This is a genomic window from Hymenobacter terrigena (assembly GCF_054776515.1).
In genome coordinates, this window is record NZ_BAAHBU010000003.1 from 691,042 (window position 1) to 747,868 (window position 56,827).

General features: G+C 61.4%; 50 protein-coding genes and 1 tRNA gene (2 of these 51 running past the window's edge). 27 read left to right on the top strand and 24 right to left on the bottom strand.

Annotated features, from left to right (window positions below; all coding sequences use genetic code 11):
- The 3 genes from ACYU7Q_RS15990 to ACYU7Q_RS16000 all read right to left on the bottom strand — a co-directional run.
- Positions 1-131: the beginning of a PAS domain-containing protein gene (locus ACYU7Q_RS15990; protein WP_460610443.1), read on the bottom strand. Its footprint begins 1,876 nt before the window's first position; the window shows 131 of its 2,007 coding nt (coding positions 1-131); its start codon is at positions 129-131; its stop codon lies beyond the left edge, outside the window.
- 651 nt (positions 132-782) lie between these two features.
- Positions 783-1,112, bottom strand: coding sequence for a hypothetical protein (locus ACYU7Q_RS15995; RefSeq protein ID WP_460610444.1), 330 nt, complete (start codon positions 1,110-1,112; stop codon positions 783-785).
- 50 nt (positions 1,113-1,162) lie between these two features.
- Positions 1,163-1,519 carry a hypothetical protein gene (locus ACYU7Q_RS16000; protein ID WP_460610445.1) on the bottom strand — a complete coding sequence of 119 codons (357 nt, stop codon included), beginning with the start codon at positions 1,517-1,519 and terminating at the stop codon, positions 1,163-1,165.
- A gap of 117 nt (positions 1,520-1,636) precedes the next feature.
- On the opposite strand from ACYU7Q_RS16000, the gene ACYU7Q_RS16005 reads away from it, so the two are divergent.
- Positions 1,637-2,149, top strand: a complete 513-nt coding sequence (locus ACYU7Q_RS16005) for a recombinase family protein (RefSeq protein ID WP_460610446.1) — start codon at positions 1,637-1,639, stop codon at positions 2,147-2,149.
- Between the two features lie 74 nt (positions 2,150-2,223).
- On the opposite strand, the gene ACYU7Q_RS16010 is transcribed toward ACYU7Q_RS16005, so the two are convergent.
- A tRNA-Glu gene (locus ACYU7Q_RS16010) sits at positions 2,224-2,295 on the bottom strand.
- Between the two features lie 317 nt (positions 2,296-2,612).
- On the opposite strand from ACYU7Q_RS16010, the gene gap reads away from it, so the two are divergent.
- The 4 genes from gap (at position 2,613) to ACYU7Q_RS16030 (ending at position 5,548) form a co-directional block, all read left to right on the top strand.
- Positions 2,613-3,620: a type I glyceraldehyde-3-phosphate dehydrogenase gene (gene gap, locus ACYU7Q_RS16015; RefSeq protein ID WP_198066611.1), complete on the top strand. Its 1,008-nt coding sequence runs from the start codon at positions 2,613-2,615 to the stop codon at positions 3,618-3,620.
- Positions 3,621-3,808: 188 nt separating this feature from the next.
- The gene (locus ACYU7Q_RS16020; RefSeq protein WP_460610447.1) at positions 3,809-4,678 is read left to right on the top strand and encodes a diacylglycerol/lipid kinase family protein; all 870 of its coding nucleotides are present in this window, start codon (positions 3,809-3,811) and stop codon (positions 4,676-4,678) included.
- Between the two features lie 27 nt (positions 4,679-4,705).
- The gene (locus tag ACYU7Q_RS16025) at positions 4,706-5,047 is read left to right on the top strand and encodes a translation initiation factor (RefSeq protein WP_460610448.1); all 342 of its coding nucleotides are present in this window, start codon (positions 4,706-4,708) and stop codon (positions 5,045-5,047) included.
- A 57-nt stretch (positions 5,048-5,104) separates the two neighbouring features.
- Entirely contained in the window at positions 5,105-5,548 is a 444-nt protein-coding gene (locus tag ACYU7Q_RS16030; RefSeq protein ID WP_460610449.1) for a DUF1622 domain-containing protein, read from the top strand.
- On the opposite strand, the gene ACYU7Q_RS16035 is transcribed toward ACYU7Q_RS16030, so the two are convergent.
- On the bottom strand, positions 5,545-5,928 hold the full coding sequence (locus tag ACYU7Q_RS16035) for a hypothetical protein (RefSeq protein WP_460610450.1): 384 nt from the start codon (positions 5,926-5,928) through the stop codon (positions 5,545-5,547). The genes ACYU7Q_RS16030 and ACYU7Q_RS16035 overlap by 4 nt on opposite strands.
- A gap of 175 nt (positions 5,929-6,103) precedes the next feature.
- On the opposite strand from ACYU7Q_RS16035, the gene ACYU7Q_RS16040 reads away from it, so the two are divergent.
- Positions 6,104-6,520 (top strand): hypothetical protein, encoded by a 417-nt coding sequence (locus tag ACYU7Q_RS16040; RefSeq protein WP_460610451.1) that lies wholly within the window; start codon positions 6,104-6,106, stop codon positions 6,518-6,520.
- Positions 6,521-6,689: 169 nt separating this feature from the next.
- Entirely contained in the window at positions 6,690-7,088 is a 399-nt protein-coding gene (locus ACYU7Q_RS16045; RefSeq protein WP_460610452.1) for a hypothetical protein, read from the top strand.
- Positions 7,089-7,408: 320 nt separating this feature from the next.
- On the opposite strand, the gene ACYU7Q_RS16050 is transcribed toward ACYU7Q_RS16045, so the two are convergent.
- Complete coding sequence (locus ACYU7Q_RS16050) at positions 7,409-7,960, bottom strand: GAF domain-containing protein (protein ID WP_460610453.1); 552 nt, start codon at positions 7,958-7,960, stop codon at positions 7,409-7,411.
- A gap of 609 nt (positions 7,961-8,569) precedes the next feature.
- Positions 8,570-9,322 carry a 3-deoxy-manno-octulosonate cytidylyltransferase gene (gene kdsB, locus ACYU7Q_RS16055; RefSeq protein ID WP_460610454.1) on the bottom strand — a complete coding sequence of 251 codons (753 nt, stop codon included), beginning with the start codon at positions 9,320-9,322 and terminating at the stop codon, positions 8,570-8,572.
- Between the two features lie 189 nt (positions 9,323-9,511).
- On the opposite strand from kdsB, the gene ACYU7Q_RS16060 reads away from it, so the two are divergent.
- From ACYU7Q_RS16060 to ACYU7Q_RS16075, 4 genes are all read left to right on the top strand, one after another.
- Positions 9,512-10,453, top strand: coding sequence for a LysM peptidoglycan-binding domain-containing protein (locus ACYU7Q_RS16060; protein ID WP_460610455.1), 942 nt, complete (start codon positions 9,512-9,514; stop codon positions 10,451-10,453).
- Positions 10,454-10,543: 90 nt separating this feature from the next.
- Positions 10,544-11,296, top strand: a complete 753-nt coding sequence (locus ACYU7Q_RS16065) for a DUF2400 domain-containing protein (protein WP_460610456.1) — start codon at positions 10,544-10,546, stop codon at positions 11,294-11,296.
- A 13-nt stretch (positions 11,297-11,309) separates the two neighbouring features.
- A complete protein-coding gene (locus ACYU7Q_RS16070) occupies positions 11,310-11,996 on the top strand; it encodes a hypothetical protein (protein ID WP_460610457.1) in 687 nt (228 codons plus the stop codon).
- A 152-nt stretch (positions 11,997-12,148) separates the two neighbouring features.
- Entirely contained in the window at positions 12,149-12,841 is a 693-nt protein-coding gene (locus ACYU7Q_RS16075; protein WP_460610458.1) for a hypothetical protein, read from the top strand.
- A 347-nt stretch (positions 12,842-13,188) separates the two neighbouring features.
- Here the strand turns inward: ACYU7Q_RS16075 and ACYU7Q_RS16080 are convergent, their stop codons facing one another.
- The gene (locus ACYU7Q_RS16080; RefSeq protein WP_460610459.1) at positions 13,189-15,453 is read right to left on the bottom strand and encodes a pectate lyase family protein; all 2,265 of its coding nucleotides are present in this window, start codon (positions 15,451-15,453) and stop codon (positions 13,189-13,191) included.
- Between the two features lie 323 nt (positions 15,454-15,776).
- On the opposite strand from ACYU7Q_RS16080, the gene ACYU7Q_RS16085 reads away from it, so the two are divergent.
- Both ACYU7Q_RS16085 and ACYU7Q_RS16090 read left to right on the top strand, forming a co-directional pair.
- Positions 15,777-18,218 (top strand): endonuclease MutS2, encoded by a 2,442-nt coding sequence (locus ACYU7Q_RS16085; protein WP_460610460.1) that lies wholly within the window; start codon positions 15,777-15,779, stop codon positions 18,216-18,218.
- A 4-nt stretch (positions 18,219-18,222) separates the two neighbouring features.
- Positions 18,223-18,765, top strand: a complete 543-nt coding sequence (locus tag ACYU7Q_RS16090; RefSeq protein ID WP_460610461.1) for a hypothetical protein — start codon at positions 18,223-18,225, stop codon at positions 18,763-18,765.
- A 103-nt stretch (positions 18,766-18,868) separates the two neighbouring features.
- Here the strand turns inward: ACYU7Q_RS16090 and ACYU7Q_RS16095 are convergent, their stop codons facing one another.
- From ACYU7Q_RS16095 to ACYU7Q_RS16115, 5 genes are all read right to left on the bottom strand, one after another.
- Positions 18,869-21,247, bottom strand: a complete 2,379-nt coding sequence (locus ACYU7Q_RS16095) for a phospholipase D-like domain-containing protein (RefSeq protein WP_460610462.1) — start codon at positions 21,245-21,247, stop codon at positions 18,869-18,871.
- A gap of 123 nt (positions 21,248-21,370) precedes the next feature.
- Positions 21,371-22,381 carry a fibronectin type III domain-containing protein gene (locus ACYU7Q_RS16100; protein ID WP_460610463.1) on the bottom strand — a complete coding sequence of 337 codons (1,011 nt, stop codon included), beginning with the start codon at positions 22,379-22,381 and terminating at the stop codon, positions 21,371-21,373.
- 116 nt (positions 22,382-22,497) lie between these two features.
- The gene (gene murB, locus ACYU7Q_RS16105; protein ID WP_460610464.1) at positions 22,498-23,538 is read right to left on the bottom strand and encodes a UDP-N-acetylmuramate dehydrogenase; all 1,041 of its coding nucleotides are present in this window, start codon (positions 23,536-23,538) and stop codon (positions 22,498-22,500) included.
- Between the two features lie 57 nt (positions 23,539-23,595).
- Entirely contained in the window at positions 23,596-24,156 is a 561-nt protein-coding gene (locus tag ACYU7Q_RS16110; RefSeq protein WP_460610465.1) for a hypothetical protein, read from the bottom strand.
- A 47-nt stretch (positions 24,157-24,203) separates the two neighbouring features.
- Entirely contained in the window at positions 24,204-25,619 is a 1,416-nt protein-coding gene (locus tag ACYU7Q_RS16115) for a sugar MFS transporter (RefSeq protein WP_460610466.1), read from the bottom strand.
- A gap of 111 nt (positions 25,620-25,730) precedes the next feature.
- On the opposite strand from ACYU7Q_RS16115, the gene ACYU7Q_RS16120 reads away from it, so the two are divergent.
- The 7 genes from ACYU7Q_RS16120 to ACYU7Q_RS16150 all read left to right on the top strand — a co-directional run bounded on the left by ACYU7Q_RS16120 (position 25,731) and on the right by ACYU7Q_RS16150 (position 33,561).
- Positions 25,731-26,909 carry a THUMP domain-containing class I SAM-dependent RNA methyltransferase gene (locus ACYU7Q_RS16120; protein WP_460610467.1) on the top strand — a complete coding sequence of 393 codons (1,179 nt, stop codon included), beginning with the start codon at positions 25,731-25,733 and terminating at the stop codon, positions 26,907-26,909.
- 57 nt (positions 26,910-26,966) lie between these two features.
- Complete coding sequence (recQ, locus tag ACYU7Q_RS16125) at positions 26,967-29,201, top strand: RecQ family ATP-dependent DNA helicase (protein WP_460610468.1); 2,235 nt, start codon at positions 26,967-26,969, stop codon at positions 29,199-29,201.
- 95 nt (positions 29,202-29,296) lie between these two features.
- The gene (locus ACYU7Q_RS16130) at positions 29,297-29,971 is read left to right on the top strand and encodes a DUF2306 domain-containing protein (protein ID WP_460610469.1); all 675 of its coding nucleotides are present in this window, start codon (positions 29,297-29,299) and stop codon (positions 29,969-29,971) included.
- On the top strand, positions 29,968-30,864 hold the full coding sequence (locus tag ACYU7Q_RS16135; RefSeq protein WP_460610470.1) for a hypothetical protein: 897 nt from the start codon (positions 29,968-29,970) through the stop codon (positions 30,862-30,864). The genes ACYU7Q_RS16130 and ACYU7Q_RS16135 overlap by 4 nt, the downstream gene beginning before the upstream one ends.
- An 86-nt stretch (positions 30,865-30,950) precedes the next feature.
- Positions 30,951-31,757: a hypothetical protein gene (locus ACYU7Q_RS16140; RefSeq protein ID WP_460610471.1), complete on the top strand. Its 807-nt coding sequence runs from the start codon at positions 30,951-30,953 to the stop codon at positions 31,755-31,757.
- Positions 31,758-31,873: 116 nt separating this feature from the next.
- Complete coding sequence (locus ACYU7Q_RS16145; RefSeq protein ID WP_460610472.1) at positions 31,874-32,707, top strand: helix-turn-helix domain-containing protein; 834 nt, start codon at positions 31,874-31,876, stop codon at positions 32,705-32,707.
- A gap of 131 nt (positions 32,708-32,838) precedes the next feature.
- Positions 32,839-33,561, top strand: a complete 723-nt coding sequence (locus ACYU7Q_RS16150) for a pirin family protein (protein ID WP_460610473.1) — start codon at positions 32,839-32,841, stop codon at positions 33,559-33,561.
- 91 nt (positions 33,562-33,652) lie between these two features.
- Here ACYU7Q_RS16150 and ACYU7Q_RS16155 read toward each other — a convergent pair whose 3' ends face one another.
- The gene (locus ACYU7Q_RS16155) at positions 33,653-34,558 is read right to left on the bottom strand and encodes a hypothetical protein (protein ID WP_460610474.1); all 906 of its coding nucleotides are present in this window, start codon (positions 34,556-34,558) and stop codon (positions 33,653-33,655) included.
- A gap of 212 nt (positions 34,559-34,770) precedes the next feature.
- On the opposite strand from ACYU7Q_RS16155, the gene ACYU7Q_RS16160 reads away from it, so the two are divergent.
- Both ACYU7Q_RS16160 and ACYU7Q_RS16165 read left to right on the top strand, forming a co-directional pair.
- Positions 34,771-35,769: a fasciclin domain-containing protein gene (locus ACYU7Q_RS16160; protein WP_460610475.1), complete on the top strand. Its 999-nt coding sequence runs from the start codon at positions 34,771-34,773 to the stop codon at positions 35,767-35,769.
- 71 nt (positions 35,770-35,840) lie between these two features.
- Positions 35,841-37,388 (top strand): alpha/beta hydrolase, encoded by a 1,548-nt coding sequence (locus ACYU7Q_RS16165; protein WP_460610476.1) that lies wholly within the window; start codon positions 35,841-35,843, stop codon positions 37,386-37,388.
- A gap of 37 nt (positions 37,389-37,425) precedes the next feature.
- On the opposite strand, the gene ACYU7Q_RS16170 is transcribed toward ACYU7Q_RS16165, so the two are convergent.
- From ACYU7Q_RS16170 to ACYU7Q_RS16190, 5 genes are all read right to left on the bottom strand, one after another.
- Complete coding sequence (locus tag ACYU7Q_RS16170; protein ID WP_460610477.1) at positions 37,426-38,364, bottom strand: zinc-dependent peptidase; 939 nt, start codon at positions 38,362-38,364, stop codon at positions 37,426-37,428.
- Positions 38,365-38,399: 35 nt separating this feature from the next.
- Complete coding sequence (locus tag ACYU7Q_RS16175) at positions 38,400-39,683, bottom strand: hypothetical protein (protein ID WP_460610478.1); 1,284 nt, start codon at positions 39,681-39,683, stop codon at positions 38,400-38,402.
- Between the two features lie 26 nt (positions 39,684-39,709).
- Positions 39,710-40,036 carry a low molecular weight protein tyrosine phosphatase family protein gene (locus ACYU7Q_RS16180; RefSeq protein ID WP_460610479.1) on the bottom strand — a complete coding sequence of 109 codons (327 nt, stop codon included), beginning with the start codon at positions 40,034-40,036 and terminating at the stop codon, positions 39,710-39,712.
- Between the two features lie 142 nt (positions 40,037-40,178).
- Positions 40,179-41,630: a DEAD/DEAH box helicase gene (locus ACYU7Q_RS16185; protein WP_460610480.1), complete on the bottom strand. Its 1,452-nt coding sequence runs from the start codon at positions 41,628-41,630 to the stop codon at positions 40,179-40,181.
- 246 nt (positions 41,631-41,876) lie between these two features.
- The gene (locus ACYU7Q_RS16190; RefSeq protein WP_460610481.1) at positions 41,877-42,812 is read right to left on the bottom strand and encodes a YihY/virulence factor BrkB family protein; all 936 of its coding nucleotides are present in this window, start codon (positions 42,810-42,812) and stop codon (positions 41,877-41,879) included.
- A gap of 104 nt (positions 42,813-42,916) precedes the next feature.
- On the opposite strand from ACYU7Q_RS16190, the gene ACYU7Q_RS16195 reads away from it, so the two are divergent.
- Positions 42,917-43,450 carry a DUF2062 domain-containing protein gene (locus ACYU7Q_RS16195; protein ID WP_460610482.1) on the top strand — a complete coding sequence of 178 codons (534 nt, stop codon included), beginning with the start codon at positions 42,917-42,919 and terminating at the stop codon, positions 43,448-43,450.
- Between the two features lie 61 nt (positions 43,451-43,511).
- Here the strand turns inward: ACYU7Q_RS16195 and ACYU7Q_RS16200 are convergent, their stop codons facing one another.
- The gene (locus ACYU7Q_RS16200; protein WP_460610483.1) at positions 43,512-44,039 is read right to left on the bottom strand and encodes an NADPH-dependent FMN reductase; all 528 of its coding nucleotides are present in this window, start codon (positions 44,037-44,039) and stop codon (positions 43,512-43,514) included.
- Positions 44,040-44,158: 119 nt separating this feature from the next.
- Between ACYU7Q_RS16200 and ACYU7Q_RS16205 the strand changes: the two genes are divergently transcribed.
- Positions 44,159-44,890: a toll/interleukin-1 receptor domain-containing protein gene (locus ACYU7Q_RS16205; protein ID WP_460610484.1), complete on the top strand. Its 732-nt coding sequence runs from the start codon at positions 44,159-44,161 to the stop codon at positions 44,888-44,890.
- Positions 44,891-44,901: 11 nt separating this feature from the next.
- Here the strand turns inward: ACYU7Q_RS16205 and ACYU7Q_RS16210 are convergent, their stop codons facing one another.
- On the bottom strand, positions 44,902-46,131 hold the full coding sequence (locus ACYU7Q_RS16210) for an MFS transporter (protein WP_460610485.1): 1,230 nt from the start codon (positions 46,129-46,131) through the stop codon (positions 44,902-44,904).
- 114 nt (positions 46,132-46,245) lie between these two features.
- On the opposite strand from ACYU7Q_RS16210, the gene ACYU7Q_RS16215 reads away from it, so the two are divergent.
- Positions 46,246-47,112, top strand: a complete 867-nt coding sequence (locus tag ACYU7Q_RS16215; RefSeq protein ID WP_460610486.1) for an aldo/keto reductase — start codon at positions 46,246-46,248, stop codon at positions 47,110-47,112.
- Between the two features lie 89 nt (positions 47,113-47,201).
- Here the strand turns inward: ACYU7Q_RS16215 and ACYU7Q_RS16220 are convergent, their stop codons facing one another.
- The 3 genes from ACYU7Q_RS16220 to ACYU7Q_RS16230 form a co-directional block, all read right to left on the bottom strand.
- Positions 47,202-47,957, bottom strand: coding sequence for a succinate dehydrogenase/fumarate reductase iron-sulfur subunit (locus tag ACYU7Q_RS16220; RefSeq protein WP_460610487.1), 756 nt, complete (start codon positions 47,955-47,957; stop codon positions 47,202-47,204).
- Positions 47,958-48,113: 156 nt separating this feature from the next.
- On the bottom strand, positions 48,114-50,048 hold the full coding sequence (locus ACYU7Q_RS16225; RefSeq protein WP_460610488.1) for a fumarate reductase/succinate dehydrogenase flavoprotein subunit: 1,935 nt from the start codon (positions 50,046-50,048) through the stop codon (positions 48,114-48,116).
- 102 nt (positions 50,049-50,150) lie between these two features.
- On the bottom strand, positions 50,151-50,858 hold the full coding sequence (locus tag ACYU7Q_RS16230) for a succinate dehydrogenase cytochrome b subunit (protein ID WP_460610489.1): 708 nt from the start codon (positions 50,856-50,858) through the stop codon (positions 50,151-50,153).
- Between the two features lie 362 nt (positions 50,859-51,220).
- On the opposite strand from ACYU7Q_RS16230, the gene ACYU7Q_RS16235 reads away from it, so the two are divergent.
- Positions 51,221-54,148: a T9SS type B sorting domain-containing protein gene (locus ACYU7Q_RS16235; RefSeq protein ID WP_460610490.1), complete on the top strand. Its 2,928-nt coding sequence runs from the start codon at positions 51,221-51,223 to the stop codon at positions 54,146-54,148.
- Positions 54,149-54,395: 247 nt separating this feature from the next.
- Positions 54,396-56,827: the 5' portion of a T9SS type B sorting domain-containing protein gene (locus ACYU7Q_RS16240; RefSeq protein WP_460610491.1), read on the top strand. The gene runs 526 nt beyond the window's last position; only the first 2,432 of its 2,958 coding nucleotides appear in the window; it begins with the start codon at positions 54,396-54,398; its stop codon lies beyond the right edge, outside the window.

The window sequence follows — 56,827 nt, forward strand, 5'->3', positions numbered from 1 at the left end:
AAATGCGGGAAGTACCCGTACCCTATGGCCACAATCACGCAGACCGCCACGGTCCACAACACGGTCAGCACGTAAACCATGTAGCGCTGGGCGTGCGCTTCCTTATCGGGTATCGAAAATAGGTTGGTCATAAAAGCACGATAATTTGCTTTCCTTATAGGGAAAGGGGTTACACAATCAAATGGCTGCGGGAGCGACACGAAATCCGCCGTGCGTGGTCTCTTCAACGTTCTTGCCGGGAAATCTTCCGGTTGGCTCAATCAGGTAAGAACGCCCGGCAAACGGCTAATCAGCCGGTTGTGGGCAGCTGGGGGCACGGGTCGGCATCCACGGGCAGGGTCGCCCCTCATCGAGGCCGCGCCCTCCATTCAACGGCGGCTGCTTGAAATTCTCGGTTTGCAAAACTACTCCAGCGCCTTGGCAAAAGATGGCCAATAGGCCGCTGCGGCACCTAGTGAGTTTAAGAAACTCGTCTACGATTCAACGTTTACGAAACGCGCCAAGTAGATGGATTTCGTAAACTCGGAGGCCTCCAACAAACGGTGCAAAAAAACGGCCCGGAAAACCTGCGTTTCCGGGCCGTTTGGGCATCTACTAAAACCCTCCAGAATACGGACGTTTTTTGGAGGGGATGGAGTTTACGAAACTCATCTACTTGGCGCGTTTCGTAAACGTTGAATCGTAGACGGGTTTCTTAAACTCACTAGGTGCCGCAGCGGCCTTCTAGCCATCTTTTTCCGAGCTGATGGAGTAGTTTAGTAAACCGAGGGTTCTGGCACACACTAGTCATAAAACTCCATCATGTTCAGGCCGTTCCGAGCCAGTAGGAACATCAGTACCAGTACCGCAATACCCGCAACCGCTTCCCCTGCTCTTCGGCGCACAACGGCCGCGTAAAGGGTCGTACCGAGCAGCAGGAACGCCGGAAAAATACTGTAGACGGTCATCGAAAAGAACAGGTCAAACAAGGCAGGTTCACGGGCTTCCGAATGGCCCCCAGTGGTAAACAGGGCATATCCCCACCAAGAAAGCAAGGAGACGGCCAGCACCACTACGGCCAAGGCGCGGTGAAGAGAACGAGTTAGAAAGGCCTCTTGCATGGGTAATGCCATCAGGCATTTGGTTTAGGGAAAGGGTCGGAAAGAGAGAAGAGTCAATTATTTCAGCTGCCGTTGCCAGGGCCAAATGCTTCGTAGAAGGTTTCGCCAATGGGTCCCACGTGCACGTTTGTAATCTCGGGTGCCGCCGTCAGCCAGTCGCTAATCTCTTTCCGGGTTTGTGCACTGGGCGTTGGCCGGTGCGGCACCAGACCCAAAAAGTACCACGCCTTCCCTTCGGCGGTCCCCCCGGTGATGCCCAGTCCGTGCGTCGCCACCATCTCGACAAAGCGATGCACCAAGGGAATGACCCGATGCGGGTCAAGCAGCGGCACGAACTCAAACCGCACCGCTAGCCCAACCGCGTTGCGTAAAGCGCGGGTGGAATGGTCAACTTGGTGAAAGCGAATGCGCTTCTTCATGGGTACAAGAAAAGGGTGGGATAAATCTACGATACTGCACGAGTAATTTCGGGGATGAGAGTAGCCATCTACGCCCGGGTATCGACGAAAGACAAAGGCCAGGACCCGGAGAACTAGGTGCACCAGCTGCGCGAGTTTGCCGAGCAGCACGGCACCATCTATAAGGTGTTCACCGAGGAGGTGTCGGGCGGCAAGTCCGACCGCGCCCAGTTTAAGCAGCTACTTCTCGAAGCCTACCAGAAGAAGTTCGACCTGGTCGTGTTCTGGCGGCTGGACCGCTTCAGCCGGGAAGGGGCCCTGCCCACGCTCAAGTACCTGAAGGAACTGCGCGACCATGGCGTCAACTACAAATCCTTCACTGAGCCCTACCTCGACAGCCTCGGGCCGTTCGGCGACGTGATTGTCTCGATGCTGGCCACCATTGCGGCCCAGGACCTGATTAAGATTTCGGAGAACACCAAGGCCTCACTGGCCAAGAAGAAGGCCGCCGGCATCAAACTAGGGGCGCCCACGAAAAGCCCGGTGATGGTAGAGCAGGCGCGGGCGCTAAAAGGGGAGGGGAAGTCAAACGGATTTATCGCCCGTACCCTAGGAATCTCACCGAGCACGGTGGCCAAATACGTGGCCTAGCGAACAAAACTGACACGGAAACTGACACGGAATAAATAAAAAAGGCCCTCACATCGCTGTGAGGGCCTTATTCGTAGTCCGTAGGGGAATCGAACCCCTGTTGGTAGAATGAAAATCTACTGTCCTAACCCCTAGACGAACGGACCGTTGTTCGTTTTGATGATGCAAAGGTACGGCGCGCTTCGTTTCGTGCAAGTTCTGGTAGAAAAAAAAGTGCTATTCAGCACAAAGTATACTGTTTTTCAGGCTGAAAATTTTTCATGGCGTCCTATTGGCCGTTTGCCGCAATGGTGGAAACCGGGGAACTGCCCGCTGAACTGCACCGTAGTTCGTAGGGGAATCGAACTCATAATTAAGGCTGCCGTGAGAATGTGGGCTAACCCGCGCCCGCCTGCTATCTTCGCCCCGTGTTTCAACCGGCCGCCAGCGTGGCGGCTGGCCACTAATCCCCACCTGTTTTACAATGGCAAAAATTAAAGTCGCCATCAACGGCTTCGGCCGCATCGGCCGCCTCACCTTCAAGTCGCTGCTCGGCCGCGACAACGTGGAAATCGTTGCTATCAACGACCTGACCGACAACAAAACGCTGGCCCACCTGCTGAAGTACGACTCCGTACACGGCCGCTTCGATGGCACCGTGAGCTACGACGAGGAGAGCCTGACGGTAAATGGCGTGAAAATCGCCGCTCTCGCCGAGCGCGACCCCAAGCTGCTGCCCTGGGGCAAAATGGGCGTTGACGTGGTGCTGGAAAGCACCGGCCGCTTCGTGGACGAGGCTGGCGCAGGCCAGCACATCACCGCTGGCGCCAAGAAAGTAGTGATTTCGGCACCCGCCACCGGCAACATCCCCACCGTAGTACTGGGCGTGAACGAGGACATCCTCACCGGCTCGGAGACCATCATCTCGAACGCCAGCTGCACCACCAACTGCCTGGCTCCCATGGCCAAAGTGCTCGACGACGCCTTCGGCATCGAGAAGGGCTACATCACCACGGTGCACGCCTATACTTCGGACCAAAACCTGCAGGATGCGCCCCACAAGGACCTGCGCCGCGCCCGCGCCGCTGCCTACAGCATCATCCCCACCAGCACCGGTGCGGCTAAGGCCGTGGGCCTGGTGCTGCCCACGCTGAAGGGCAAGCTCGACGGCTTGGCCATGCGCGTGCCCGTGCCGGATGGCTCGATGACCGACCTGACCGTCATCCTGAAAAAAGAAGCCACCAAGGAGCAAATCAACGCCGCCCTGAAAGCTGCTGCTGAGGGCCCCCTGAAAGGCATCATCGAATACGTGACCGACCCGATTGTGAGCATCGACATCGTGGGCAACCCCCACAGCTGCATTTTCGATTCGGAGCTGACGTCCGCCAACGGCACGCTGGCCAAGGTAATTGGCTGGTACGACAACGAAACCGGCTATTCGACCCGCACGGCTGATTTGATTCAGAAGCTCGGCGAGAAGATGAACGGCTAATTGCCGCTCCCGCGAATAAACGCCGTCCGCTTTGCCATTTGTGGCTGGGCGGGCGGCGTTTTTATTTGTACGTATAGCGTAATGGATATTCAGGTGGGGAAAAATCAGCTGATTTTAATCTTATTGCGCACCACTGAATAAGCACTGATTCCTTCAATATTCCGCCAAGCCTGTGCTGGGCGTCTCCCATGCCCAAAACCTGTTTCATTTTGAACCCTAAGGCCGGCCCCAGCCAGCGCCACGACATGCCGGCCCTGATTGCGCGGTATTTCGGCGCGCAGGAAGTGGACTACGAAATTCGTCCCACCGAGTACGCCGGCCACGCTGTGGAGCTGGCCCAAAAGGCGGCTGCTGAGGGCTTTGCGGTAGTAGCGGCCGTGGGCGGCGACGGTACCGTGAACGAAGTGGGCCGGGGCCTATTGGGCACTGAAACCGCCCTAGGCATCATCCCGCAGGGCTCGGGCAACGGCCTGGCCCGCCACCTGAAAGTGCCGCTGGGCCTGCCCGCCGCCCTGCGCCGGCTAGCCGCGCCCGATTTCAGCCGCATGGACGTGGGCGTGATAAACGGCCACCCGTTTTTCTGCACAGCCGGGCTGGGGTTTGATGCGCACGTGAGCCAGCACTTCGCTCAGGCCGGCTCGCGGGGCCTGAGTACTTACCTGCAGGTGACGTTGCGCGAGTACCGTCGCTACCGTTCAGTAGCGGTGCAGGCCAACCTCGACGGCCAGGAAATCAACACAGATTGCTACGTGCTGGCCTTCGCCAATGCCTCGCAATACGGCAACAACGCCTACATAGCGCCCCTGGCCGACCTGCGCGACGGCCTGCTCGACGTGTGCCTGATTGATGCCCTGCCCGTGGGGCGCGCCTTCCGCGTGAGCCTGGCCATGGCCCTGGGCACGCTGCCGCAGAGCAAAGCGGCCGAATATTTCCGGGTGCCGCGTGCCCGGGTGGCGGCCGCCGCGCCCATTGGCTTCCACGTCGATGGTGACTACCTGGGCCATGCCACCGAATTCGACGTGGAACTGCTGCCACTGGCGCTGGCGGTGGCTGTTTAATTCCTAATAACCAATGCTATATATCTAATGAAAGACAAATTCAACCGCACAGGCGTGGTCTATTCCACCAATCCCGATTTCGCCTATCAGAGCAACGAGCCGGCGGCCGCTGCTACGCTGCCACCCCAACAACAGCAGCTGCGCGTGCAGCTCGATAAAAAGCAGCGCGGCGGCAAGCAGGTCACGCTCGTGACTGGTTTTGTGGGCACCGATGGGGACTTGCAGGCCCTCGGCAAGCTCCTCAAAACCAAGTGCGGCGTGGGCGGCAGCGCCAAGGACGGCGAAATCGTCGTGCAGGGCGACTTCCGCGATAAAGTGCTGGAAGTGCTGCTGAAGGAAGGCTACAAGGCCAAGAAAGCCGGCGGTTAATTCCGGCTGCGGGCTGGCATTGCCCGTATCACGCTCGTTGTTTCCTTTTCCGCGCCCATGCTGTTGCTACTTACCTCTTTTTTATCCATTCTACCCGAAGCGGCCCGCGACATGACTTCCCTGCACGGCCGCGCCGAGAGCACGGTTATCGACGCGGTGCTGTGGCTGAAGCTGGGGGTGGAAATGGTGGGCGCGGTTATCATCGCGCTAGGGATTCTCAGCGCGGGCTGGCTATTGCTGAAAGCATTGAGCCGAGGCCAGACGGCCGATTTCACCGCCATTCGGCTGACGCTGGCCCGCTACCTGGCCCTGGCTTTGGAGTTTCAGCTCGGGGCTGATATTCTGTCTACGGCCATTTCGCCTACCTGGGAGCAGCTGGGCAAGCTTGGGGCCATTGCCATCATCCGCACAGCGCTCAACTATTTTCTGTCCCGCGAAATGCGCGACGAGCGCCACCAGGCCAGCGCCGAAAAGCCTGTGGTGGAGCGCGCAGATAACTAGGGAGTGTTACCCGTGATTTCCTTGGGGCATGGCGCAGGTGTTGACGGCCGCGCAATGGGCGCGGGTAGCGCCCTGGTTGGCGGGGCGGCCGTTACTTGGCGGCCAATGGCGTCGAACACGGTGACCACCGTGCCGGGCTGGACGCCGGTGAGGGCGGTGGCCCGGGTGGTGGGGTTCGGGAACAGGGCCAGCCCGGCGTGGCCGCTCACGGCCACCGTGCGCACCGGCGAGTAGCTGAAGGTGCCATTGAGGTTCACCTGCTTCAGGCGGTAGTACACCGGGCTGGCGGCGTAGTGTGCAATGGCTGGGTCCACGAACTGGTACGCATGGGGCAGGGCCGCGGCCTGACGGATATGGTCCTGAAAATAGTGGACCAGCACCGGGAGCACGCCATAGCCCGCGCCTGTGGGGCGCTACAGGATGATTTTCCCGCTACTACCCAACGTGCTGGACAATGGCCTGCGACCGTTGAGGCCTTGTCGTAGTTCTTTGTCCATTACTAACACAACCCCTTCCAGCAAGTATACCTTTGCCTTCGCATTATCCCAACTGTCCATGCTTGCCCCCGTTTCCCGCCTGTACTTCAACAACCCCGTGGGCCGGGTCCTGGAACACCCCGACGGCTACGCCCACGTCATCTACGAGCCCGGCCCCCGCAAGCTGCACCACCTGCAGGCCTTCCTCACCCACACCGGCCAGCTGCTGCGCCTGCGCGGCTGGAACAAGCTCCTCGGTGACCAGCGCCTGCTGGCCCCTTTTACCCCGGAGGAAAGTCAGTGGATTGTCGATTTCTGGCTTTCCGCCGAGCAGCGGGGCACCGACACCATCTACGGTGCCGTGCTGCTGCCCCACGACGTCTTTGCCCGCCTCTCCGTCAGCCAGGTCATGACCGAAGCCAAGGCCGCTGCCCTCACCTACCGCATGTTCGACTCCGAAGAAGCGGCCCAGGCCTGGCTGCAGCTGCTGCCCTAAAGACCCGGACGTTGCCACTTCACCGGGCAATGCCCCGGCCACCGGCACGGGCCTCCCGGGCAGTTGGCCTGCAAGCTTCCCTGCCGGCTATAAGGGAGCAAACCACCACCCAAGCTCCTTTCAACCCCAACCTGCCTAGCCAGTACACACGCACAAGCTCCACTACGCCATGGCCAACCGAATACTTTACGACGTTCCCACCCTCACCATCTCATACGACTACCTCAACGACTGGCTGTACCTCGACTGGCACGGCAACCTCGACGATGATTCCGTGATGGCGGGTGCCCTCAAGCTGCTCGAGCTGTTGCCCCAGGAACGCTGCGCCAAGGTGCTCAACGACAACACCCGCATCACCGGGCTGTGGGCCGACGCGGCCAAATGGGGCAGCGACGTGTTTTTTCCGCAGCTTCACGCCGCGGGCTGCCGCTACTTTTCGTGGGTCTACTCGCCCGAACGCTACAGCCAGCTTTCGGCCGAGCTGGCCGTACAGCGCACCTCTGCCGGCATTATCATCATGACGTTCCACAACCTGGAAAACGCCGCCGAGTGGCTCCGCAGCATGTAAAGGGCCTGTTTCCTGTTGTTATTTTTTCGCCATGACTCCTCCGCTTTCCGCCCCCAGCACGTTCTATTCCCTGTAGCAGCTGCCCGAGCATTATTTGCTCATGGCGCCCGACTACACCGTTCTGGACGCCAGCGACCGATATTTGGCGGCCACCATGAAGCAGCGCGAAAGCATCGTTGGCCGCAACATGTTCGACGTGTTTCCCCGCGACGAGCAGAACGACTGGCGAGCCTTCACCTACTCGCTCGAGCACGTGGTGCGCACGGGCACGCCCCATCCCATGCCCCGCATCCGCTACGACATGCAGCAGCCCGCTGAGCCTAGGCTTTGCGGGCCAGCTGCTCTTTCAACTCGGCCACCTGCCGGGCGTTTTCCTGCGCCGCCAGCCGGGCGGCCAGCCGCAGCTCCATCTCGTCCATGGCAATGGCCGCCAGGTCCTGCAGAATCAGCTTTTGGGCTTCGGTCAGGTAGCGCTGCTTCTGGTCGAGCAGGCAGAAGGTGCCCAGCTTGTGGCCGTCGTGGGTTTGCAGCGGGGCCGCGGCATAAAACCGCAAGCCAAACTCTCCGGCCACCAGCGGGTTGGCCAGTGTGCGGGGGTCCTGGCGGGCATCCTCCACGATGTACACCTCCTCGGAAAGAATGGCCGAATCGCACAGCCCCCCGCCGCGGCCTATCTGTTCAACGTCCAGGCCGTGGCGCGACTTAAACCAGATACGGTCCTCATCCACCAGGCTAATGAGGACAATGGGCATGTTGAACACCTTGGCTGCCAGCGCCGCCAGGCGGTTCATGCTGCCGTCTTCTGGCGTGTCCAGTATATCGTAGCGCTTCAGCGCCTGCAGGCGGGTGGCTTCCTGTGGGGTGTTGTTCATAGCAAAGAGGGCAGGTAATATAACACTTGCGGGATGCCCAAAGGTACTTCCCCACTACTTGTGTCCAGGGTTTCGAGGCAGAAGCTGCGGGTGCAAGCGCGTCGTGCCCCAAGGCAGCAGCTTCGGCCCTACGCCCGGGCACCGGCGCCCATTCGGCCGGCCACGCGGGCCCGCACCACGGCCCCGAACGGTGACAGACTTGGCGCGGACGAAGAAGGAACACAGCAGCAGGGCGAGGAACAGAAAGGATTTCATGCGGACGTCTGGGGTTGGCGGGGGCAGCAAGCACCCCTTCCGGGAAGTTCCTCGCGTGAGAGGAGATGCCGCGACCTGCCGCTTTGCACGAGGCCGGCTGATAATTATGGCCGAGCTCTGGGGACAGGGCCTCTTCCCACCGGTTGGGGGCCGTAGGGCTCCGCTTGCGTGCTGGCGGGCCCGCCACCGAGCGCCGTTGCGCGCCCGCCAGAGCACGGCCTCCACAACCCGGCGCTTGTCGCGCCCCGCCCGCCACTGTTGCCCGGCCGCCCCGCCAACCAGGGCGCTACCCGCGCCCATTGCGCGGCCGTCAACACCTGCGCCATGCCCCAAGGAAATCACGGGTAACACTCCCTAATTGCTTAGCAGGCGCGCACGGGCCCGCTCCACGTCTTCCGCCGTATCGATGCCAAATGCATCCAGCTCCGTTTCGGCGCAGCGAATCTGATAACCCGCTTCCAGCCAGCGCAGCTGCTCCAGGCTTTCGGCGGCTTCGAGGGGCGACACGGCGAGGCGCGTGAGCTGCGCCAGCACCTGCGGCTGGTAGGCGTACAGGCCCAGATGGCGCAGGTAGCGGTGGTGGGCCAGCCACTCGGCGGGCTCGCGGCCGCGCTGGTAGGGCAGGGGGTGGCGGCTGAAATACAAGGCTTGGCTCTGCTGGTTGAGCACCACTTTGGGCAGGTGCGGGCTGAATAATTCTTCCGCCGTCAGCACCGGCTTTACCAGCGTGGCGATGGCAGGAGCGGAGGCGGCATCGGCGAATAAATCGGCCAGGGCGTTGATTTGGGCGGGGTGGATGAACGGCTCATCGCCCTGGATATTGACGATGCAATGCACATCGGAAGGGCTGCCGAGTTGCTGGAAGGCCTCCCACAGGCGGTCGGTGCCGCTGGGGTGGTCGGGGCGGGTGAGCACGGCCTCGCCCCCAAAATCCTGGACGTGGCGCAGGATGCGCTCATCATCCGTCGCCACCACCACGCGGGCCAGGTTGGCTTGCCGGGCCTGCATCACCACCCGCTGAATCATGCTCTGGCCGCCCAAATCGACGAGCGGCTTGCCAGGCAGGCGGGTGGAGGCGAAGCGGGCGGGAATAAGGCCGAGAACCATAGCAGCGGTGCGGGAAGTGAATAACCGATGGCGGAAAAGCCCATCATCAGGCCCCAAATAACGGAACTGGGCGGGGTTGAAACCGGCCGGGCTCAATTTCCCGCCGGTTATTGCGTTATTTTGCCTCCGCGGGCTGTTTGGCCGGTGCTCCCGGGCGGGGGCTAAGTGAATTTTGGAAGGTTGATTTATATGACTGTAATTCTTTCGTTGCTGACGCTGCTGGCCCTGGGCGGCCCCGGCCCGGGCAAACCCGGCCACGCCAAAAGTGCCCCCGCCGACTCCATTGGCCAGGAAATGCGCGGCGGCCAGCGCTTCGTGAAGCACCGCGTGACGGCCGGCGAAACCCTCACCGCCCTCACCCGCCGCTACCACGTCACCCTGGCCGAGCTCAACGCAGCCAACCCCCAGATTAAAAATGGCCTCGGCGTGGGCCAGATTGTGTACGTGCCCCGCCCCGCTGCTGGCCGCGCCACGGCTGCTGCTGCGCCCGATAAAACGCCTGCAGCCGCCGCGTCCGTAACCGTGCCCGCCCGCTACACCGTGGCCAAAGGCGAAACCCTGTTCGGCATCGCCCGCAAGTTTCAACTCACGCCCGATGAGTTGATTCGGCTCAACAAGCTGCCGGCCGGTGGTACGGTGCGCGTGGGCCAGCAATTGATACTGGCTGGCCCGGTCGAAGCTCCGGCTGCCACGGCCACCACGCCCAAAGCCGCGCCCGTGCGCCCCGTCGAAGTAGAAGCCGTGCCCGTGACGCCCGCCAAAGCCCCGGCCCCCGATAAGCCCGCCCAGGTAGCCACCGTGACGCCCGAGCGCGAAGACGAAAAGGAAGACCGCACCCCCAGCCGCGCCAGCGAAGTGCTGGCCCGCGTGGTGGAGTCCGGCCTCGGCGCGCCCATCGAAAAAAGCATTACCGACAAGTACCTCGCCCTGCACAAAACGGCCCCCGTGGGCACCATTATGCAGGTGAAAAACAGCGGCAACGGCCTGTCGGTCTACGTGCGCGTCATCGGCAAGCTGCCCGATACGGGCGAGAACAACAACATCCTGGTGCGCCTCTCGCCCCGCGCCGTGCAGAAGCTCGGCACCACCGACTCCCGCTTTCGGGTGGAGACGAACTACATCCCGCAGTAACTAACTGTGGCGTGGACTCTGCAAGTCCGCGCAGGAACGGTACCCGAACAAAACATGCGCGGACTCTCAGAGTCCGCGCTACTTTTTTCTATGAACATCGCCCAGCTCCGTCGCCAGCTTGATGCGCAATACGTGCGTTACAACCGCCCCGAATTCATCAAAAACGACCCCATTCAAATCCCGCACCGCTTCACGCAAAAACAGGATGTGGAAATTGCGGCCCTATTCGCGGCGCTGCTGGCCTGGGGGCAGCGGCTCACCATCATCAACAAGTGCAACGAGCTGATGCGCCGCATGGACGACGCCCCGCACCAGTTCATTACCCAGCACCAGGACGAGGACTTGAAGAAGCTGCTGGGCTTCTGCCACCGCACGTTTTGCGATACCGATTTGCTGTATTTCGTGCATTTTCTGCGGCATTGGTATGGGCAGCACGAGTCGCTGGAAACCGCGTTTCTGGTGGGGCACACGCAGCGCGAGCGGCTGATAAACTTCCATCAGCACTTCTTCAGCCTGCCCGATGCGCCGCAGCGCACCCGCAAGCACGTGGCCACGCCGGCCCGCAAGTCGGCCTGCAAGCGGGTGAACATGTACCTGCGCTGGCTGGTGCGCCGCGACGCGCACGGCGTTGATTTCGGCCTCTGGACCCGCCTTTCGCCCGCCGACCTCATTATGCCTATCGACCTGCACGTGGAGCGTCAGGCCCGCCCCCTGGGCCTGCTCACCCGCAAGCTCGTGGACTGGGAAGCCGCCGAAGAGCTCACCGCTAACCTCCGCAAACTCGACCCCAGCGACCCGGTGAAGTACGATTTCGCCCTGTTTGGGGCGGGGGTGGATAAGTAGTTGGGCGCACGAAATGAAAAGGCAAAAGAATTTTAGTGTCAAACTATACAGTACCGCCAAAGGGGTAATTGGAAGTTTGCTGGCAATAGCCATTGTATTTGCAATAGCCTTTCTGGGTTTTAAGTTTGCCTCAAGCAAAGATGCGGCATTGCTGTGGGCATTAGGAGTATTAGCCGTAGGCGGGTACTTATCCTATCAGGTTCTGAAGCGTTGGGTGCGTCATGAAGTAACAATGGTTGTGCGGCCCGACCAAGTGATAATGGAGCAGGTACGCGACGGTGCGGTAACCATTATTCCTTTTGCGGACCTGGCTGCCTACCGGTATGAATCATTTAGAGGCCGGGAGGTACTCTTTTTTAAGTTGGCGAGCGGCCGCAAAGTCAAACTTGTCGCCCATGATGCATTCGGCGAAACGGGGGACTTTACCGGCTTTGCAAGAGCAGTTGAACAAGCCATTGAAACCTACTCTGAGGAGAATAATGCTGCAACAGCCATCATTCGCCAACCGGGGTTTTTTGAACGGCCGATTTCGACCATAATGCTGGTTGTTACGACCGGCCTATTTGTCTGGTTTATTGTTAAAATTGTACGTAATGATTTGCCATTACACGGCAATATGGTAGCCAGCTTTGGTGCCTATGTAGCGTATTTGGGTGCGTGGTTGGCAGCCACCAAACGGCGCAACCAACACCCGGATTAGGGTTTCCAAGTAGCCGCGCCAGCAGGCAATTCTGATTTCCATTTTCCCTGGCAAACCGATAATTTGGCCCCTTCTTACCTTAAGGCTTTATCTATCGCATGAGCGCCCCGGATTCTGTAGCGGCTAAATCATCTGTGCACCCGCCAACAACCTTGCATAGCCACTTGGTGCAGGTGCGCATGGGCCTGATGCTGGCCGGCATTCTGCTGCCCACGCTGGGCTTGGTGGTGTTCGTCGCAGCCTGCCTTTTCCTCAGCGACGGCGACCACCGCTGGGGCGGGGGGCTGCTGCTGGCCAGTGGGTTGCTGTTTGCCCCGGGCTGGCCCTTGCTGCGCCGCAGCATGCTGCCCATGCTGGTCACCCTCACGCCCAACACCCTGCGCCTGGAGCCGCGCGACCGCAGCATCGCCTACGGCGTGCCGCCCACCGACTACCCGCTGAGTGAAATTGTGGGCTACGGCGAACTGGCCTCGCAGGGCGGCGCCCACATCAAGCTCTACCCCAGCCACGGCCCTATGCTGCAACTGGCCGACCGCCCTAAACGGGGCATTCCCGCCGCCGAAACCAGCCTGCCCGGTCTCGTGGATGCCCTCACCCTCGGCCGCACCTTGCAGGGCCAAATGGCCGCCGCCGGCACGCCCGATGAAACCCTGTACCGCCCCAATTTCTACCAGGGCGGCTTCGGCCGCGCCCTGGCCTGGCTGTGCTACGCCTTGATGGCCCTGGGCGTGGTGTTGCTGCTGGTGCCCGGCGTGGACTGGACGCTGAGCCTGCGCCTGTTCACCTTCACCGCGCTGTATCTGGGCCTGTACCGCCGCAACCAGCGGGCCACACCCGTGACCTAGCTGTTACTGCACACCGTCAGCGCGCGGCCGCCCCTGCGGCCCGGCCACTACCAGCCGCAATGCATCCTCGGCAGTGCGGGTGAGGCGGAGGTAAAAGAGAAGCAGCATTGCCACCGCCAGCCGGCCTGCCAGCCTAGGCCGGCGGCTTGCAACTGTTCGGTGCTGAGTTTAGGGTACTCCATGAGGGCCACCAGCATGCGGGCCATGCGCAGGTGGCTGCGGGCCGCTTTGCCTGTAATGCCCAGGCACGGCCGTTGATTTCATCACTATCTATGCCTCAGCCTCATAGCGCACAAAAAGGGCCCCGGCATTGCTGCCGGGGCCCTTTTTCGATAGGAAAGCGAGACTTATTGCTTGAGCAGCTGGCTGGTGCGCAGGTAGCCGTCTTCGTCGCGCATGCGGATAAGGTACACGCCGGGCTTCACGTCTTTCAGGTCGAAGGACTGGTTGGTGACGCCGGTTTTCACCAGGCTGCCCGTGATGCTGTAGAGCGAGAAGGCCTGCTTGCTCTTCCAGGCCACCGTCACTTCATCGGCCGCCGGGTTGGGGTACACCTTGATGGCCAGGCCATCCAGCGGGTTGCGCGTGGCCAGGGCTGTGTAGGCGGTGCTCATGTAGTAGATGTTGGCGGTCACGCCTTTGGTGATTTGGTGCGCGCCGGCGGTCAGGGGCAGCGTGAGGCGGCCCGATACCACGTTCTGGTTCACGTTGTCGATTTTAACCGCGCCGCTGAAGGCATCGTTGAACACCAGCGTGAGGGTAGCCGGGGCGGTGGTGGTGAAGGCCACGTTCGTGGACGACTCCAGCTTGAGGCACTGCGTCAGGTTCAGGCCGTTGTACACCACCGTGCCTTGTGAAGTGGAAAGGTTGCCCGTGATGGTGTAGAAGGTGCTGGTGGTGCCGGATACCGTGAAGTTGTGCACCATAGCCGAGGCGTTGCTGCCGCCGCCACCCGTGCCGCCACCGCCCGTGGTGGGGGGGACAATGCCCTGCACCGAAACCAGGCCGGTGGTGTAGCCCGTCAGCGCCGCCTTCAGCGGGACGTTAACGGCATAGGAAACATCGTCCACCGCGTTGTTGAAGGTCCACTGGAAGTCGCCGCCCTTCACGCGCCCGGCATACAGCACGGCGTTGTCGCGGGCCGTGGCCGGGGCGTCCGGCGTGTAGGCGTACATCACGGCGGCGTTGGTGTCGAAGTTGTTGTAGGTGTTGCGGCCGTACGCCGAAACCACCGTGCTGGGCACGGTTTGGGTCCGGGTGGTCACCACGTAGGCATCAAAGTCCACCGTCGAATTGGGGTAGCCGGTGGCGCCGTAGGGCACGAAGCGCGTCTGCCCCGTCATGGTGTTGTTGAAGGCCTTGATGGTGCCGCCGTCTTCGTTCGAGAAGATGGGCTGGGTGGTGTAGTTGTTGGCCTGCGTCGCGGGGTTGAACACGTCCGTGCCCTGCATCGAAGTCAGCATGGGGTACTTGCAGTTACGGAAAAAGTTGTTTTCCATGAACACCGAGGAGCCCTCCGTGGAGCCTGCCCCGTACTTGGCGTTGCCGTCGTAGTAGTTGTTGTACACGTGGGCCGAGTAGAAACGCACCCGGGGGTGGCGCGAGTCGGAGTGGTCGTACCAGTTGTGGTGGTAAGTGATGTAGAGGCCCTGCGTGGTGTTTTCGCTCAGGCCAAGCAGGTTGCACTTGCCCGAATCCCAAAAGTGGTTGTAGGAGAAGGTGATGTAGGTCGACTTTTTGCAGTCCAGGGCGCCGTCGCCCTTCACCTGGTCGGGGTCGGAGCCGGCATCGCCGTAGAAGTAGTCGCAGTTGTGCACCCAAACGTGGTCGTTGTCCTGTTGCAGGCCAATGTTGTCGCCTTCGTCGCTGTTGCAGTTCATCAAGCCAATGTTGCGGACTTCGATGTTGGACGCGCCTTTGATGCGAATGCCAAAGCCATCGGCCACGGCATCGTTGCCCACGCCTTCCAGGGTGATGGCGCCGGTGGCCAGGTTGTTGTTTTCGATGACGATGTCGCCGGCCAGCATGTAGGTCAGGTCAGTGATTTGGCCAATGAAGCGCACCACCAGCGGCCGGGAATCGCGGCCCTTCTTAAAGCCGTCGAGGATGGTTTGCAGGCCCACGCAGGGGTTGGTGGTGGCCCCGGTCACGTTCAGCGAAATGGTGTTCTTGGTGCTTTGGGTGATGTAAATGATGACGGCGTTGGCTTTCAGGGTGCCGTCGAGGTTGTAGGCGCCCGGTACGCGGGCACCGCTGAAGGCAAAGCCGGTGCGGTCCTGGGCCAGCACCGTGAGGGAGCCGGTGGTGGTAGCGGCGCCCTCGACGCCCCCAATCACGGGAGCCACTTTGAGCGTGTAGGTGCCGGGCGTGAGGCCCATGGCATCGGCCCGGTAAAAGGTGCCGTAGTTGCGGATGAGCTGGTCGTCGAGCTTCTGGTTGACCAGGCCGCCGCCGGTGTAGTACACGTTATAGCTTTGCGCATTGGTCACCGGCTGCCACCGCACGTAGGCCGATTCCAGCCAGCCGGACGATTCTACGACGGTTGGCGCCTGGGCCCGCAGCGCCAGCGGCGACAGCAGCAGCAGTAAGAGTAAGGAGAATAAGTGCTTCATAGTCTGAAACGTTTTGGGTGGGTAATGGCAGCTGCCATTGGTGAGAGATTTCAACAAACCTACCCGCTAAGCTTCAGCAAATGAGTATATAGTAAAGTGTAAGCCCGAGTATAATTGCGCAAACGTTCCCGGCATCGTTGCCGAACGCCATGAATTGGCGAACCGGGGAGTGCACTTACGCATTAATCAGGCGCTTGGGGAGGCGCTGCCCGGCCCGGCACCGCGCCGCCCTGCCAATACAATACCTTGCCGCCCGCGAATCTTCCCGGCCCCGGCGCTGTTTACCTTCGTACCCAATTACAACTACCGCTAAGCTCAATTACTTGCTGTTACCCCAACACTTCGAACAAAAAATCGGCTTCACCACCCTGCGCGAGCAGCTTGAGGCCAATTGCCTTTCCGCCCTGGGCCGGCAATACGTGGCCCGCATGGAGTTCCAATCCAAGCACGAGCCCCTGCTGAAACTGCTGCAACAGGCCGACGAATTCACTTACCTGCTGCGCTCCGGGGCTGATTTTCCGGCCTCACACTACCACGATGCCCAGGCCCACCTCAAGCGCGCCGCCCTGCCGGGGGCGTATCTGGACGTAGCTGCCTTCTTCGAGGTGAAGATGAGCCTGCGCACTATCCGGCAGGCCCTGAGCTTCTTCTCGGATGCCGACCCCGGCCTGTATCCCTCGCTGCGGCTGCTGGGCATCGGGATTCAGGTCGACCGCAATTTGCTGGCCGCCCTGGACAAAGTGGTGGACGACGAAGGCGGCGTGCGCGACGATGCGAGCCCGCTGCTGCGCCAGATTCGGCAGGAGCTCATTGCCCGCCAGGGCCAGCTGCGCAAGCAGATTGCCGGCATCCTGCGCCATGCCAAAAACGAGGGCTGGATTCCATCAGATTCCGAGCCCACCATACGCGGCGGTCGCTTGGTGCTGCCCGTCATTGCCGAGCACAAGCGCAAGGTGAAGGGCCTGATTCACGACGAATCGGCCTCGGGCCAGACGGTGTACATCGAGCCGGAAGCCGTTTTTGAGCTCAACAACGACATCAAGGACCTGGATAATGCCTACCACCGCGAGCTGATTCGCATCCTCACGGCCCTGACGGACCAGCTTCGGCCCCACATCCCGGACCTGCGCAAAGCCTATTCCTACCTCGGGCTAATTGACTTTATCCGGGCCAAAGCCCGGCTGGCCGTCACGCTCGATTGCCGCCTGCCCGTGCTGCACAACAAGCCCCTGCTGAAGTGGGTGAAAGTGCGCCACCCGCTGCTGCAATTGGCCTTCGCCCAGCACAAGCGCGACAACGGCGACCCCCGCGAAGTGGTGCCCTTGGACCTGGAGCTGAACCACGAGCAGCGCATCCTCGTCATTTCCGGCCCCAACGCCGGCGGTAAATCCGTGAGCCTGAAAACCGTGGGCCTCGTGCAGTTTATGCTGCAAATGGGCCTGCTCATTCCCTGCGCCGACAACTCCGAAGCCGGCGTGTTCGAGGACATTTTCCTGGACATCGGCGACGAGCAGAGCCTGGAAAACGACCTGTCGACTTACTCCTCGCACTTGCTGGCCATGAAGCAGTTCATGCTGCTGGCCGGCAAGAAAAGCCTGGTGCTGATTGACGAATTCGGCACCGGCACCGAGCCCAGCCTGGGCGGCGCCATCGCCGAGGCCGTGCTCGACCAGCTGAACCGCAGCCGCGTGTTCGGCGTCATCACCACGCACTACACCAACCTCAAGAACTTCGCCGAGCGCACCCCGCACCTCGTCAACGGGGCCATGCGCTACGACCCCGAGAAGCTGCAGCCGCTCTATCGGCTGGAAGTGGGCAAGCCGGGCTCGTCGTTTGCCATCGAAATTGCCCGTAAAATCGGCCTGCCGAAAGAGGTGGTGGAGCGCGCCACGCAGCTGGTGGGCAAAGACAAAATTCGCTACGACCGCCTGCTCGAAGGCCTTGAAAAGGAGAAAACCGAGCTTGAAACCCGCACCGCCGAAGCCGCCAAGGCCGAAAAGCGCCTCAAGCGCGCCGCCCAGGAATACCAGGACCTCAAGCAGCACATCGAGGATACCAAAATTGAAACCCTGCGCACGGCCAAGCAGCAGGCCAAAGCGTTGTTGGTGAATACCAACCAGCAAATCGAAGCCACCATCGGCGAAATCCGGCGCGGCAATGCCGACAAGGAGGTCAACAAAGCCGCCCGCGAGAAACTCGAAACCTTCGTCAAAAAAGAGCTGCAAATCGAGCCTCCCAAGCCCAAAGCCAGCCGCGAGCGCGCCGAAGCCGGCCACCTCAAGCCCGGCGATAAAGTGGCCCTGTTCGGTCAGGAAGGCCACGGCGAGGTGGTGAGCGTGAAGGGCCAGACGGCCGAAGTCATGTTCGGCGGCCTGAAAACCTTGACCAAGCTCAGCCAGCTCGAAAAGCTGGGCCGGGCCGAAATCCGCGAGCGGGAGCAGGCTGCCAAAGCCCAAAAGTCGAAGCTGAGCGGCGGTGGTTCCGGCGGCAACGGTGTGAACATCACCGACCGCATGGCCGGCTTTAGCCCTACGCTCGACCTGCGCGGCGAGCGCGCTGAAGACGCCCTCACCAAAACAATGAGCTTTGTGGACGACGCCGTGATGCTGGGTATGCCCGAAATCAAGTTCCTCCACGGCCGTGGCAACGGCGTGCTCCGGCAAGTGGTGCGCGACTACCTGCGCTCGCAGCGCGCCGTAGCCAGCGTGGCCGACGAACACGCCGACCGCGGCGGTGACGGCGTAACCATTGCGGTGCTGAAGTAATTAAATGAGACGATTGCAAGGCATTAACATCAGCAGCAGTTTAAAAGCGAATAAGCTCGTTTTTGATGTGCCGTGGACGGATGTTCTGGATAGTATTGCCTTCTATTTATTCTTCAGTAGTCCCATTGTTTTCATTGGTATTCTTGTCAACAATACTGATTTCAACAATTCAAACGATGCCTTTCTAGTAGCCATCATTCTGCCTTTAATAGCGTTGCTATGTGGATACGTGATGTATCGAAAAGCTACGGAAAGGAAATTAACCAAAATTACTTCCCGTTTTGATGAGGCAGAAAATCATCAGTTACTGCTGGAATATGCTGCTTCTCATAGTTTGGAAGTATATTCAAACGCATCTTGTCTTTTGATATGCAACGAGCCACTAGGCGGCTGGAATGATAATTATAAGAGGTCATACATTTTCATTTTGAGCAGTCACAATGTTTATGTATCTGCTCTAAAAGACACCGCCAAATTAAATTTGCCAGTTATAATTTCTTATATCTTCTTGAAGCGCGACCTGAGAAAATTATTGGGAGTCTCTTAGATAAAATCGCGAGAAAATATAGACTGATATAATGCAGGCTTTAACAACAAAAAAGGCGGCTCCCGATTCGGGAGCCGCCTTTTTTGCGTCAGTTTCGCTCAGCTTATTCCAATACTACGCGGCTCGTCTGCACGGCCTCGGGAGTGGTTACCTGCACCATGTACAGGCCCGATTTCAGCGCCGTAGCGTCGATGTTCAGGTCGGTGCCGGTGAGGGGCTGGGTCTGGGTGAGCACCACGCGGCCGGTCACGTCGCGCAGCACGATGGTGGCGGTGCGGGCTGCCGTGCTGGCCAGATGCAGCTGGAAGCTGCCGCGGGCGGGGTTGGGGTACACTTGCAGGGTGCTGGCCTGGATGCTGCCGGCTTTGGTAGCGAGCACAAGGCGGCAGACGGTTACGCCGGCTACGTTTTGCTCAGCAATGCGGGCGGCGTACTCTTGGTAGTAGCGGTTGGTGATGCGGGCATCGTGCACCACAAGGGTGTTTTCGTCGTTTTCGGTATCAGCCGAAAGCGTCCAGTTGTGCGAGCCGACGAATACCGTGGGGTCTGACTGGCTGGCGCCGGCGTCCACAATCAGGGTTTTGTGGTGCATGATGCCGAAGCCAGCGTTCGAGCGCTTGATGAGCAGGCGGTTGCCCAGCCCGGCCTGCATGAGGCGGAAGGAGAAGCCGGCCGTGCCGCTGGTGTCGTTCACGAGGCCGTCGGAGCAGGTGCCGATGCCGCGCTGCGTCACCTGAGCGGCAATGGCGCGGGCTAGGTCGGCGCGGGTAATGAGCATGGACTCGAAGTGCAGGTCGTTGTCGGCCGAGGCAATAGCCTGGAGCAGGCGGCCGTTCACGTTGTCGGTGGGCGAGAAGTACGACTCCACCGACTTGCCGCCGATGTTCAGGAAGTGCGGGGTGTTGTCGGTTTTGCGCGAGCCGAAGGTGCTGGTGCCGGGCGTGGCCGTGTTAGAGCCCCACATTTCTTCAAATTCGATGGTGTAGACGCGGGCCAGCGACTGGTCCTGAATGGCGATGACGTTGTTGCGGTCGGTGGTGAGCTGGGCGCCGGTCCAGTTCATCGAGCCCGTCCACACCCACGGCACGTTGGGGTTGGTGCTGTTAGCATCCACAATCACAAACTTGTTGTGCATGATGCTGCTGGTGGTGCTGCCGGCCGTGTTGGGCCGCGCAATGCGCCGAATGCCAGCGTTCAGGCTGTTGATGCTCACGTTGGCGTTGTCGTCTTCGTAAATCACGCGCACCTGCACGCCGCGGGCGTAGGCGGCGTTCACCGCGTTCAGAATGGTGGCGTTGTTCCAGTTATAGATGGCAATGTCCAGCGTCTGGCGGGCGCGGTTGATGTAGCGCACCAGCGTATCGGGGGCGGCGCCGTTGAGCATGGTCACGGCCGTGTTGCCGGGCAGGGCCAGTGAAGCATCGACCGTGTTATTAAAGAAATTCTTGATAACCCCCGTCGACAGTGAAGCCGTCACCATGGGCACCACGCGCGACTCCGAGCGGCCCACGCTGTTCACCGAAACGGCCTGGATGTAGTAGATGGTAGCCGGCGACAAGCCGGTGAGCACCTGGCTGTGGGCCGTGGTGAGGGCCGTGTTGCCGGCCACCGTAGTGAAGGTGCCGGTGGGCGACGTAGCCCAGGCCAGCTGGGTGTTGCCCGCGTTCTGCGTGGTGTAGCTGATGTTCAGGCTGGTAGTAGTGATGTTCGTGGGGAACGGCGTATTGGTCAGATTCGGCGTGAGGCCCTGGATGAAGTCGCTGTACTTGCGGTTGAGCAGCTGGTAGCCGCCCGTGGTGGAGGTAGCCGAAGGGGAAAACTGGCTGACAATGCCCACGGCATCGAATGTGCCCGACGGGCTGGGCTTGCCAGACAGGCCATCGGCGCCGGTCGAGTTGGCGGGCACATAGGTGAGGTACGTGCAGTTGCCGTTGAGGCGGTAGGACGCACCAGTTGAAAATGCCGTAACCGGCACGCCAGCCTGGGCGCAAGTCGTCGGGTTGCTGGTCATCGACGTTAGGCCGTTGATGCGCACCAGCTGGCCTTCGTACTGCTCGGCAAAAGCGGCCGCCGCATTGGCTGCCGTAAACACCACGGGGGCCGGCAGCGGCCGGTTGCCGGCCAGCACGGTCAGCGAGGTGATAGGGTCAACTTCGAGCAGGCCGCGATACATTTTCAGCCCCCCCGTTACCTCAATGCTGTCGCCGGGAACCAGCGGGGTCAGCAGGGCTGCCGTAGCGCCGCCGGTGCTATACACCCCAATGCCGGCAGTACCGTCCTGGATGTAGCGAATGTAGCTGACCGAGGAGCCCAACTCGGCGCCGTTCGTCACGATGCCGCGCACCGTGACTGTGGGGCCGGCGGTGCCGTTGGTGGTAGGGGCCAGGGCCCGTGCGGCCGCAATGGTAATCGCAGTTTGGGCCGAGACGGTGTGCCAGGAAGTGGCAGCCGCCAGCAGCGCCAGCAGAGTAAATTTCTTCATAAAGAAAACAGGGTTACGAAACGGTTAACTTTTAAAATTTAGGTGGGAGACGGAAATACAAAGATGCTGAATTTCAGCGAAACGAACCGCCCCCGGCCCGCAATAGTGCCGAGTCACAAAAACTTAATTCTTGCCCCCTGCCCGCGCCCGCCGGCCGGCCGCCGTGATGAACGGCACGGGCGTGGCCGTTTCGGTGCCCGCCGCGTTGCGCGAGCTCACTTCCACGTAGTAGGTGGTGCCCGGAATTAGGTCGTTCAGCGTGAGGCTGTGGTGGGTAGTCATCGCCTCGTCGACGCGACTTCCCTTGAGCTGCTTGGCGTCGAGGCCGTAGCGCACGCGGGTGTCGCCAGGGTTCAGGGTCGAGAACACAACGGTGAAGCCGGTGGAACTCACGTTCACGGGCACGGGCTCTTCGGTGAGGCGGGGCAGGCCGCTGCCGCGCACGAAATCGGTGGCCAGGCGGGGCAGCAGCTGGTAGCCGCCGGTGCCGCCCGGCGAGTACTGGCTCATGATGCCGCGCACGTCGAACGGCTCGCCCGTGGGCGCGGTGGCCCCAACGAGGCCCTCGGGGCCGGTGCTGGTGGAGCCCACGCGCAGCAGCGCGCCGGCCGTGCCGTCGAGCAGGTAGTTGGCGTTGGCGGCCAGGGCCTCGGTGGGCGTGCCAGTGGGCGTGAGCAGGCGCGTCACGCCTTTGATTTCGATGAGGCGGCTTTCGTTGGCCTCAACAAAGGCCGTGGTGACCTGGGCCACGGGCACGCGCAGCGAGTGCAGCCGCTGGCCACCGGCCAGCTTATGAAACGAGGCGATGGGGTCCATTTCCAGCAGCCCGTTATAGGCCTTGAGCTGGCCCGTGACCTGGACGCTGTCGCCGGCCTGCAGCTCGCCGTAGCCGGGCAGCTTGGCGGCCTGGGCGTAGAGGGCGAGGCCGGCCTCGCCGTCCTGCACGTAGCGCACATTGCCCATCTCGGCCCCGTTCAGCACCACGGCGCGCACCGTGACGGTATTGCCGGGGCCCAGCGCCCGGGCTGCTTTCAGGGTGAGAACCGGAGGTGTGGGCGGCGTGGGAAGGGGAGCCGGAGCCGCTAGAATCGGACCGGAAAGCACCCCGGCGAAGAGGAATAAAGCGAGTTTCATAAATTGAAGAATTAGCAGACCGGCAATGAAATGGCTGATGCAAATGATGGGACAAATTACGCATCATTCGGCATTCTCAGCAATATAAACACATTGTGGGTCAGTGTGCTATTTAATCACAAAATGTTAACTTCCGGGTGTAGCTCGATGCCGAACTGCTGGCGTACGGACGAGATTATCTCTTCGGCCAGCTGGCGAACTTCGCTGCCGGTGGCCCCGCCGTGGTTCACGAGCACGAGGGCCTGGCGGGCGTGCACGCCGTGGGTGCCCGCGCCGGGGCCGCGCCGCAACCCCTTCCAGCCGGCCCGCTCGATAAGCCAGCCGGCGGGCACCTTCACGCCGCCGGGCACGGGGTAGCCGGGCAGCTCGGGGTACTCGCTTTTGAGGTGGTCGAACCTGGCCTGCGAGATTTCGGGGTTTTTGAAGAAAGAGCCGGCGTTGCCGATTTCGGCCGGGTCGGGCAGCTTGCTGCGGCGGATGTGCACCACGGCGCGGCTCACGTCGTGCGGCGTGGGCTCGCCTTCGATGCCCAGTTCGGCCAGGGTTTCCGCAATGGCGCCGTAGCGCACGTTGGGACGGGCCTGGCGGTGCAGGCGCAGCACCACGGCCGTGACCACAAACTGATTTTTGAGCACGTTTTTAAACACGCTTTCGCGGTAGCCGAAGCCGCACTCGCCGGCCATGAACACGCGCCCTGCTCCCGTACTGATTTCAACGGCTTCGAGGTGGTCGAAGGTGTCGCGCAGCTCGGCCCCGTAGGCTCCGATGTTCTGGAGCGGGGCTGCGCCCACCGTGCCGGGGATGAGGGAGAGGTTTTCGATGCCGCTTAGCTGCTGGTCGAGGCTGTACTCAACCAGGCCGTGCCAGCTTTCGCCGGCCCCGGCGCGGATGAGAGCCGTCTGGCTGTCGGCGTCTTCGCTAATAATTTCCAGGCCGCGAATCTCGTTTTTGAGCACCACGCCGGAGAAGTCCTGGGTGAAGAGCAGGTTGGAGCCGCCACCGAGAATGAGCTTGTCGGCGGTCTGTACTTCGGGCATTTTCAGCAGCTGGCGCAGCTCATCGGCCGAGGCGAAACGGGCGAAGTAACGGGCCTGGACATCGAGGCCAAAAGTGTTGTAGGGGCGGAGGGAGACGTTTTCTTCGAGCGTAGGCATCATGGCCGCAAAGGTAGCGGCCACGCCGCAGCGCGGACGGCAAGCCCGCGCCGCGCTGCCTTACTTTGGGTCGGCCTTCACGTTGAAGCGCGAGTCGGCGCGCACGGTGGTGGTATTGCGCAGGCCCAGCTGGGTGAACTCGACGGTGGTGAACAGCGTGTAGCTGCCATTGCGCAGGTACGTGTCGAGCTTCTGGCCGGAGGGCGTGAGCTCGATGGTGGTCTGGCCGGTGGGCACTGGGTTCAGCGAAGCCAGCGGTACTTTGTTGGTGCCCGCCGCATCGGAAGCAATGGAAATACTGACGCTCTTCACGAAGTCGAAATTCTGACCGGCCGGGTCGGTCACGGTCAGCGCCAAGCGGTCGAGGGTCACGTCCTTGACATAGTCGGCCGCCGTGTTGTTGTTCTGGTAAGTGCTATTGGCGGTGGAATTAACCGTGACGCCCGGCAGCGTGAGAACCGGGTTGGGCAGCGGCCCTGGCGCGGGGCCCGTAGCTGGCAGCTGAAACGTGGTGGAATCGTTGATTTGGAAGGTGAGCAGGTCCAGAATTTTCTTGCAGCTGACGGTGCCCAGCAGCAGAATTAACAGAAAAAGCGCGGACGAGAGCAGGGATTTTTTCATGAAAGCAGGGTGCTGCCCAGATGGTGAAGTAAGCAGCAGTTGGGCCTTTAACGGACGCGGTAGCCACTTAGTGCATAAAACAGCAGGTACAGGTAGCACAGCGCGGGCACCACAAACGCCACCCGCAGCCCGCCGCCGTGCGTGGCGATGAAGCCCATGAGTGGCGGAATAAGCGCTCCGCCCACAATGGCCATAATCAAATAAGAGGAGCCCTGCTTGGTGAACGGCCCCAGGCCGGTGATGGCCAGCGGGAAAATGACGGGCCACATAATGGAGTTCATCAGCCCGCAGAGCACGATGAGCCAGAGCGCCGTTTCGCCGGTGCTCAGGATGCTCGCGCCCACCAGCGCCGTGCCAGCTGCGCACACTGCCACCAGCAGCACGCGGTTGTGGAATTTGAGCAGCAGCGGGATGCCCACCACGCGCCCAACAAGCGAGCCAAACCAGTACGACGATACCAGCACCGCGCCTACTGCCTTGGTGAAGCCGGCCGCGGTATCAATCGGGGCCGGCTGCTGCCCAAACAGAACGCCCACGTAGTTGGTGGCTACGTTGAGGCCGCGCACGAGGCTTTGGGTGAAGCTGGAAAGCTGGTGAATCCCCTGCGACTCGCCGTAGCGAATCAGAAACGAGCCGAGACCGACTTCTACCCCGACGTACACGAAAATGGCCACTACGCCCAGCACGAGGTGCGGGAACGACAGCGCCGAGGTGCGGCCCGCCGCCATTGGGCGGGCTTCTTCGGCCGCTTCTTCGGGAATTCCTTCGATATCGGGCAGCTTCACCAAGAAAAAAAACAGCGCCGCCAGCAACACCAGAAACACCGCGAGCCCGATGTAAGGCCCTTTTACAAGCTGTGATTCTTCAGCCAGCCGTTCCGTAAGCGGCAGCGCCGCCAGCCGGGCCTTTAATGCCACTGAGCCGCCGAATAGCACCAGCCCGCCCACCAGCGGCGAGAGGCTGCCACCGAAATTATTGGCCACACCCACCACGCTCACCCGCGCCGCCGCGCCGCGCGCCGGCCCCAGGATGCTCACGTAAGGGTTGGCCGCCACTTGCAGCAGTGTGATGCCTGCGCCCAGCGTGGCCAGCGCCGTGAGAAACAGCGCGAAGGCCCGCGAGTCGGCGGCCGGGATGAAGAGCAGCGCGCCACCCGCCATCACCAGCAACCCCACCACAATGCCGCGCTGGTAGCCCAGCTTGCGCAGCACCCAGCCGGCCGGCAGCGACATCAGAAAGTAGGCCCCAAAAAAGGCCGACTGCACGGCCGAGGACTGCAAATCGGTAAGCTGGCACACGTCCTTGAGGTAGGGCATGAGCACGTCGTTGAAGTTGGTGACGGCGCCGAACAGGAAGAACAGCGTGGTCATCAGCACCATGGGGCCGGCGTAGGAGCGAGCGGGCGTTGCGGCGGTGATGGGAGCGGAGGAAGAAGGAGCAAGGGCCATAGAAGCGTAGCGCATGCTTCAGCGTGCGCCCAGTGGGAATGTGACGGGTTTGGTAGCGCAAGCTAAAGCATGCGCTACACTTTCTGCCGACCTTTGCACCTGCGGGCCACAGCCCGCTTCCCGTTTATGCACCTCACCGCCACCACCCAGTTCGGCCTGGAAGAACTGCTCGCCGACGAGCTCTACGCCCTCGGGGCCGACATCACCCACGTGGGCTCCCGCGCCGTCGAGTTCATCGGCGACCACCGCCTGCTCTACGAAGTAGCCCTCTGGAGCCGCCTGTCCATGCGCCTGCTGCGGCCCTTTGCCGCGTTTTATGCCGCCGATGAAAAGGCCCTCTACCGCGAAGTAAGCCGCATCGACTGGCAGGATTTCATCGGCCCCGGCCAGACGTTCGCCATCACGCCCGTGGTCAACCGCTCCACGTTCGAGCACTCGCTCTTCGTGGCCCAGCTCACCAAGGATGCCATCGTGGACCAGTTCCGGAACCGCACCGGCGAGCGGCCCAGCATCGACACCCGCAACCCCGACATCCGCCTGCACCTGCGCATGACGGAAAACGAAGTCATCCTCAGCCTCGACGCAGCCGGCGACTCGCTGCACCGCCGCGGCTACCGCCAGCACACCAACGAAGCCCCGCTAAACGAAGTGCTGGCCGCCGGGCTGGTCCTGCTCTCGGGTTGGGACGGCAAAAAGCCCCTCATCGACCCCATGTGCGGCTCGGCCACCATCCTCACCGAGGCCGGCCTCATCAGCCAGCGCATCGCGCCCGGCCTGTTTCACCAGGGCAAGTTCGGCTTCGAAAACTGGTACGACTTCGACCCCGAGCTCTGGAGCCAGGTGCGCGAAGAAGCCAAAGCCCAGCGCCTCGAAGAGCCGCAAGCCTACCTCGCCGGCTCCGACCTCGACCCCAAAACCATCGACATGGCCGCCGCTAACATTACCGCCGCCGGCCTCGAAGACTGCATTCGCCTCTCGGTGCGCGACGTGAAAGACGCCGCCGCGCCCGCCAAAGAAGAGCCCGGCATCGTGCTGACGAACCCGCCCTACGGCGAGCGGATAGGAGAGGAGGCCCAGATGGCGGCTTTGTATAAAACCATTGGCGACACGCTGAAAGCGAATTTTCAGGGCTACAATGCCTTTGTATTTACCGGAAATCTGGAAGCAGCCAAGAGCATTGGGCTGAAGCCAGCGCGGCGGATTCCGTTGTTTAACGGGCCGATAGACTGCCGGCTGCTGAAGTACGAACTGTACCGGGGAAGCCGCCGGGAACCGAAACCGAACGACGGGTTCGCCAAAAACTAATCTGCTTGGAACTTCCCGCCCCGGCCCGTTATTTTAACTGATTACTACTAACGCATCATGTCTAATACCCTAACTACCGCCTCTCCCGACCTGCTGCCCGCCGCCCGCCAGGCCCTGAAACGGTACTACGGCTACGACAATTTCCGCCCCATGCAGGGCGACATCATCCAGCACATTCTCGGCGGCAAAGACACCGTGGTGCTTATGCCCACCGGCGGCGGCAAGTCGGTCTGCTTCCAGATTCCCGCCGTGGTTTCGGAGGGCACCTGCGTCGTGGTGTCGCCCCTCATCGCCTTGATGAAGGACCAGGTGGAAGCTCTGAAAGCCAACGGCATCGCGGCGGCCTACATCAACAGCAGCGTGGGCCAGTCCGAGGCCAACGACATTGCCCGCGCCGCCACCGGCGGGTATCTCAAGCTGCTCTACGTGTCGCCCGAAAAGCTTCTGAGTGACGGCTTTTTGCAATTTCTGACGCGGGTCAATATCAGCCTCTTCGCCATCGATGAGGCGCACTGTATTTCGAGCTGGGGCCATGATTTCCGGCCCGAATACACCCAGTTGGGCCAGCTGCGGAATCACTTCCCCAGCACGCCCATCATCGCCCTCACGGCCACAGCCGACCGCCTGACGAAGCGCGACATTATCACCCAGCTCAACCTCAGCGAGCCCAAGGTGTTCCTGTCCAGCTTCGACCGGCCCAACATCAACCTGATTGTGCGCGGCGGCCAGGACCGTATCAATTCGATTATCGACTACATTGGCCGCCACCCGCAGGACCCGGGTATCATCTACTGCCTTTCGCGCAAAACCTGTGAAACCATTTCGCAGAAGCTCATTGCCAAGGGCATCAAAGCCTCGCACTACCACGCGGGCATGACGCCCGTGCAGCGCGGCAAAGCGCAGGAGGCTTTTTTGCAGGATGATATTCAGGTGATTGTGGCCACCATTGCCTTCGGCATGGGCATCGACAAGAGCAACGTGCGCTGGGTGATGCACTACAATCTGCCGAAAAACATCGAGGGCTACTACCAGGAAATCGGCCGCGCCGGGCGCGATGGCGCCCCCAGCACCGCCATCCTGTTCTACAGTTTCGCCGACGTGATGCAGATGCGCGAGATGGTGACCAAGGACGTGCCCGCGCGCCAGGCCCAGCTCAACACCGCCAAGCTGGAGCGCATGCAGCAGTTTGCCGAAGCCGCCAGCTGCCGCCGCAAAATTCTGCTCAACTACTTCTCCGAAACGCTCCGGGAGGACTGCGGCAACTGCGACATCTGCCGCAACCCGCCCACTACGTTCGACGGGACTTTGATTGCCCAGAAAGCCCTGTCAGCGGTGTTTCGCAGTCGGGAGAAAGTGGCTATCAACCTGCTGATTGACATTCTGCGCGGCATGCGCAACCAAGCCGTGCTGCAAGGCGGCTACGACCAGATTAAAACCTACGGCGCGGGCAATGACCTGCCCTACCTCGACTGGTACAGCTACATTCACCAGATGCTGAATGACGGCCTGTTCTACATCGCCTACGAGGAAGGCTACGCCCTGAAAATCACCGAGCGTGGCCACGAAGTCCTGAAAGGCCAGCTCACGCTGCCGCTCAAGAAGTTCCAGCCCAGCGAGAAGGCCGAAAAGCCCACGCGCGCCGGCAAAAAAGCGGCCGTCACCGCCACCATCGGCACCCCCGAAGCCCAGCTGTTCGACAAGCTGCGCAAGCTCCGCAAGCAGATTGCCGACGAGCAGGGCGTGCCGCCCTACGTGGTGTTTTCCGACGCGACGCTCCAGGAAATGGCGGCCGAGCGCCCCGTGAGCCGCGTGGGCATGCTGGGCATTTCGGGCGTGGGCATGAAGAAGTTCGAAACCTACGGCGAGGCCTTCATTCGCCTTATCCTGGAGCACGGCGGCGGCCAGTACGTGCCGTCCGACTCGGACAGCATGTTCAACGAGCCGCGTCCGCGCCTGGCCGCGGCCGATAAAGGCGACAAGCCCGTGAGCGACTCGGAGGATGCCACTATCCAGTTCCACCAGATGGGCCTCACGCCGGAGGACATTTCCGAACGCCGCGGCCTGGCCCTGAGTACCGTGAAAACGCACCTCTACAACGCCTACGCCAAGGGCCGCGAGCTGCGCATCCACGACTTTTGCTCCGATATCGAGCTGGCCGAAATCTTCACCGCCCGCGCTCAACTGGGCGGCGAGCCCACCCTCCGCGACCTGTTCGACCACCTGCGCGAGAAGTACGACTACTTCCAGCTGCGCATGGCCGCGCTCTACCACAAGCGGTTGCGCGGGCAGTAAGTCAACACCAGCAAAGCCAATAATTTGAAGAGGCCCGCCGTTACCCACGTCGGGCCTCTTTATTTGCAGGTTCCCGTTCGAAACTGCCGCGCTGCATGGCCCGAAAAATCTTCCTTGCCCTCACGGCCCTCGTCATCGCCGCCTTCGCGGGCCTGATGCTCACCAAAACGCTGCCCTACTACACCTTCGAGAAGGGCATCCACTTCCTCACCACCAAGAGCGACGAAACCAACGACAATCCATTGTTTCGGCTGGGGTTCTACGTGCACATCACCACCAGTTTGCTGGTGCTGGTGGCCGGGCTGCTGCAGTTTCTGCCGGTGCTGGCGCGGCGCGGACCCGGGCTGCACCGGCAACTGGGCAAGTTTTATGTGGTGGGTATTCTGTCGCTGGCGGCCCCGTCGGGCCTCATTCTGGCGCGCTTTGCCAATGGCGGGCTGGCAGCGCAGGTCGGCTTCACGCTGCAATGCCTGGTGTGGTGGCTGTGCACCTGGCGCGCCTACCGCGCCGCCCGCCAGCGCCAGTGGAGCCTGCACGTCGACTGGATGCTGCGCTCCTTTGCTGTGACGCTGGCCGCCCTGGCTCTGCGCGGCGAGAGCTACGTGATGTACTACGTGTTCGAAACCAAGCCCATTGAGACGTATCTGACCGTGACCTGGCTTTCGTGGGTGGGCAATTTGATACTGGTGGAAATCCTGCTGGAAGTGGGGTTGGGGCGGTATTTTCTGCAGGAATTTATGCCGGACCTGCGGCGTAAATTGGCAGCATGAAAAAGACGCTCTACCCGTTTTTATTGGTTGGACTACTGGCGAGTTGCCAGCAGCAGAAACCTGTGGCAACTGTTGCAACCTCAATTCAGGCTCCCGCTTTGCCAACCGTTGCGGCCCCGGCCTTAAATCGGCAACCGCCTCTGGCCCGCGATTCTGCAGCAAATAGTGTGAATAGGGCTGCTCCAGATAGCATTTCGCCCGCTATGCGTGCTTTTGCTCAACGGCATGATTTGTCGGGGGTGTGGCAGGGCTTGGAAGAAGCAGATTCTGCCGGTGTGCAGTGGCCGACTGTTTGCGAAGGTTTTTTTGGTCCTGACCATTACCGCATTGAGTTGGTATTGCAGAAAATTATCCGTGATACCGATGACCCATTATTGTACCATGTACAGGGAAAAGACCGTTATAAACGGCAAGTGACGCCGTTCACCGGTACTATTCGTTTGCGGCAGCTTCGCAACGTTCCGATAAAAAGCTTTGAATACGAGTTGCAGGGGGAATTTGCGAAATTCTACACGGCACAGGGAGTTTTCAGTTGGCAGGAAACCGGTTCGAAAGCAACGGGAATATTTGCGGGCAAGATGGGTATTGATTTTCAGCAGAAAGCGGATAGTTCTCTCGTAGCCACGTATTTTATGGGAGATGATAAACGCCAGTTCGCGAAAGGCTGGCGAATGTATTTTGATGGAGAATGGACTTCTTCCCTAACCGGGAGCCGCAAGAAGTTACTGGCTTCCGCCAGCATTGAGGGAATTGGCAGTACCGTGTTTTCCGATTTCAACGTAGGGGAACGGTCGTTTAGCATCAACCCCAAATACGCCAAGCTGGGCTGGAACGAGCTATGGGAAAATGAAGAATGGTGGGCCGACTCGCCCAAACCCAAACTCAACCTCTGATACTAAACCGCCCGCTGCCACCGTTGGGAAAGCATAAGCGCCATCTAGCAATATAGCTGGCCTTAAAACCCCTCAATTCCGGTTGTATGCGGTACTTCCTGCTTCTCACGGCGCCTGCGCTGTTCTTCGCTGCGCCCCAACCTCAGCACCTGCCCAATTTTTCGGGGCCAGCGGCCAGCCCGGCTGCCCCGTTGGCCGCTCCCGGCGCTGTGCTCACCAACGCCACCCGCACGGCCCTGCTGGCCCGCACCAACCTGGGAAAACTATGGCAGCACCAGTCCCAGGCCGGCACCGAAGACGTACTCAACGGCTGCTTCGGCTACGATGGGCGGCGGCTGGAGTTCGTGTTTACCACCGTTCAGGCTGATGGCAAAAGTCCCGGCCGGTACTTGGTAGCCGGCAAGTTTCGCTGCTATGGCGACGTGACGCCCTTTCGCGGCAGCATTGAGCTGCAACAAGTGCAGCGGCTGCCGGCCGATATGAAGGTGATTACGCCTGATTATGAGGAGTCGACGGCGCCCACGTATTGCGCCACGGGCGGGTTTGCGCTGCAAGCCACCAGCCACCACGGCCTGGGCGGCCAGTTCACGGGCCGCATTGCGCTCGATTTTCAGCTCACGCCCAGCCGCCGCGCCGTGCTGATGGAAAACACCGCCAACCCCGCCACCCGCAACGGCGGCCTGCTCTTCGAAGGCAGCTGGGCCGATGGGCCGGGCCACGAAACCACGCCCGTGCTCTGGAAACAGGGCATTGCCGTGACGCGCGAGGTGCTCACGCGCTTCGAAATTGGTGAGCGAGACGCCCACATTAACCCTAAATACGCCCGCGTGGGCTGGAATAATTTCTGGAAAAACGACGAATGGTGGGTTGAAAGACAAATTGCTCAACGCTAAAGTGGTGGGCAGAAATTTATTAGCTAAGTGAATTAGTAACTTCGCGCTTGCGTTGCTAACTTCACCAGCCGAACGTGCGTTAAATCAAACGCCATTCCTGGCTGCTGCCCCCACCGATGATTAATACCAACCTCAAGTTTTGCCGGCGCGAGCTCGCCCTCACGCAGGCCCAGATGGCCGAGAAGCTCGGCATCAAACGCTCCCTGGTGGGTGCCTACGAAGAGGGCCGCGCCGAGCCCCGCCTCGCCACGCTCGTCAACATGGCCCGCCTCTTTGGCATCACGCTCGACCAGCTCGTAACCACCGATTTCAGCAAGAAGAAGAACACCAAAATCATTGGCTCCCTGCCCGCGCCCGACCCCAACGCGCCCGAAGCCGATGCCGACGACAACCCCGAGCCGCCCACGCCGGCCGCTGGCGGCAAGCTCCGCGTGCTGGCCTTCACCGTCGACAAAGACCAGAACGAAAACATCGAGCTGGTGCCTCAGAAAGCCGCCGCCGGCTACCTCAATGGCTACGCCGACCGCGAATACCTGGAGGTGCTGCCCAAGTTCCGGCTGCCCATGCTCTCGCAAACGGGCACCTACCGCGCCTTCGAAATCGCCGGCGATTCGATGCTGCCCATTGCCAGCGGCACTGTCATCGTGGGCCGCTACGTGGAGGAATGGACCAACATTAAAGACGGCACGCCCTGCATTGTAGTGAGCTCCCGCGATGGTATTGTGTTCAAGCGCGTCTTCAATAAGATGCGCTCCGGGGCCATGTTCGTGCTGCATTCCGACAACCCCAACTTCTCGCCCTATGACGTGAAGGCCGACGACGTGCTCGAAATCTGGGAAGCCAAAAGCTACATCAGCAGCACGTTCCCGATTGCCGAGCTCTCGCTGGAGCGCGTGGCCAGCCTCGTGCTCGACCTGCAGCAGCAAGTAGCCCTGCTGAAGAAAGCCTAGTTCGGCGCTGCTTATTAGAAATGTGGCAAGCCCTTCCGGGGCACGGAAGGGCTTTGCTGTGTGGCACGGAGCCAACTTCCGGCCCGGCCTGCGCGTATGGGAGGCACGCCATATTCTCTCGCCCCCAAGCTATGCTCAAATACATTTCCGCCGCCGACCGCCACCACGCTGCCCCCGCCGCCTGGCTCAGCAGCTACTTTCTGTTTTCGTTTGCCGATTATTTCGACCGCACCAACATGCACTTCGGGCCGTTGCGGGTGTTCAACGACGATAATGTGGCCGCCCAGTCGGGCTTCCCGCAGCACCCGCACTCCGAAATGGAAATCGTGACGCTGGTGCTCGACGGCGAAATCACGCACCAGGACACGATGGGCAATAAAACGACCATCAAAGCCGGCGAGGTGCAGCGCATGACCGCCGGCACCGGCCTGGCGCATTCCGAGTTCAACCGCCAGGACAAACCCCTGCACCTCTACCAGCTGTGGTTCATTCCGGGCCAGAAAGGCCTGGCACCCAGCTACGAGCAAAAAGACCTGGGCTTCACCAGCGGCAACAAGAACGAACTGGTGCCCCTCGTGACCGGCCAGAAAGTGCTGGAAGACGTGGTGTACATGAACTCCAACAGCACCATTTACTGGTCCAATCTGGATGAGGGCGAGGAAATTGAGTTTAAAACATTCCCCATTCGCCTCACTTTCATATATGTGAAGCAGGGCACCATTTTCGTGAACGGAACGGAGCTCGGCACCAACGACCAGGCCCGCATGACCGACGATGACGTGGTGCAAATCCGGGCCGCGAAAGACGCGCAGTTTATCCTGATTGACCTGCCTTCGGCCGAATCAAATTACTAATTCGGTACTGCTCTAAGAAAGCGCCCCCACAGCCGGAAAATTTCCGGCTGTGGGGGCGCTTTGCTGTGGGCGATAATCGGCCTGTTTGGCCTTAGAAGTTATACGTGATGCCGGCCGAGTAGCCGGTGGACTTGCCAATGTTCCGGCCGGCCACGTAGGTGCTGGCCCCCAGCGTTAGGCCGAAGCCGTGGGTGATGGGGCGGTATGCGCTGGCTCCCAAGCGGATGTAGTTGACGCGCGTGGACGGGAAAAAGCCGGTGAAGTTCTGGGCCGCGATGTCGGTGCCGCCGTTCGATTCCTGAAAGGAGGCGTTGCCTTCCAGGTACACTTTGGGACCGGCGTAGCCCAGCTTGGCCTCGCCCACGAGGGCATCGGGCACGGCGCCGGTGCGCAGGCTGTAGCCCACCTGGGCCGTGGCAAACACGCCCGAGCTGGTTTTGAGGTGCGCCACACCGGCGGCCGTGTACTTGGTGGCCCGGTTGCCGATGGCGATGATGTAGCCGTAGCCGGTGTTGGTCTGGTAGTCGCTGACCGGGGTGCTGAAGCTCACCACGCCCAGCAGGTCCAGAATGCTGCTGCCGATTTCGCGGCTGTAAGATTTGAACTTGAACAGCGCAGTAAGGTCCTGCAGGCCCTGGCGCACGTTGGTGTAGCCCTGCGTGGAGTAGTAAGAGTTCAGGTTGTCAATCACCGCCCCCGGCGCCCGGCCCTTCGACTGAATGTAGGGCAGGCTGATAACGGCGTCAATCTTATCGGAGAGGCCGTAGGTGCCATACAGGTTGAGGGAATTAACGCGCACCTCCTGAAAAATCGGAACGCCGGAGATTTTTTCGGGAGCCAGGTACACATCGTCGTAGCGCTCGGCAGTGCCCGATACTACCACCGAGCCGTGGCCTTTGCCCGCCATAAAACCGCTCACCAAGCTCTGGGCCTTACCGGTAGTAGCGACGCCGACAACAAGAAGCGCGCTACAAAACAGCGTAGAAAAATTTTGCATAAAATCAATAAATAAGAAATTCTTATACAAGTCAGACCGGCTTAAGCAAGTCGTGCAAAAACAGCTTAATTAGGCTATTTTGACGTAACCTACGGGTGAGTTTAGGGGAGCGGATTTACCTTGATGCAATCCGCTGACTTTATAAAATCGTTTATATTCAACGATTTGAGTTGAACACACACTTCAGCACGATAAACGCAATAATTCGCCCGATGAAAAAATATTTTCCCATTAAATCCGGCCTGCTGGCACTAAGCCTTTTGGCTTTAAACAGCTGCGCCAAGAATAAAGAAATCGACCCGTCCATCACGAATATTGCCGTCACCAATCCCGATTTTCAGGAACTTGAAGATGCGGCTATTCGCGGCGATGTAGCCGTGTTGCTCGGCAACAAAAACGTAGACCCGACCAGCGGTGGAAATTTTACGGTTTTCGCTCCCAATAATGCCGCCTTCAGCCGCCTCGGCCTCAACACGGCCGAGGACTTGGGCGCGTTGCAGCAGTCCTTTTTGAAGAGCACGCTTTATTACCACGTTTTCAGCGGGGCATTGGCGGGCAGCGCGCTCACGCCGGGCAGCACATCGAATTCTGCGTTGGGGGTGGCGCGGCGCATCATCCAACGGGCCGATGGCACGCTGTATGTCAACGGCTCCAAGATTCTGGGTACCGATGTGAAAGCGGCCAACGGTCTGATTCATCCCATCGATAAAGTGCTGCTGGCCACCGGTGCCGATGTGCTTAATTCGGCGCTGGCCTTACAGGGCGGCAATGTTTTTGTGAAGCCGGAGCTGACGTTCTTAGTCGAGGCTGTAGTGTATTGTAACCTACAGAGTGCGCTCACAGCCACTCCCGGTAGCGCGCCGCTTACGGTATTTGCACCCACCGACCAGGCGTTTAAGGACCTCGGCGTGCTGTTGGGCGTGCCCCTGAACCAGCCCAGCGATATCCGCAAGCTGCCCGTGGCTACCGTAACAGCAGTGCTCCTCAACCACGTGGTGGGGGGCACGCAGGGTGGAAAATTCACGCCGGAGCTGCCTGAAAACACTACCGTCGCTTCGGCCGGCGGGGCGCCCGTGGTACTGGGGACCTTCAAAAGCGGGGTAATGACTGTGAAAGGGGCTGGCAACACCGTGCCGGCCAACATGGTGATTCCCGACGTGCAATGCACCAACGGCGTGGTGCACGTGATTGACCGCGTGCTGCTGCCGTAAACCGGTGGCAGGCCCAGCAGTTTGATATGACACGGATGTTTCTCCGCAACGCGGGAAAATTGATGGTTGGAATGGGCCTGTGGCCGGCGTTGGCGCTGGGCCAAACCAGTGCGCCCACCCGCCCCGAATTGGTGGCGCAACATTCAGCGGCGGCGGGTATGCCCAGCCTGGCGGGGCTTTGGCAGGGGCCGCTGTCCATTCCCGGTGGGAAACTGCCTGTGCAAATCACCATCATTCAGCCGGGAGCTAATAAACTGATTGCCACGCTTGACCTGCCCGCCAAACGCCTGAGCAAGGTGCCGGCTTCGCTCACGTTGCGGGGCGATACGCTCACCTTCTACGCCGTTAGCGTAGACTGCCGCTTTGTGTGTACCCAGGCCGGCGAGGCCGGTCAGGAACTGCGCGGCGTGTGGTCGCAGCCCGGCCTGCGGGTGCCGCTGGTGCTGCAACGCGCCGCTGCCAATGTGGCCGGCGCGGTAAGCGTGGAAAAAAACGTGGCCGTGAAAGCCACTACTTACCACATCGAAGCCGTGAGGCTGACCAGCCAGCCCGGCAACGTGGCGCTGGCTGGCACCCTCAGCATTCCGGACGGGGCCGGGCCGTTTCCGGCCGCCGTGCTCCTCTCGGATATGGGCAGTCAGGACCGGGATTCGCGCCAGGGCAGCTACCGCTTTTTTGCCGATATCGCCGCCTCGCTGGCCCGCCAGGGCATTGCCGTGCTGCGGCTCGATGACCGGGGCGTGGGGCAATCGGGCGGCAACGGCACCCTGGCCACCACCGCCGACCTGGTACGCGATGCCCAGGCCGGGCTCAGCTACCTGCGCGTCCGGCCGAGCATCGACCCGGCGCGTACCGGCCTCATTGGGCACGGCGAGGGCGGCAACGTGGCTTTGCTGGCAGCGGCCCAGCCCGTGCCGCCCGGCTTTGTGGTGGCGCTGGCGGCCTCCGGCCTGGTGGGGCTGGACCTATTGGCCAGCCAGCCCGAGCCGCTGAGCGCTGCCGACACGGCCCGCATCGGCGTCGCCCGCCGCCAGGCCTGGGCCGATGTCTTGTCCAAGGCTGCTAAGCTGCGAACCAGCGGCTCCAACTCGGCCCAGGTGGAAACTTATGTGGCGCAGCAGCGCCTCAAAATCAAGAGCGAGGAACGTAAGCAGGCCGAAGCCACGCTAAAGTTTCGGCGGACCATGCTGGAAATTGTGCGCCAGACGGCCAGCAACGAGCAGGCCCAGGCCATTGTGGTGAACATGTTGCGCCAGCGCTATCCCGACCAGGACCCCGCCCTGGCCCGAGCCCGCGCCACCGCCCTGCTCACGCCCTGGTACCGCTATTACCTGAAATTTGACCCCCAGCCCGGCCTCGCCGACGTGCAGTGTCCCGTCTTGCTGCTCAACGGCACTGACGATGCCGAAGTGAACGCCGCCACCAACCTAACCGCCCTCGAAAAAGGCCTCAAAGGCAATAAACGCGTGAGCTCACGTCGGCTGCCAGGCCTCAACCATTGGTTCCAAACCCCTGCTGCCGAGCTTATTGCCGCCGAGGATGGCACGGTTGATACCCTGATTGCCCCGGTGTTGCTGGCCACGGTGCGCGACTGGATATTGCAGCAGGGAAGCAAATAGGGTGATAGGCCAAGCCCGTTTACCAAGAGTGAAGTAGCTAAGCTGCCTGAGCGGTCAAGTGGCAGTCCTTATACTTCCGGCCGCTGCCGCAGGGGCAGGGCGCATTGCGCCCAAATTTGCGACGGCTGCGCAGGGTTTTCAGCCATTCGCGCGGGTCGGTGGCGAAGCGGAGGAAGCGCTTTTTAGGGTTCTGGCGAAAGGCTTGGTTGAGCAGCTCGTAGAGCTCGGGGTGATGTTCCTGGAGCTTTTCGGGCTTCTCGAAAAAGTATTCGGTGACCACGGCGAAAAACTCGGCTTCGTTGGTGGCGGCGTAGGGGTTGATTTCGGATTTGCCGGCCTGAATGGCGGCAATTTCGCGCTGCATCACGGCCGCCCAGGACTGGAGCAGCGTAGGCGGCATAGCCGCTTTGGGCAGGCCGTCAATCACGCCGTCGGCCTCATCCAGCAAGTGCGCAAATTCGTGAATGCCCACGTTCTGGCGGTCCACCGCGTCGCGGAAGCCTTGCTCCAGGGATGCTTTGGACAGGCGCATGTAGTGCTGGTTCTGGAAGCCCTGGACCGAGCCCAGCAGCGTACCCTGCAAGGGTTTGACTTCCTTGGTCGGGTCGTTGTCCAACTTCCAGGCATCAGGCACGATGAGGACTTCGCCCAGGTTGCGGTATTCCCAATCAGGAAAGCCAAACACCGGAATGAGCGCCGAGGCCGCCACTAGCAGGCGCGTATTATCGTCCACCTCCGTTTGCACGCCGGTGATGCGGGTGCTGGCCAGAAAAACCTGCGCCTGCTTCTCAAATCGTGCTTTCTCGTCATCCGTCAGGGCCAGATAGAAGGCCACTTGCTCGGACAAAATCTGCCGCCAGGCGGCGGGAAATTCCTGGGCCAGCGCAGCCGTGCGGCGGCGTGAGTCGGCGGTGGCGTATTGGTAAAACGTGTAGATAATGGCCACCAGTACGGCCAGGGAAATCAGGTAAGGCATGGCCGTTGGTACGGCTTGGCCCGGTTCGGGTTGGCCTATTGTTTGGTTGTTTGGTTGGCTTTGGCCACGTCCGGGTTGCGGTTCAGCCGATAGTTTAGTCCCAGCCGAAGGTCGTAAACACGCTCGTAGACCACGGATTCCAGACTAACAGCTAGGCGACGTTTGCGCCAGCCTATACCCACATAAGGCACCGGCAGGCCAACGTTATCGAAATCACTGCTGTTCGGGGTTGTCATCGCGCCCGCCGGCAAGGAGAAAGTGCGGCCAGCTATGCTACTGTAAGCAAACCCGATACTGACGAAAAACTGCTGCTCGTGAGGCAGCGGAAAGCAGCTTCGCGCGCCCAAGCGGGCCTCTATCAGCCAAGCACGGTAAGAAAAGTCATCGTACACGGGGATGGAATAATTATACACCACGCCGCCAACCACAGCCGTGGCGGGTGTGGCTCCGGTTTGCACACTGCCTCCCCGGCCGCCAACCCGAGCCAGATTCAGGTCGCCATACAGCGAAACATTTCGGCTAGGCAGCATCAATTCGCCATATATTCCCCCAGCGGGCCCTATCCACTTATTGTCGTTGTCCGCTTGATAAAACAGGTATCGCCCGCTTGCCATTATGCCAAAGTGGGCGGCCACGGTGCGGCGTGGCGCTGTTTGCGCGAGCCAAGTACGCCCTGGCACATTGGTAGGGGCGCAGGTTTCATTGAACGCCCGCAGGACGGCCGCCAGCCCGTTCGGCGTGAAATCTGCGCTGGTCGTCGCACGACTTGCCGCCGGGCAGTCGCCAAAATAGAGACCCAACTGCGCTCGGTAGTTGTTGCCTTCCGCTACTTCCAACCTGCCGTAGGGACCAGTGCGCAGGTACTTTCGTTCGCTGAGGTCCAACACGGGCTGGCCCTCCCGGCGTACTAAGTAATGGGTGGCGCTGAGGCGCACCACCCGCATCAACGAGGCGGTACCCTCCACCAGTACTTCGGCCAGCACCGAGTCTATTCGCACATTGGGGCTGTAGCCCTGCGATAGCCGGTCAAGTCTGGTTTCGGCCGCATGGTCGATGGGCAGGGCTTCATAGCTGAAATGGCGTTCCCCAGCCGTGACCACCCGCAGTTGCCTCGGCTTAAATAGAAGAGATGCACTGTTGGGAGCGAGGCGAAAGCGAATAAACGCGGGCGGCTCAACCCAAAAACCATTTTCAATCTCGCCGTGCAGCGTGTCGCCGTTGGCACGCACCAGCAGACCCGGCTCAAAAACCTGGGCTTGAGTTTGGAAAGCATAAAACAGCGAAGTCGCTGTCGTTAACAGAAGTAGTCGTTTTAGCATTGCATAAAGGGTAGATAATGCGGCTGCTAAAGTAACGGCAAATGCGCCGCCAGCTTTTCGCGCAGCAGCGCCACCAGCGCTGGGTCTTGGAACGGGTATTTATCGGGAATGCGCAGTGTGACCACCGTTTTGCCGTGCAGCTCCGTTGCGAATTTCTTCCGTAGGCGGTCGGCGTGGCGGCGCTCCATCACGAAGACGGTTTCGGCCCAGCCGAGGTGGCCAGCCGTAACGCGCACCCTGGCTCCAGGCTCGGTGCCGGCTGAGCGCGCCTCGTGGTGCGGGTGGTTGTCAAACAGCCGCTCGGCGGTGAGGCTGCGCCACTTGTTTTGACTGCAGATGAAAAGGAGGTGCATGAGGAAAATAGCGAATGAAAAAGCACGTCATGCAGAGCGCAGCGAAGCATCTTTACCGCAATAGTAAACCTATCGAAGGGATTACTGACTGCGGGCAAGATGCTTCGCTGCGCTCTGCATGACTTTCAACTGCACCCTTCTACTACCGAATCAGGGCCACTTTCACCTTCTTGCCTTTCACCTTGGCACCCTGCATGCGGGCCAATACCTCTTCGGCCTGGGCCTCGGGCACCGCCACGAAGCTGTGGTGGTCGAAAACCTCAATGCGGCCCACGGCGTCGCGCTCCAGGCCGCCCACGCTCACGAAGGCCCCGGCGAGGTCGCCACGGCTGATTTTCTCGCTCTTGCCGGCCGATACGTGCAGCGTGACGGTGCTGGGACGCGGGGCTTTGGGCGCGGCGGCGGGCAGCGCGGGCGGGCGCAGGCCGGCCCATTGTACGTTCTTGGCCGTGGGCCAGTTCTTGATTTTTTCCTGCTCGAAGGGCGTCACGATGAGGTGGGCGGTGCCCGTGGCTCCGGCGCGGGCCGTGCGGCCAGCGCGGTGCTGGAAGGTGTCGGTTTCGTGGGGCGGGTCGAACTGCACCACCGTGTCGAGCTCGTTCACGTCGAGGCCGCGGGCGGCTACGTCGGTGGCCACCAGCACAGTGGCCGAGCCATTGCGCAGCTTCATCATGCTCTTGTCGCGCTCGGGCTGGAGCATTTTGCCGTGCAGGGCCTCGGCAGCCAGGCCGCGCCCGCGCAGGAAACGGGTGAGCTCCTCCACCCGGTCGCGGGTGTTGGCGAACACCAGGGAGCGGCCAGCGTCGGGGTGGCTGATGAGGTGGTAGAGGGCGGCGGGCTTCTGGTCGGCGGCGCTCACTACGTGGCCGCGTAGCACCAGGCTCTCGGGCAAGGTGGTGGCGTTGGAGCCGCCCACGTTCATCACGCGGGGCCGGGTGAGGTACTCGCGCACCAGGTTCAGCACCTTATCGGGCATGGTGGCCGAGAACAGCAGCGTCTGGCGGCGCTGCGGCAGGCGGCTGATGATGGTGGCCATTTCCTCCTGAAAACCCAATTCCAGCAGCTTGTCGGCCTCATCGAGCACCAATACTTTCAGGCGGTTGGGCACGATGGTGCGGCGCTCCAGGTGGTCGAGCATGCGGCCGGGGGTGGCCACCACCACGTGAGGCATCTGCTGCAGGCCTTTCACTTCTTCACGCATGGCGTGGCCGCCGTAGTAGCCGGCCACGCGCAGGTTGGGCAGGTGCTTGCCGAGGCTGCGCAGCGCATCGCGCACCTGCATCACCAGCTCGCGGGCGGGCACCAGCACCAGGGCCTGCATGGTGGCCGAGGTGACATCGATTTGCTGCAGCACGGCCAGACCGTAGGCGGCGGTTTTGCCCGAGCCAGTGGGGGCTTGCCCGGCCACGTCCTGCCCCTCCAGAGCGGGGGCCAGCACCAGTTGCTGCACGGGGGTGGGCTGGGTGAAATTTAACTCGGCCACGCCGGCCAGCAGGGCGGGGGAGAGGCCGAAATCAGCGAATTGGAGGGCGGGCTTGGAAGTGGGCTGGGCCGGCGAAGCATCGGCAGCGGCGGAGGTATCAGGAGTTTGCACGGGGCAAAGGTACGGCTTGGGGGAGGTAGGGCGCTGCTGCGCTTTTTCAAGGCCCCTCACCAAAAATCCCCCACTGCTCCCGTCACCTTGAGTTGGGAGCAGCGGGGAGCCCTTGGAGCCCCCGCTGCGAGATGATGGGGGCAGTGGGGACTCCCCGGAGCCTTTGGCACGCACTAGCGAGGACAGTGGGGACTCCCCAGAGCACCCGGCACATGATGACTGGGGCAGCGGGGACTCCCCGCATCGCTACTCCTCCACATTCACCAGCCGATACCGCACGGCCGATTTCTTAGGCCGGATATCCAACCCAATGCGGTGGGCATAAGCCTTCGTGAACGCCGCTCCGAAGTAGAATATCATGGCGCAGTAGAACACGAACAGCAGCACCAATACCAAGCTGGACGCCGGGCCGTACACCGGCCCCAAATCGCGCGCGACCAATAATTGGCCCAGCACCACCTCGCCCAGGCTGATGAGCAGGGCCGTGAGCGCCGCCCCGCGCGTGACCGCCCGCCAGGGCACTTTGGCCAGGCTCAGGGTGCGGAAGGTGACGCCGAACCACGCCGCCAGAATAAACCAGGCAATGACAGCATTCAGCCCCCGCACCACGAAATAGGCGAAGGTGGCATCGAAATCGCGGATGCTTTCGGCGAATAAACTCAGCGCGGCATCCGCCCCGAAGGCCAGCAGCGTGAGCACCGCCGTGGCCAGCAGCACGCCGCCCGAGCGCACCCGCTCGCGCACGGCCTGCGATACTTTGCCGGTGCCGCGCTTGGGCCGGATTTGCCAGAGCTGATTGAGCGAGTGCTGGATGATGGTGAACAGCGTAGTGGCCACAAACACCAGAAAGGCGAAGCCTAGCCACGTCACCAGCCGGCTGCGCATGGGGTCAGCTACGTTCATCACAATCTGCGAAACCAGCCCCGCCGCCGAGGCCCCCACCAGGTTGCTCACCTTGCTCAGCAGCATCACCCGCACCAGGGACGAGGGATAGAGCGAGCTCAGCAGCTGCACCAAGATGATGAGAATGGGCGGCAGGGCAAACGAGGTGAAAAATGCCGTTGCCGCGCCCAGCCGCAGCGGGTCGTTCTGGCCCAGCTCGCGACCCGCGCGGTGCAGCAGAATGGGCAGCTCGCGCCACCACGGACCCGGCAACTCGGCCGGGGAATCTAACTTTGTCATAACTACCCGGGGGCAACATTTTGGGGCGTAGCCGTATGAAGCAGGCCCCCTGCGAAGGTACGGGCTGCTGTGCGGCCCGGCTTTCGGCCCCGTTGTTTTTCTCTATGTCGCCATCCGAAACCCAATTACCGCCGCCGGTAGCACCGCCCGCCCTACCGCCGCGCTCCTGGCTGCGCCGCCGCGTGGCCGACCCGCTGCTGGACCTGCTCAAGGCCGGCCTCGCGCCCGACAAGCTGGCCCTCACGGTGGGCCTGGGCGTGGCCATTGGGCTGATACCCGCCTTGGGAATCACCACCATCCTGAGCGCCGCCGTGGCCCTGCGCCTGCGCCTCAACGTGGCCGCTATGCAGCTGGCCACTCACCTGATGACGTTCTTTCAGCTGGCGCTGCTCATCCCGTTTCTGCGCGCCGGGGCCAGCATCATGGGGCAGGGCGATAAAGTGGCGCACCTCACGGTAGCCAGCCTGCGCCAACTCATCGACCACGAAGGCTGGCAGGCCGTGGGCAAACTCCTGTGGCGGGCCGAACTGGGCGCGCTGCTGCTGTGGGCCGGGGCCATGGTGCCGCTAGTGGCCTTGCTGTACTTCGTGCTGCGCGTGGTGTTTCGCCGGGTGCTGGCGCGACAGGAAAAGAATTAGAAGTTAGAGGTTCGGAGCTAAAACAGCTACTGACATCAACTCTAAACTTCTAACATTTAACTCAAAAACTCAGCAGCGCCGCTGCCTGCTCGCGCAGCAGCTGCCGCGAGAGGTCGTGGTTCAGCCCGTGTTCGGCGTTCAAATCCTGGTTGATGAAGGGTAGGCGCACGCGCTGGGGCAGCACTGCGGTGCCGAGGTACATGAGCACGTCGGTGAGGTGGGCCATGGCCAGCAGGCCACCCTGGCCGCCACTGCTCAAGCCCACCAGCGCCGCTTTTTTGCCCTGAATGCCGCCGGGGTAAGTGAGCCCATCAATGAATGCCTTCAGCACGCCGGGAAACGAGGCGTTGTACTCGGGCACCACGATGACCACCTTCTCACTCGCATCAAGCATGGTGGCCAGGCGGTTGAACTCCGGATGCGTGCCCACATTGGCATACAGCGCCGTCACAACGAAATCGACCGGCAGCTCGGCCAGGTCCAGAATCTGGCTGTTGGCCCCCAGCTCCGTAAGCAGGGCGTGGTAATAGTCGGCAATGCGACGGGCGCGGGAGTGGGGCCGGTTGGTGCCGGCAAGGATGGTTATCAAGGGAAGCGCGGTAAGACGAAGTGCAAATATGCTGCTTAACCTATTGGATGGGGCAGAGGTTGCGCGCCCCGGCTCCGGCCCGGCTAGTTTATGTAGCCCCTATCAGGTACTTTCGTCCCATGCCAGTTTCTACCCGCACCAGCGTTTTTATCAGCTACAGCCACGCCGACAGCCAATGGCTGCGCCTGCTGAATACGCATCTCAAACCGCTGGTTCGCGACCAGAAGCTGGAAGTTTGGAGCGACCAGAAAATCCGCAAGGGCGAGCGGTGGCGCGACCGCATCCACAAACAGATGGCCATGGCGCGGGTCGGCATTTTCCTGGTCAGTGCCGATTTTCTGGCCTCCGATTTCATTCACGCCGAGGAATTGCCTCCCTTGCTGGAAGCGGCTGACCGCGAGGGGGCCACGCTGCTCACCGTCATTGTGCGGCCCTGCGAGGGCGCTTTTCAGGATTCGCCGCTGAGCCAGCTTCAGTCCATGAACGGCCCGCGCACGCCGCTCAGCGGGATGAGCCGAACCCAGCGTGAGCAGGTGATGGTAGAGGTTTACAACGAGCTGCGCAGCCTTTTCCGGAAGCCTGCCGCGCGCCCGGCTGCGCGCAAGCCCGCCGTCGCTTCAAAGCCCGCCGTCCCAGCCCCCAAGCGCGTCAGGGCTACCGCTGCGGAACCCGATTCGGAGGTTGTGGCCAAATCGAAAGCCATCGCCAGAAGCAAGGCCATTGCCAAAAATAAAGCGGCCACCCCGGCGGCCACCCCGGCGGCCAAGCCCACCGCCAAGGCTGCTATCAGGCCCGCCACTAAGCCAGCTGCGAAAACCCTCCCCAAAGCCCCGCCCCGCGCCGGCAAATAATTCCGCGCCGCTTACGCGGGGCTTTTGGATTCTCTATCCGTTGCCGCCAGCCCCGCCACCGCTGCCAGGCACAGCGCAAACCATGCCCACGGCAGCCGCAAATCCAGCACCGATAATCCCCCAAACACCAGTGCCGTGCCGAAGCTGGCCAATGATTGAAAGGCCTGATTCAAGCCAAAGATTTCGCCCCGGTCGGCCTCCGTCGTGTGGTGGGCCAGGCGGCCTTCCAACAAGCCCAGAATGAGCGAGAGCGTGAGGCAGTCGGCCGTGACCAGCGCGTAGAGGGCCACCTTCGAAGTACCCATCAGGCCGTAGCCGGCCAGCACCGGCGTGCCCAGCGCGGCCAGCCACACAATGGCCTGCCGCTGATTCATGCGGTCGGCGAAATAGGCGTAGAACACGTAGTTCAGCCCCACGCTCAGCGCCCCGAAATACATGAAGAAGTAAGAAATCTGCCGTGCATCCAAGCGCAGCGCGCCCAGGCTGGCGAAGGGCACGAAGTAGAAATAATAGCCCGTGCTGAGCGTGAGCGCCACCTGCGTGAGCACAATGCGCCGCACGCCGGGGTTCTGCTTATCCTTTTCGCGCAGCCGCGCCCAGAGCGTGAGTGGGTTGACGCTGCGGGCCAGCTCGGCGCGTAGCTCGGCCCCGCGCACTCCGCTGCGTTGGGCGTGGGTTTCGGGTAGCCACAGGCTCAGCAGGATGTTGAGAGCGGCCAGGGCCACGGCCAGCCGCACCACATAAGTTGCCTGCTGGGTCGGTGGCACCTGTAGGAAGGTCAGCATCAGCCCCGATGCCATCGGCCCCAGCACAAAGCCCAGCGAAATAATCGCGCCCTCGATGCCGAGGTTGCGAAACAGCCGCCCGGGCGGCGAAATGTCGGTAATGGCCGAGCGCACCGTAGCGTACATGCCGTTGGTGAGGCCGTCCGATACGCGGTTCACGAAGTAGAGCGCGGCCCGCACTGGCAGCAGCAGCGCATTGGCCAGCAGCGTGCCTACTGCCGAGAGGATGAAGATGGGCCGCCGCCCGTAGCCGTCGCCTAGCCGCCCCAGCAGCGGGGCCGAAAACAGCTGCACCCCCAGGAATATGCCCGTGCCCACGCTCAGCCACAGCTGCGGCTGCCGCAGGCCCCGCACAAACTCTGGCAGCACTGGCCCCACCGCCGCTCCCACAATCACATCAACCAAAATAATGGCGTAGAGCAGCGGTAGGCGGCGGTCGGAGGGAAGCAGGGGCACAGGACAAAAGTAGGGGAGGAGTAGCGTGGGCTCTGCCCAAACATTCAACCCGTCAAAATTCTTACTAAGTGCCCGCGTCGTTTCCGGCCGGCGCTCATCCTAACCAACGTCATCATGGCCAATACCACTGCCACTACTTACCCCGCCACCTTCACCATGGGCGGCGACCTTACTGTTAACCGCCTCGGCTACGGCGCCATGCGCATCACCGGCGAAGGCATCTGGGGCCCGCCCGCCGACCACGACGAATCCATCCGCGTGCTGAAGCGGGCCGTAGAGTTGGGCGTTAACTTCATCGACACCGCCGACAGCTACGGTCCCAACGTGTCGGAAGAGCTGATTGCCGAAGCCCTGTATCCCTACGCCAAAGGCCTCATTATCGCTACCAAAGGCGGCCTGCTCCGTACTGGCCCCAACGAGTGGCCCATTGACGCCAGCCCCAAGCACCTCGAAGAAGTCCTCAACGGGAGCCTCAAGCGCCTGAAAGTCGAGCAAATCGACCTCTACCAGCTTCACCGCATCGACCCAAAAGTGCCTTTTGAGGACACGCTGAAATTCCTGCAAAAAGCGCAGCAGGACGGCCGTATCAAGCACATCGGCCTGTCCGAAGTGAGCGTGGCCGACATCAAAAAGGCGCAGGAGTTCGTGCCCATTGTGTCGGTGCAAAACATGTACAGCGTCGAAAACCGCAAGTGGGAAGCGGAGCTCACCTACACCCGCGAGCAGAACATCGCCTTCATCCCGTGGTTCCCGCTGGGCGGCGGCAACGCCGATGCCCTCAAAGCACTGGACCAGATTGCGGCCAAGCACGGTGTGAAACCCCAGCAAATTGCCCTGAGCTGGCTCCTGCACCACTCGCCCAACATCCTGCTCATCCCCGGCACATCCAAGGTGAAGCACCTGGAAGAGAACATGAAAACGGCCGATATCCACCTTTCGGCCGAGGACATGAAGGCCCTGGATGCCATCCAGCCGGCATAAAGCAGCGCAAGCCATCAGGTTCGTGCTACAACAGAAAGCCCCGGCAGTAGCTACTGCCGGGGCTTTCTGTTGCCATTGTTTCGACTGACTTAGGCCAGGTTATTCGAAGTTGCCTTGGCCGCCAGAAATTCGCGGTTCAGGATGGCGATGTTTTCTAGCGAGATGCCTACCGGGCACTCGGCCGCGCACGAGCCAATGTTGGTGCAGGCGCCAAAGCCCTCCTTGTCCATCTGCGCCACCATGTTTTCGACGCGGGTTTTGCGCTCTACGTGGCCCTGCGGCAGCAGCGAAAGCTGCGAAACCTTAGCCGACACGAACAGCATAGCCGAAGCATTTTTGCAAGCCGCCACGCAGGCGCCGCAGCCAATACAGGTAGCCGCCTCGAAAGCGCGGTCCGAAATTTCCTTCGGAATCGGAATCTCGTTGCCGTCGGGGGCACCGCCGGTGTTCACGCTCACGTAGCCGCCGGCCTGGATGATGCGGTCAAACGCCGAGCGGTCCACGCTCAGGTCCTTGTTCACCGGGAAGGCATTGGCGCGCCAGGGCTCGATGGTGATGGTGTCACCATCCGAGAACTTGCGCATGTGCAGCTGGCACGTGGTGGTGCCCTTCTCCGGACCGTGCGAACGGCCGTTGATGAACAAGTCGCACGAGCCGCAAATGCCTTCGCGGCAGTCGTGGTCGAAGGCCACCGGGTCCTGGCCGGCGTGCAGCAGGTCCTCGTTCAGCACGTCGAGCATTTCCAGGAACGACATATCGGGCGAAATGTCCTTCACGTGGTACTCCACAATTTTCCCCTGGGCCTGGCGGTTGGGCTGCCGCCACACGTTCAGGGTCAGGTTCATCGGTTTAGCGTTGGGGTTGGAACCGGCCATAAATTTATTTCTCGTTTGTCATCCTGAGCACAGCGAAGGACCTTATCACGCCTCGGCTCGTTGGGTTGGTAACTAAACTGGCGCAAGCATGATAAGCTGCTTCGCTGCGCTCAGCATGACAGGTTATTATTTGTAGCTGCGCTGGGTCAGCTTCACGTTTTCAAATACAAGCTCTTCCTTGTTGAGCTTCTCGGGCTGGTTATCGCCCTGATACTCCCAGGCTGCCACGTAGGCGTAGTTTTCGTCGTCGCGCAGGGCCTCGCCCTCGGGAGTCTGGTACTCTTCGCGGAAGTGGCCGCCGCAGCTTTCATTGCGGTTGAGGGCGTCGTCCACCATTAGCTCGCCCAGCTCCAGGAAGTCGGCCACGCGGCCGGCTTTCTCCAGCGCCTGGTTCATTTCCTCGCCGGTGCCCACCACTTTCACGTCCTTCCAGAACTCCTGGCGGAGCTTCTGAATCTCGGCTTTGGCGTGTTTTAGGCCTTCGGCAGTGCGGGCCATGCCGCAGTATTCCCACATGATGTGGCCCAGCGCCTTATGGAACTGGTCGGGCGTGCGGTTGCCGTTGATGCTGAGCAGCTGCTCGGTGCGGGCCTGCACGTAAGCTTTCGACTCAGCGAAGGCCGGGTGGTTGGTATCGACCGGTTTGGGCGGCGTCTGGGCCAGGTAATCACCAATGGTGTAGGGGATTACGAAGTAGCCGTCGGCCAGGCCCTGCATCAGGGCCGACGCGCCGAGGCGGTTGGCGCCGTGGTCCGAGAAATTGCACTCGCCGGTGGCGTACAGGCCGGGCACGGTGGTTTGCAGGTTGTAGTCAACCCACAGGCCGCCCATGGTGTAGTGCACTGCCGGGTAGATGCGCATGGGCATCTTGTAGGGGTCTTCGTCGGTAATCTTCTCGTACATGGCAAACAGGTTGCCGTACTTCTGGCTCACGCCATCAACCCCAATGCGCTTGATGATTTCCGAGAAATCGAGGTACACGGCCAGGCCGGTGCTACCCACGCCGCGGCCTTCGTCGCACATCATCTTGGCGTTGCGCGAGGCCACGTCGCGCGGCACCAGGTTACCGAACGCCGGGTACTTGCGCTCCAGGAAGTAGTCGCGGTCGTCCTCGGCAATGTCCTGCGGCTTGATTTCACCTTTGCGCACGCGCGCGGCCATTTCAAGGGTTTTGGGCACCCACACGCGGCCGTCGTTGCGCAGCGATTCCGACATTAGCGTGAGCTTCGACTGGTAGTCGCCGCTTACGGGGATGCAGGTGGGGTGAATCTGCGTGAAGCAGGGGTTGGCGAAGTAGGCACCTTTCTTGTGGGCGCGCCAGGCGGCCGTCACGTTGCAGTACTTGGCATTGGTGCTCAGGTAGAACACGTTGCCGTAGCCACCCGTGGCCAGCACCACGGCGTGGGCGGCGTGGGTTTCAATCTCGCCGGTCACCAGGTTGCGCGTCACGATGCCGCGCGCCTGCCCGTCCACAATCACCACGTCGAGCATTTCCGAGCGGGTGTACATCTTCACCTTGCCGTAGGCAATCTGACGGCTCAGGGCCGAGTAGGCACCGAGGAGCAGCTGCTGTCCGGTCTGGCCGCGGGCGTAGAACGTGCGGCTCACCTGGGCGCCACCGAAGGAGCGGTTGGCCAGCAGTCCGCCGTATTCACGGGCGAAGGGCACGCCCTGGGCCACGCACTGGTCAATGATGTTCACCGATACCTGGGCCAGGCGGTACACGTTGGCTTCGCGGGCGCGGTAGTCGCCGCCCTTAATGGTATCGTAGAACAAACGGAACACGGAGTCGCCGTCGTTCTGGTAATTCTTGGCGGCGTTGATGCCGCCCTGCGCGGCGATGGAGTGCGCGCGGCGGGGCGAATCGTGGTAAGTAAAGGCTTTTACGTTGTAGCCCAGCTCGGCCAGCGAGGCGGCGGCGGCACCGCCGGCCAGGCCCGTGCCGACCACAATCACGTCGTACTTCCGCTTGTTGGCGGGGTTCACGAGCTTGACGTTAAACTTGTGCTTGTCCCATTTTTCGGCGAGGGGGCCTTCGGGAATTTTGGAATCCAACAGCATAGAGCGACGGAGTGATGGAATGACTGAGTGATTGAGCGATAGAGTAACAGCCGAACGCCTCAGGTGTTAGCGCGGCAGGCCGGTTTTACCGCTCGTAATCAATTAAAAAGCCGAGGCCACGGTGTGCAGGAAGGCCGGCGCGTTGGCGGCCATTTCTCCCTGCGCATTGGTGAACAGGAAGAAGTAAAGCGGCATGGAGGCAAAGCCCGCCGAAACCACTACCGCGAAGGCGTAGCCCACGTACTTGATGAGCGGGGTGTACTTGCGGTGGTTCAGGCCCAAGGTCTGGAAGCCCGAGCGGAAGCCGTGCCACAAGTGGTAGCCGAGGCTGATTTGGGCGGCCACGTACAGCAGCACGTACCACCAGATATGAAACGACGACACCACGGCCATATACAGGTTGTCGTAGTCGCTGGTCAGCGGGTCGGCACCGCCCATTTTGGGCAGGTCGCCGGCGAAGCGGGCGCGCCAGAAGAAATTGTAGAGGTGGACAATCAGGAAAATCAGGATGATGCTGCCCAGAATGCCCATGTTGCGCGAAGTCCATTCCGAGTTCTGCTCCGAGTGGTTGCTCACGTAGCCCTGGGCGCCGCGGGCCGCTTTATTGCGACGGGTGAGCACGATGGCTTCAAAAATATGGAAGCCGAAACCCAGCACCAGGCCCCACTCAATGGTGCGGATAATGGGGTTGGTGCCCATGAAGTGGGAATAGGTGTTGAAGGCCGCGCCCTGGTCGTGTTTGAATAACTGCAGGTTACCAATCAGGTGAACCACCAGGAACGTGCACAGAAACAGGCCCGTAACGGCCATAATTATCTTTCGGCCGATGCTGCTGGTTAATGTTTTTGTTATCCAACTCATAAAGTTGCCAAACTAGGGAAGTGAAGAGGTGTGTTTAGGTCGCCCAAAGGTAGCCCCCACCCGCTAACCGGGCAACGGGCGGGCCCGATTCTTGCAAGTGCAACCCTCCCAAAAAAACATTGCGGCGCGTGGTGAATCTATCCGCGACTGGCATCGTTAAACACGCAAGGGCGTGTGGCTTAGCAAGCAGCGGAGTTTGCCAGGGCCGGATTCAAAAGCCGGCTCCTTCGCGTAGCGCCCGTGCCTGCATCACGGTTTTCCTTTCTTGTAATTGCGTTGGTATGGTACAGTTTACTCTTCCGCGGGCTGGAATGCTGGCGCGGGCTGCACTGCTATTGGTAGTGCTATTGGCGGGGTTGGGCCTGCGGCCCGAGGTGGCACGGGCCACGCACATCCGGGCGGGCGACATTCAGGCCAAAGTGGACACCACGGCCAACCCCAACCCGCGGCGCATCTTTTTCAAGATGATTCTGTACCTCGACATCAGCCGGGGGCCAAGCTCGGTCGACCAGCCCAACGCGGTTATCTTTTTTGGCGATGGCACGTCGAGCTGCAACCCGGGCATTGCCCGGCCGGGCGGTCGGCTGCCCATTCCCGGCAACTCCGATACGGCGCTCAGCATCTACTATTTTGAGCATACGTACCCGGCCACGGGCAGCTACACGGTCAGCTTTGTGGGCGAAAACCGCAACGGGGGCGTCATCAACATGAGCAACCCGCTCGACCAGTCGTTCTACATCAGCACCAGCATCACCATCGACCCGGCGCTGGGGCTGAACCATTCGCCGGTGCTTACGGCGCCGGCCATCGACAAAGCCGCCACGGGGCAGGTGTATCTGCACAACCCGGCGGCGTACGATGCGGACCACGACTCGCTGGCCTTCCACCTACGCACCAGCCAGAAGGAGCCCCGACTGGCATCCAACATTGTGGGGCCGCCCTGCCCCGGGGCTACCGGCGACAATACGCCCCGGCCCATAACGGTGCCCGACTTTAAGTATCCCAACGACCCAGCTATTATAAGCAGCCAGACGGTGCCATACGGCGGCATACCATCGGACCCGGGAGGGAATCCGTCCATCTTTGTGCAGGATGTGCATACCGGCCAGATTACCTGGAATGCTCCTGGAGCTGTGGGTTTCTACAACGTGGCGATGGTGGTGGAGGAATGGCGCCGCACGCCGCTCGGCCGCCGGCTTATCGGGGAGGTGATTCGGGACATGCAGATAATTGTGACGGCGACCAATAACCAGCGGCCCACCCTGACCATTCCGCCCGACATTTGCGTGGTGGCCGGGCAAACCGTGACCGGCAGCGTAACCGCCGTGGACGGCGTGACCGCCGGTAGCGCCCAAACCCCGATTACACTGTTTGCCTACGGCGGAATTTTTCCGCCCGCTAGCTTCCGGCAAACCACGACCGGCCCGCCGCAGGCCGCGGGCACTTTCCAGTGGCAGACGAATTGCAGCAACGTTGCCAAACTGCCGTATCAGGTAGTGTTCAAAGCGCAGGACAGCCCGGCGGCCCCAACGCCGATACTGATTGACGAAAAGACCTGGCGCATTACGGTGGTGGGGCCGCCGCCCCAAAACCTGCGCGCTACGGCCACCGCCGCCCCGGGCGGCTACAACGGCATGGTGCTGAATTGGGACGCCTACACCTGCGCCAACGCGGCCCACATTTACATCTACCGTAAGGTGAATCCATCCACGTTCACGCCGGGGCCCTGCGATACCGGCATTCCAGCTTCGGCGGGCTACGTGCGCATTGGCACGGTAGGACCCGGTGTAACCACGTTCACTGACTTGAATGTGGACCCTGGCACCGGCACTACCATCGGCTTGTCGCGGGGCCAGAACTATTGCTACCGGATTTATGCCGACTTCCCGCTGCCGGCCGGTGGCGAAAGCATCGCCTCGAACGAAGCCTGCGCCCAGATAACGGGCCGGGGCGCCATGCTGACCAATGTGGACGTGGCCACCACCAGCGCCACCACGGGCCAGATTGCTGTGCGCTGGACCCAACCCCGCCCGATTGGTGGGGGCACGTTCACCGGCACCCCATCGTATGTGCTGTCGCGGGCCGAGGGGTTGAATCCGGCGGCCACTGCCTTTGTGCCGGTGGCCCACGGCCCGTTCACGGCCCTGACCGACACCAGCTACGTGGACCTGGGCCTTGATACCCAGAACAAGCAGTACACCTACAAACTGGAGTTTGTGCGCACCTTCGCCCCGGGCCAGGGCACTACGCTCACCGAGGCGTCGCCCACGGCCAGTAGCGTCCGCCTCACGGCGCTGCCCAACAACCCGCCCACTTCCATTACCCTGAACTGGACGTACCAGGTGCCGTGGAATAATTCGGGCAAGCCGGTTACTATCTACCGCCGCACCGGGGCTACGGGTGCGCTGGTGCAGGTTGCCACCGCCCCAACGGGTGCCACCAGCGGCACGTTTACCGACCGTGACCCCACCCTTGTGAAGGGCCAGAACTATTGCTACTACGTGCAGACGGAGGGCAGCTACGCCGGCTTCGACTTCCTGAGCTCGCTGCTGAACCGCAGCCAGGTGCAGTGCCTGACCCTCAACTCGCCGCCTTGCAAACCGGTGCTTACGCTGCTGCCTACCAACTGCGACAGCCTGGCCAACCTGCCCGAATTTCCGGGCTTGCGCGAGCGTTACACCAACCGCCTGCGCTGGACGGTGGGCACCACACCCGCCGGCTGCGATGCCAACATCATCAACTACCGCGTGTATTACCGGCCCACGCCCACGGGAGCTTTCACCCTGCTGGGCACTACTTCGGCCACCAGCTTCGTGCATTCGGACCTGTCCTTCTCGGGTGGGTGCTATGCCTTGCAGGCCGTGACTGCCAGCGGCGCGGTGAGCGACACCAGCAACGTGGCCTGCCAGGATAATTGCCTGTTCTTTAAGTTGCCCAATATCTTTACGCCCAACGGGGACGGCCAGAACTCGGTGTTCCGGCCCAAGAACAATAGCCCGGTGCGGCGCATCCACTTCCAGGCCTTCAACCGCTGGGGCACCAAGGTCTTCGAGAATACGACCACGGCCGATGACCCCGTGCTCATCAATTGGGACGGCGGCGGGCCCACGGGCGAATCGGGCAACGGCACCAGCGCCAAAGTGAGCGATGGCGTGTATTTCTACCTGGCCGAGGTAGAGTTTGCCGACTTTGCTAACACCAAGCGCACTTATAAGGGCTGGGTCGAAATAATCCGTTAGGCCCGCTATTTTTCGGCTTAATTTAATCGGTAGCCTCGTAAAACCGCCCTGCTCGGAGCGGTTTTTGCGGGGCTACCCGATTTAAATAGGTGCCTGGGCCTGGTAGGCTGCCAGTTGCTTGCGGGCGCAGGTGGCGTAACTTTTCCTTCTCCCATTACTTCTCGTATAGCTTCGCGCTGCCAGTCCCGCCTTTGAGGCCCGAATCAGCGTAAGGCCAGCGAATTTTCTTTCTTCCGTTCGACATTATATGATAAAATTTCTTCTACTCCGGGGTGGGGCAGGTGCGCGGCTGATGCTGCTACTGCTAGTGATGATGGCAGGGCTGAGCCTGCGTCCGAATACGGCCCGGGCGTCGCACCTGCGCGCCGGCGATATTCAGGCTAAGGTGGACACCACGGCCAGCCCCAACCCGCGCCGTATCTTCTTTAAGATGGTGCTGTATACGGACAATAGCTCGATTGTAGACCAGAAGGATGCTACCATCTTCTTTGGTGATGGCACCTCCAGCTGCATCGACGGCGTGCCCCGCTTCGTGAAGCGGGCCATCCCGGGCAACACCGATACCAGCGTTAATATTTATTACTTCGAGCATATTTACCCGGCCACGGGCGGCTACAACGTAGAGTTTATTGGCGAAAACCGCAACGATGGGGTGATAAATATGACCGACTCTAAAAACCAGTCGTTCTACATCCGGACTTTTGTGTACATCGACCCGGCGCTAGGGCTGAACCATTCGCCCATTTTCACGGCTCCGGCCATCGACAAAGCGGCCACCGGCCAAGTCTTTTTGCACAACCCCGGGGCGTATGATGCCGACCATGATTCGCTGGCTTTTCACCTACGGGCCAGCCAGCAGGTACCCGCTGGCATTCACGGGACGGCGGGCGGTTTCCCCTGTACCGGCCAGGGAGCCGGTACGGGTAATAATATGCCCGCTCCCCAGCCCGTGCCCAACTTTCGCTTTCCCAACGACCAAGCCATTACTGCCGGCAACCCCCGGGCCGTGCAGGTGGCCTACGGTGGTGTGCCAGCCGGCGTGGTCAATGACGACGCCATTTTTGTGCAGGACGTGAACACCGGCCAGATTACCTGGAACGCGCCCGTGGCGGTGGGTTTCTACAACGTCGCGTTTGAAGTGGAAGAATGGCGGCGCACACCCATCGGCCGCCGACTTATCGGCAAAGTGATACGGGACATGCAGATAATCGTGACGGCCTCGGTCAATATTCGTCCCACCATCACCATTCCGCAGGACATCTGCGTGGTGGCTGGGCAGCGGATAACGGGTGCCGTGACAGCCGTAGACGCGGCTACGCCCAGCAGCCCGCAATCGCCCATCACGCTGTTTGCCTACAGCGGCATTATTCCGCCAGCTACTTTCCGCCAAACCACGAGTGGCCCACCGCAGGCCACCGGCACGTTTAGCTGGCAAACTACTTGCAGCAACGTGGCCAAGGTGCCGTATCTGGTAGTGTTTAAGGCCCAGGACAACCCGGCCGTGCCCTCCACCACCAACCCGGCGCTGATTGACGAGAAAACCTGGCGCATCACCGTAATAGGGCCGGCTCCGCAGAACCTGCTTGCCACGCCTGCCGTGGCCGCGGGCGGCCTCAACAGCATGGTACTGAACTGGGACGCCTACACCTGTGCCAACGCCGCGAATATCTACATCTACCGCAAGGTGAACCCTGGGACCGCACCGGGCGCGTGCGAAACGGGCATTCCGGCCTCGTCGGGCTACGTCCGCATCGGCACGGTGGGGCCCAATGTGACCACGTTTACGGACCTGAACACGGACCCGGTGACGAAAACCAACCGCGGCCTGGACCGGGGCCAGAACTACTGCTACCGCATTTACGCTGACTTCCCGCTGCCCGCCGGCGGCGAGAGCCTAGCCTCGAATGAAGCCTGTGCCCAGGTGGCCGGGCGCGGGGCCATGCTGACCAACGTGGACGTGGCCACTACCAGCGCCACCACCGGCCAGATAAACGTGCGCTGGACCCAGCCCCGCCCGGTGAGCGGCACCTTCACCAGCGCGGTACGCTGTAATCTGACGCGCGCCGAAGGACTGACCCCGACCGCTTCTGACTTTGTGCCCGTAGCCCACGGCCCATTCACGGCCCTGGCTGACACGAGCTACGTCGACTCCGGCCTCGACACGCAGAACAAGCAGTACACCTACAAGCTGGAGTTTGTACAGGCCCTGGCTACGCCCGTCAGCGAGTTTTCGCCCACCGCCAGCAGCGTGCGCGTGAGCGCGCTGCCCGCCAACGTGGCCGCCTCGGCCATCACAGTGAACTGGACGTTTAATGTGCCCTGGGACAATGCTACCCAGCCCACCACCATCTACCGCCGCACCGGCAATGCCGGGCCGTACGTGCGCATCGGCACGGCTACTTCCACCGCCGCCGGGGGCACCTACACCGACCGCGACCCTGCGTTGGTGAAAGGACAGGACTACTGCTACTACGTGGAAACGAACGGGCGCTACGCCGGCTTCCGCTTCCTGAGCTCGCTGCTGAACCGCAGCCAGGAGCGCTGCCTCACGCTCATCTCGCCGCCCTGCACGCCGGTCCTCAAGCTGCTGACCACCAACTGCGACAGCCTGGCTAATTTGAATGAATTCCCGCGCCAGAACGAAAAATACAGCAACCGCCTGCGCTGGACGGTGGGCAA

Bases quoted from the DNA above. Each gene is read 5' to 3' on its own strand.
- ACYU7Q_RS15995 (WP_460610444.1), bottom strand. From the start codon at position 1,112: ATGGCATTACCCATGCAAGAGGCCTTTCTAACTCGTTCTCTTCACCGC.
- ACYU7Q_RS16000 (WP_460610445.1), bottom strand. From the start codon at position 1,519: ATGAAGAAGCGCATTCGCTTTCACCAAGTTGACCATTCCACCCGCGCT.
- gap (WP_198066611.1), top strand. From the start codon at position 2,613: ATGGCAAAAATTAAAGTCGCCATCAACGGCTTCGGCCGCATCGGCCGC.
- ACYU7Q_RS16020 (WP_460610447.1), top strand. From the start codon at position 3,809: ATGCCCAAAACCTGTTTCATTTTGAACCCTAAGGCCGGCCCCAGCCAG.
- ACYU7Q_RS16025 (WP_460610448.1), top strand. From the start codon at position 4,706: ATGAAAGACAAATTCAACCGCACAGGCGTGGTCTATTCCACCAATCCC.
- ACYU7Q_RS16030 (WP_460610449.1), top strand. From the start codon at position 5,105: ATGCTGTTGCTACTTACCTCTTTTTTATCCATTCTACCCGAAGCGGCC.
- ACYU7Q_RS16040 (WP_460610451.1), top strand. From the start codon at position 6,104: ATGCTTGCCCCCGTTTCCCGCCTGTACTTCAACAACCCCGTGGGCCGG.
- ACYU7Q_RS16045 (WP_460610452.1), top strand. From the start codon at position 6,690: ATGGCCAACCGAATACTTTACGACGTTCCCACCCTCACCATCTCATAC.
- ACYU7Q_RS16050 (WP_460610453.1), bottom strand. From the start codon at position 7,960: ATGAACAACACCCCACAGGAAGCCACCCGCCTGCAGGCGCTGAAGCGC.
- kdsB (WP_460610454.1), bottom strand. From the start codon at position 9,322: ATGGTTCTCGGCCTTATTCCCGCCCGCTTCGCCTCCACCCGCCTGCCT.
- ACYU7Q_RS16060 (WP_460610455.1), top strand. From the start codon at position 9,512: ATGACTGTAATTCTTTCGTTGCTGACGCTGCTGGCCCTGGGCGGCCCC.
- ACYU7Q_RS16065 (WP_460610456.1), top strand. From the start codon at position 10,544: ATGAACATCGCCCAGCTCCGTCGCCAGCTTGATGCGCAATACGTGCGT.
- ACYU7Q_RS16070 (WP_460610457.1), top strand. From the start codon at position 11,310: ATGAAAAGGCAAAAGAATTTTAGTGTCAAACTATACAGTACCGCCAAA.
- ACYU7Q_RS16080 (WP_460610459.1), bottom strand. From the start codon at position 15,453: ATGAAGCACTTATTCTCCTTACTCTTACTGCTGCTGCTGTCGCCGCTG.
- ACYU7Q_RS16090 (WP_460610461.1), top strand. From the start codon at position 18,223: ATGAGACGATTGCAAGGCATTAACATCAGCAGCAGTTTAAAAGCGAAT.
- ACYU7Q_RS16095 (WP_460610462.1), bottom strand. From the start codon at position 21,247: ATGAAGAAATTTACTCTGCTGGCGCTGCTGGCGGCTGCCACTTCCTGG.
- ACYU7Q_RS16100 (WP_460610463.1), bottom strand. From the start codon at position 22,381: ATGAAACTCGCTTTATTCCTCTTCGCCGGGGTGCTTTCCGGTCCGATT.
- murB (WP_460610464.1), bottom strand. From the start codon at position 23,538: ATGATGCCTACGCTCGAAGAAAACGTCTCCCTCCGCCCCTACAACACT.
- ACYU7Q_RS16110 (WP_460610465.1), bottom strand. From the start codon at position 24,156: ATGAAAAAATCCCTGCTCTCGTCCGCGCTTTTTCTGTTAATTCTGCTG.
- ACYU7Q_RS16115 (WP_460610466.1), bottom strand. From the start codon at position 25,619: ATGCGCTACGCTTCTATGGCCCTTGCTCCTTCTTCCTCCGCTCCCATC.
- ACYU7Q_RS16120 (WP_460610467.1), top strand. From the start codon at position 25,731: ATGCACCTCACCGCCACCACCCAGTTCGGCCTGGAAGAACTGCTCGCC.
- recQ (WP_460610468.1), top strand. From the start codon at position 26,967: ATGTCTAATACCCTAACTACCGCCTCTCCCGACCTGCTGCCCGCCGCC.
- ACYU7Q_RS16130 (WP_460610469.1), top strand. From the start codon at position 29,297: ATGGCCCGAAAAATCTTCCTTGCCCTCACGGCCCTCGTCATCGCCGCC.
- ACYU7Q_RS16135 (WP_460610470.1), top strand. From the start codon at position 29,968: ATGAAAAAGACGCTCTACCCGTTTTTATTGGTTGGACTACTGGCGAGT.
- ACYU7Q_RS16140 (WP_460610471.1), top strand. From the start codon at position 30,951: ATGCGGTACTTCCTGCTTCTCACGGCGCCTGCGCTGTTCTTCGCTGCG.
- ACYU7Q_RS16145 (WP_460610472.1), top strand. From the start codon at position 31,874: ATGATTAATACCAACCTCAAGTTTTGCCGGCGCGAGCTCGCCCTCACG.
- ACYU7Q_RS16150 (WP_460610473.1), top strand. From the start codon at position 32,839: ATGCTCAAATACATTTCCGCCGCCGACCGCCACCACGCTGCCCCCGCC.
- ACYU7Q_RS16155 (WP_460610474.1), bottom strand. From the start codon at position 34,558: ATGCAAAATTTTTCTACGCTGTTTTGTAGCGCGCTTCTTGTTGTCGGC.
- ACYU7Q_RS16160 (WP_460610475.1), top strand. From the start codon at position 34,771: ATGAAAAAATATTTTCCCATTAAATCCGGCCTGCTGGCACTAAGCCTT.
- ACYU7Q_RS16165 (WP_460610476.1), top strand. From the start codon at position 35,841: ATGGGCCTGTGGCCGGCGTTGGCGCTGGGCCAAACCAGTGCGCCCACC.
- ACYU7Q_RS16170 (WP_460610477.1), bottom strand. From the start codon at position 38,364: ATGCCTTACCTGATTTCCCTGGCCGTACTGGTGGCCATTATCTACACG.
- ACYU7Q_RS16175 (WP_460610478.1), bottom strand. From the start codon at position 39,683: ATGCTAAAACGACTACTTCTGTTAACGACAGCGACTTCGCTGTTTTAT.
- ACYU7Q_RS16180 (WP_460610479.1), bottom strand. From the start codon at position 40,036: ATGCACCTCCTTTTCATCTGCAGTCAAAACAAGTGGCGCAGCCTCACC.
- ACYU7Q_RS16190 (WP_460610481.1), bottom strand. From the start codon at position 42,812: ATGACAAAGTTAGATTCCCCGGCCGAGTTGCCGGGTCCGTGGTGGCGC.
- ACYU7Q_RS16195 (WP_460610482.1), top strand. From the start codon at position 42,917: ATGTCGCCATCCGAAACCCAATTACCGCCGCCGGTAGCACCGCCCGCC.
- ACYU7Q_RS16205 (WP_460610484.1), top strand. From the start codon at position 44,159: ATGCCAGTTTCTACCCGCACCAGCGTTTTTATCAGCTACAGCCACGCC.
- ACYU7Q_RS16215 (WP_460610486.1), top strand. From the start codon at position 46,246: ATGGCCAATACCACTGCCACTACTTACCCCGCCACCTTCACCATGGGC.
- ACYU7Q_RS16220 (WP_460610487.1), bottom strand. From the start codon at position 47,957: ATGAACCTGACCCTGAACGTGTGGCGGCAGCCCAACCGCCAGGCCCAG.
- ACYU7Q_RS16225 (WP_460610488.1), bottom strand. From the start codon at position 50,048: ATGCTGTTGGATTCCAAAATTCCCGAAGGCCCCCTCGCCGAAAAATGG.
- ACYU7Q_RS16230 (WP_460610489.1), bottom strand. From the start codon at position 50,858: ATGGCCGTTACGGGCCTGTTTCTGTGCACGTTCCTGGTGGTTCACCTG.
- ACYU7Q_RS16235 (WP_460610490.1), top strand. From the start codon at position 51,221: ATGCTGGCGCGGGCTGCACTGCTATTGGTAGTGCTATTGGCGGGGTTG.